Source organism: Modestobacter sp. VKM Ac-2979 (genome assembly GCF_026967995.1).
Classification (GTDB): domain Bacteria; phylum Actinomycetota; class Actinomycetes; order Mycobacteriales; family Geodermatophilaceae; genus Modestobacter.
In genome coordinates this window covers 608,738-666,408 of the sequence record NZ_JAPVBO010000003.1, presented here as the reverse complement: position 1 = coordinate 666,408, position 57,671 = coordinate 608,738, and the positions used below count along the sequence as shown (strand labels likewise).

The 57,671-nt window shown below is 71.5% G+C and carries 50 protein-coding genes, 1 tRNA gene and 2 pseudogenes (2 of these 53 running past the window's edge); 37 read left to right on the top strand and 16 right to left on the bottom strand.

Going from position 1 to position 57,671, the window contains the following annotated elements; translation table 11 throughout:
• Positions 1-188: the final stretch of a dihydrofolate reductase family protein gene (locus O2W15_RS11925; RefSeq protein WP_269179577.1), read on the top strand. Its footprint begins 352 nt before the window's first position; 188 of the gene's 540 nt are visible here — the last part of the coding sequence; the start codon falls outside the window, past its left edge; its stop codon occupies positions 186-188.
• A 13-nt stretch (positions 189-201) separates the two neighbouring features.
• Here O2W15_RS11925 and O2W15_RS11920 read toward each other — a convergent pair whose 3' ends face one another.
• A complete protein-coding gene (locus O2W15_RS11920; RefSeq protein ID WP_269179606.1) occupies positions 202-654 on the bottom strand; it encodes an aldo/keto reductase in 453 nt (150 codons plus the stop codon).
• Between the two features lie 118 nt (positions 655-772).
• On the opposite strand from O2W15_RS11920, the gene ald reads away from it, so the two are divergent.
• The 7 genes from ald to O2W15_RS11885 all read left to right on the top strand — a co-directional run bounded on the left by ald (position 773) and on the right by O2W15_RS11885 (position 7,367).
• Complete coding sequence (ald, locus tag O2W15_RS11915) at positions 773-1,888, top strand: alanine dehydrogenase (protein ID WP_269179576.1); 1,116 nt, start codon at positions 773-775, stop codon at positions 1,886-1,888.
• Positions 1,867-2,838: a site-specific tyrosine recombinase XerD gene (gene xerD / locus O2W15_RS11910; RefSeq protein ID WP_269164242.1), complete on the top strand. Its 972-nt coding sequence runs from the start codon at positions 1,867-1,869 to the stop codon at positions 2,836-2,838. Before ald ends, xerD begins: the two co-directional genes overlap by 22 nt.
• A 281-nt stretch (positions 2,839-3,119) precedes the next feature.
• Entirely contained in the window at positions 3,120-4,043 is a 924-nt protein-coding gene (locus tag O2W15_RS11905) for a ParA family protein (RefSeq protein WP_269179575.1), read from the top strand.
• On the top strand, positions 4,040-4,558 hold the full coding sequence (locus tag O2W15_RS11900) for a hypothetical protein (protein WP_269164244.1): 519 nt from the start codon (positions 4,040-4,042) through the stop codon (positions 4,556-4,558). The genes O2W15_RS11905 and O2W15_RS11900 overlap by 4 nt, the downstream gene beginning before the upstream one ends.
• A gap of 101 nt (positions 4,559-4,659) precedes the next feature.
• Entirely contained in the window at positions 4,660-5,484 is an 825-nt protein-coding gene (locus O2W15_RS11895; RefSeq protein WP_269179574.1) for a segregation and condensation protein A, read from the top strand.
• Positions 5,481-6,446, top strand: coding sequence for an SMC-Scp complex subunit ScpB (gene scpB, locus O2W15_RS11890; protein ID WP_269179573.1), 966 nt, complete (start codon positions 5,481-5,483; stop codon positions 6,444-6,446). Before O2W15_RS11895 ends, scpB begins: the two co-directional genes overlap by 4 nt.
• Before the next feature lie 78 nt (positions 6,447-6,524).
• Positions 6,525-7,367 carry a pseudouridine synthase gene (locus O2W15_RS11885; RefSeq protein ID WP_269164247.1) on the top strand — a complete coding sequence of 281 codons (843 nt, stop codon included), beginning with the start codon at positions 6,525-6,527 and terminating at the stop codon, positions 7,365-7,367.
• A gap of 118 nt (positions 7,368-7,485) precedes the next feature.
• Here the strand turns inward: O2W15_RS11885 and O2W15_RS11880 are convergent, their stop codons facing one another.
• Both O2W15_RS11880 and O2W15_RS11875 read right to left on the bottom strand, forming a co-directional pair.
• Positions 7,486-9,867 (bottom strand): glycoside hydrolase family 3 N-terminal domain-containing protein, encoded by a 2,382-nt coding sequence (locus tag O2W15_RS11880; protein WP_269179572.1) that lies wholly within the window; start codon positions 9,865-9,867, stop codon positions 7,486-7,488.
• Positions 9,868-9,965: 98 nt separating this feature from the next.
• The gene (locus tag O2W15_RS11875) at positions 9,966-10,964 is read right to left on the bottom strand and encodes a LacI family DNA-binding transcriptional regulator (RefSeq protein WP_269164249.1); all 999 of its coding nucleotides are present in this window, start codon (positions 10,962-10,964) and stop codon (positions 9,966-9,968) included.
• A gap of 326 nt (positions 10,965-11,290) precedes the next feature.
• On the opposite strand from O2W15_RS11875, the gene O2W15_RS11870 reads away from it, so the two are divergent.
• From O2W15_RS11870 to O2W15_RS11860, 3 genes are read left to right on the top strand one after another with little or no spacing between them, the layout of a single operon-like run.
• The gene (locus tag O2W15_RS11870) at positions 11,291-12,577 is read left to right on the top strand and encodes an ABC transporter substrate-binding protein (RefSeq protein WP_269179571.1); all 1,287 of its coding nucleotides are present in this window, start codon (positions 11,291-11,293) and stop codon (positions 12,575-12,577) included.
• A gap of 42 nt (positions 12,578-12,619) precedes the next feature.
• On the top strand, positions 12,620-13,516 hold the full coding sequence (locus O2W15_RS11865) for a carbohydrate ABC transporter permease (RefSeq protein ID WP_269164251.1): 897 nt from the start codon (positions 12,620-12,622) through the stop codon (positions 13,514-13,516).
• Positions 13,513-14,427 (top strand): carbohydrate ABC transporter permease, encoded by a 915-nt coding sequence (locus O2W15_RS11860; RefSeq protein ID WP_269164252.1) that lies wholly within the window; start codon positions 13,513-13,515, stop codon positions 14,425-14,427. The genes O2W15_RS11865 and O2W15_RS11860 overlap by 4 nt, the downstream gene beginning before the upstream one ends.
• Before the next feature lie 85 nt (positions 14,428-14,512).
• On the opposite strand, the gene O2W15_RS11855 is transcribed toward O2W15_RS11860, so the two are convergent.
• The gene (locus O2W15_RS11855; RefSeq protein ID WP_269179570.1) at positions 14,513-15,718 is read right to left on the bottom strand and encodes an ROK family protein; all 1,206 of its coding nucleotides are present in this window, start codon (positions 15,716-15,718) and stop codon (positions 14,513-14,515) included.
• A gap of 140 nt (positions 15,719-15,858) precedes the next feature.
• Here O2W15_RS11855 and xylA point away from each other — a divergent pair, with 140 nt between their 5' ends.
• The 8 genes from xylA to O2W15_RS11815 all read left to right on the top strand — a co-directional run bounded on the left by xylA (position 15,859) and on the right by O2W15_RS11815 (position 23,257).
• Complete coding sequence (gene xylA, locus O2W15_RS11850; protein ID WP_269164254.1) at positions 15,859-17,049, top strand: xylose isomerase; 1,191 nt, start codon at positions 15,859-15,861, stop codon at positions 17,047-17,049.
• A gap of 1 nt (position 17,050) precedes the next feature.
• The gene (xylB, locus tag O2W15_RS11845) at positions 17,051-18,469 is read left to right on the top strand and encodes a xylulokinase (protein WP_269179569.1); all 1,419 of its coding nucleotides are present in this window, start codon (positions 17,051-17,053) and stop codon (positions 18,467-18,469) included.
• A gap of 106 nt (positions 18,470-18,575) precedes the next feature.
• Positions 18,576-19,649, top strand: a complete 1,074-nt coding sequence (locus O2W15_RS11840) for an ABC transporter ATP-binding protein (RefSeq protein WP_269179568.1) — start codon at positions 18,576-18,578, stop codon at positions 19,647-19,649.
• Entirely contained in the window at positions 19,646-20,563 is a 918-nt protein-coding gene (locus O2W15_RS11835; RefSeq protein ID WP_269179567.1) for an aldose 1-epimerase family protein, read from the top strand. The genes O2W15_RS11840 and O2W15_RS11835 overlap by 4 nt, the downstream gene beginning before the upstream one ends.
• 108 nt (positions 20,564-20,671) lie before the next feature.
• Positions 20,672-21,034 carry a chorismate mutase gene (gene aroH, locus O2W15_RS11830; RefSeq protein ID WP_269179566.1) on the top strand — a complete coding sequence of 121 codons (363 nt, stop codon included), beginning with the start codon at positions 20,672-20,674 and terminating at the stop codon, positions 21,032-21,034.
• On the top strand, positions 21,031-21,738 hold the full coding sequence (cmk, locus tag O2W15_RS11825) for a (d)CMP kinase (protein WP_269164259.1): 708 nt from the start codon (positions 21,031-21,033) through the stop codon (positions 21,736-21,738). Before aroH ends, cmk begins: the two co-directional genes overlap by 4 nt.
• Entirely contained in the window at positions 21,735-23,108 is a 1,374-nt protein-coding gene (der, locus tag O2W15_RS11820) for a ribosome biogenesis GTPase Der (RefSeq protein ID WP_269179565.1), read from the top strand. Before cmk ends, der begins: the two co-directional genes overlap by 4 nt.
• A 75-nt stretch (positions 23,109-23,183) precedes the next feature.
• Positions 23,184-23,257, top strand: a tRNA-Pro gene (locus O2W15_RS11815).
• Between the two features lie 100 nt (positions 23,258-23,357).
• Here O2W15_RS11815 and O2W15_RS11810 read toward each other — a convergent pair.
• Both O2W15_RS11810 and O2W15_RS11805 read right to left on the bottom strand, forming a co-directional pair.
• Complete coding sequence (locus O2W15_RS11810) at positions 23,358-24,398, bottom strand: tyrosine-type recombinase/integrase (RefSeq protein WP_269179564.1); 1,041 nt, start codon at positions 24,396-24,398, stop codon at positions 23,358-23,360.
• Positions 24,399-24,591: 193 nt separating this feature from the next.
• Entirely contained in the window at positions 24,592-24,819 is a 228-nt protein-coding gene (locus O2W15_RS11805) for a helix-turn-helix domain-containing protein (protein WP_269164262.1), read from the bottom strand.
• Positions 24,820-25,372: 553 nt separating this feature from the next.
• On the opposite strand from O2W15_RS11805, the pseudogene O2W15_RS11800 reads away from it, so the two are divergent.
• A pseudogene (locus O2W15_RS11800) lies at positions 25,373-26,537 on the top strand (IS3 family transposase).
• A 55-nt stretch (positions 26,538-26,592) separates the two neighbouring features.
• Here O2W15_RS11800 and O2W15_RS11795 read toward each other — a convergent pair.
• Both O2W15_RS11795 and O2W15_RS11790 read right to left on the bottom strand, forming a co-directional pair.
• A pseudogene (locus O2W15_RS11795) lies at positions 26,593-26,880 on the bottom strand (IS3 family transposase); the annotation flags it as partial.
• Positions 26,881-27,057: 177 nt separating this feature from the next.
• Positions 27,058-28,959 (bottom strand): hypothetical protein, encoded by a 1,902-nt coding sequence (locus O2W15_RS11790; protein WP_269179563.1) that lies wholly within the window; start codon positions 28,957-28,959, stop codon positions 27,058-27,060.
• 136 nt (positions 28,960-29,095) lie between these two features.
• Between O2W15_RS11790 and O2W15_RS11785 the strand changes: the two genes are divergently transcribed.
• A complete protein-coding gene (locus O2W15_RS11785; RefSeq protein ID WP_269164265.1) occupies positions 29,096-29,857 on the top strand; it encodes a tyrosine-type recombinase/integrase in 762 nt (253 codons plus the stop codon).
• A 255-nt stretch (positions 29,858-30,112) separates the two neighbouring features.
• Here O2W15_RS11785 and O2W15_RS11780 read toward each other — a convergent pair whose 3' ends face one another.
• On the bottom strand, positions 30,113-32,410 hold the full coding sequence (locus O2W15_RS11780) for an SGNH/GDSL hydrolase family protein (RefSeq protein ID WP_269179562.1): 2,298 nt from the start codon (positions 32,408-32,410) through the stop codon (positions 30,113-30,115).
• Positions 32,411-32,929: 519 nt separating this feature from the next.
• Between O2W15_RS11780 and O2W15_RS11775 the strand changes: the two genes are divergently transcribed.
• Positions 32,930-33,841: an IS5 family transposase gene (locus O2W15_RS11775; protein ID WP_269164500.1), complete on the top strand. Its 912-nt coding sequence runs from the start codon at positions 32,930-32,932 to the stop codon at positions 33,839-33,841.
• A gap of 56 nt (positions 33,842-33,897) precedes the next feature.
• On the opposite strand, the gene O2W15_RS11770 is transcribed toward O2W15_RS11775, so the two are convergent.
• From O2W15_RS11770 to O2W15_RS11760, 3 genes are all read right to left on the bottom strand, one after another.
• Complete coding sequence (locus tag O2W15_RS11770; protein ID WP_269164267.1) at positions 33,898-34,080, bottom strand: hypothetical protein; 183 nt, start codon at positions 34,078-34,080, stop codon at positions 33,898-33,900.
• A gap of 108 nt (positions 34,081-34,188) precedes the next feature.
• Positions 34,189-34,683: a hypothetical protein gene (locus O2W15_RS11765; RefSeq protein WP_269164268.1), complete on the bottom strand. Its 495-nt coding sequence runs from the start codon at positions 34,681-34,683 to the stop codon at positions 34,189-34,191.
• 224 nt (positions 34,684-34,907) lie between these two features.
• Positions 34,908-35,537: a peptidase gene (locus O2W15_RS11760; RefSeq protein ID WP_269164269.1), complete on the bottom strand. Its 630-nt coding sequence runs from the start codon at positions 35,535-35,537 to the stop codon at positions 34,908-34,910.
• 254 nt (positions 35,538-35,791) lie between these two features.
• On the opposite strand from O2W15_RS11760, the gene O2W15_RS11755 reads away from it, so the two are divergent.
• The 12 genes from O2W15_RS11755 (at position 35,792) to O2W15_RS11700 (ending at position 46,987) form a co-directional block, all read left to right on the top strand.
• Complete coding sequence (locus tag O2W15_RS11755; RefSeq protein ID WP_269179561.1) at positions 35,792-36,403, top strand: hypothetical protein; 612 nt, start codon at positions 35,792-35,794, stop codon at positions 36,401-36,403.
• Between the two features lie 2 nt (positions 36,404-36,405).
• Positions 36,406-37,350, top strand: coding sequence for a hypothetical protein (locus O2W15_RS11750; RefSeq protein WP_269164271.1), 945 nt, complete (start codon positions 36,406-36,408; stop codon positions 37,348-37,350).
• Positions 37,248-38,060 carry an SAF domain-containing protein gene (locus O2W15_RS11745; RefSeq protein ID WP_269179560.1) on the top strand — a complete coding sequence of 271 codons (813 nt, stop codon included), beginning with the start codon at positions 37,248-37,250 and terminating at the stop codon, positions 38,058-38,060. Before O2W15_RS11750 ends, O2W15_RS11745 begins: the two co-directional genes overlap by 103 nt.
• A 43-nt stretch (positions 38,061-38,103) precedes the next feature.
• Positions 38,104-38,847, top strand: coding sequence for a hypothetical protein (locus O2W15_RS11740; RefSeq protein WP_269179559.1), 744 nt, complete (start codon positions 38,104-38,106; stop codon positions 38,845-38,847).
• Complete coding sequence (locus tag O2W15_RS11735; protein WP_269179558.1) at positions 38,844-40,277, top strand: CpaF family protein; 1,434 nt, start codon at positions 38,844-38,846, stop codon at positions 40,275-40,277. Before O2W15_RS11740 ends, O2W15_RS11735 begins: the two co-directional genes overlap by 4 nt.
• Entirely contained in the window at positions 40,274-41,140 is an 867-nt protein-coding gene (locus O2W15_RS11730) for a type II secretion system F family protein (protein ID WP_269179557.1), read from the top strand. Before O2W15_RS11735 ends, O2W15_RS11730 begins: the two co-directional genes overlap by 4 nt.
• Positions 41,137-42,039, top strand: a complete 903-nt coding sequence (locus O2W15_RS11725) for a type II secretion system F family protein (RefSeq protein WP_269179556.1) — start codon at positions 41,137-41,139, stop codon at positions 42,037-42,039. Before O2W15_RS11730 ends, O2W15_RS11725 begins: the two co-directional genes overlap by 4 nt.
• Before the next feature lie 26 nt (positions 42,040-42,065).
• On the top strand, positions 42,066-42,290 hold the full coding sequence (locus O2W15_RS11720; protein WP_269179555.1) for a hypothetical protein: 225 nt from the start codon (positions 42,066-42,068) through the stop codon (positions 42,288-42,290).
• Between the two features lie 65 nt (positions 42,291-42,355).
• Positions 42,356-42,772 (top strand): TadE family protein, encoded by a 417-nt coding sequence (locus O2W15_RS11715; protein ID WP_269179554.1) that lies wholly within the window; start codon positions 42,356-42,358, stop codon positions 42,770-42,772.
• A 68-nt stretch (positions 42,773-42,840) separates the two neighbouring features.
• A complete protein-coding gene (locus tag O2W15_RS11710) occupies positions 42,841-43,233 on the top strand; it encodes a pilus assembly protein TadE (protein WP_269179553.1) in 393 nt (130 codons plus the stop codon).
• Entirely contained in the window at positions 43,230-43,658 is a 429-nt protein-coding gene (locus tag O2W15_RS11705) for a hypothetical protein (protein ID WP_269179552.1), read from the top strand. Before O2W15_RS11710 ends, O2W15_RS11705 begins: the two co-directional genes overlap by 4 nt.
• Positions 43,655-46,987: a LysM peptidoglycan-binding domain-containing protein gene (locus tag O2W15_RS11700; protein WP_269179551.1), complete on the top strand. Its 3,333-nt coding sequence runs from the start codon at positions 43,655-43,657 to the stop codon at positions 46,985-46,987. Before O2W15_RS11705 ends, O2W15_RS11700 begins: the two co-directional genes overlap by 4 nt.
• A gap of 354 nt (positions 46,988-47,341) precedes the next feature.
• Here O2W15_RS11700 and O2W15_RS11695 read toward each other — a convergent pair whose 3' ends face one another.
• Both O2W15_RS11695 and O2W15_RS11690 read right to left on the bottom strand, forming a co-directional pair.
• The gene (locus O2W15_RS11695) at positions 47,342-49,006 is read right to left on the bottom strand and encodes an ABC transporter permease (RefSeq protein WP_269179550.1); all 1,665 of its coding nucleotides are present in this window, start codon (positions 49,004-49,006) and stop codon (positions 47,342-47,344) included.
• A complete protein-coding gene (locus O2W15_RS11690; protein ID WP_269164284.1) occupies positions 49,003-49,962 on the bottom strand; it encodes an ABC transporter ATP-binding protein in 960 nt (319 codons plus the stop codon). Before O2W15_RS11690 ends, O2W15_RS11695 begins: the two co-directional genes overlap by 4 nt.
• Before the next feature lie 374 nt (positions 49,963-50,336).
• Here O2W15_RS11690 and O2W15_RS11685 point away from each other — a divergent pair, with 374 nt between their 5' ends.
• The 3 genes from O2W15_RS11685 to O2W15_RS11675 all read left to right on the top strand — a co-directional run bounded on the left by O2W15_RS11685 (position 50,337) and on the right by O2W15_RS11675 (position 54,044).
• Positions 50,337-51,938, top strand: a complete 1,602-nt coding sequence (locus O2W15_RS11685; protein WP_269179549.1) for a DUF4389 domain-containing protein — start codon at positions 50,337-50,339, stop codon at positions 51,936-51,938.
• Complete coding sequence (locus O2W15_RS11680; RefSeq protein ID WP_269164286.1) at positions 51,935-52,756, top strand: CPBP family intramembrane glutamic endopeptidase; 822 nt, start codon at positions 51,935-51,937, stop codon at positions 52,754-52,756. Before O2W15_RS11685 ends, O2W15_RS11680 begins: the two co-directional genes overlap by 4 nt.
• 118 nt (positions 52,757-52,874) lie before the next feature.
• Positions 52,875-54,044, top strand: a complete 1,170-nt coding sequence (locus tag O2W15_RS11675; protein WP_269164287.1) for an MFS transporter — start codon at positions 52,875-52,877, stop codon at positions 54,042-54,044.
• Between the two features lie 80 nt (positions 54,045-54,124).
• Here the strand turns inward: O2W15_RS11675 and O2W15_RS11670 are convergent, their stop codons facing one another.
• Both O2W15_RS11670 and O2W15_RS11665 read right to left on the bottom strand, forming a co-directional pair.
• On the bottom strand, positions 54,125-56,830 hold the full coding sequence (locus O2W15_RS11670; protein WP_269179548.1) for a cation-translocating P-type ATPase: 2,706 nt from the start codon (positions 56,828-56,830) through the stop codon (positions 54,125-54,127).
• Between the two features lie 105 nt (positions 56,831-56,935).
• Positions 56,936-57,671, bottom strand: partial view of a glycoside hydrolase family 65 protein gene (locus tag O2W15_RS11665; RefSeq protein WP_269179547.1) — the final stretch only. Its footprint extends 1,673 nt past the window's final position; the window shows 736 of its 2,409 coding nt (coding positions 1,674-2,409); the start codon falls outside the window, past its right edge; the stop codon is at positions 56,936-56,938.

Here is a 57,671-nt window from a genome sequence, read left to right as displayed (position 1 = left end):
ACCTGGCCGGCCAGTTCGCCGACCGCGGTCTGCTGGACGAGGTGGTGGTCGCCATCGCCCCGGTGACCCTGGGCAGCGGAGCGCCGTTGCTGCCGCGCCGGGTCGAGCTGGAGGTGCGGGAGTGCGTACGCAACGGCGAGTTCGTCTGCGTCCGGTACGGGGTGCGGCGGAGTCCGGCCGACGCCTGACCGGCTCCTCCGGTCAGCGGCCGATCGCGTCCAGCTCGGTCAGGTCCTCGGCGGAGAGCTGGAGCCCCGCGCCGGCGACGTTCTCCCGCAGGTGCGCCGTCGACGAGGTGCCGGGGATCAGCAGGACGTTCGGCGACCGCTGCAGCAGCCAGGCCAGCGCCACCGACATCGGCGTCGCGTCCAGCCGGGTCGCGACGGCCGAGAGCGCCGAGGACTGGAGCGCGGTGAAGCCGCCGAGCGGGAAGAACGGCACGTAGGCGATGCCGTCGGCGGCCAGGGCGTCGATCAGCTCGTCGTCGGTGCGGGCGGCGAGGTTGTACATGTTCTGCACGCACACGATCGGCGCGATGGACCGGGCCTCGGCCACCTGCTCCGCCGTTGCGCTGGACGAGGTGCTCGCCCAGCGGGCGGCGTAAGACGACCGGGTCGGGTGACCCGGCGACCGGCCGGACGTGGCCGCTGACACACCGCGGGCGCCGTCGGTGCCTACACTCCGGCCGAGGTGGGCCCCGACCGGGCCGCCCAGACGCGGTGGCACCACCGACACCCCGGTGGCCGGCTGCCGAGACCGGGAGTCAGTGCAGATGCGGGTCGGAGTCGTCCGAGAGGTCAAGAACCACGAGTACCGGGTCGCGCTCACCCCGTCCGGGGTGACCGAGCTGGTCGCCGCCGGGCACGAGGTGCTCGTCGAGGCCGACGCCGGGGTCGGCTCGTCCATCCCCGACGCCGACTTCACCGCCGCCGGCGCGAAGATCCTGTCCACCGCCGACGACGTCTGGGCCGCCGCCGACCTGCTGCTGAAGGTCAAGGAGCCGATCGCCGAGGAGTTCGGCCGGATGCGCGCCGACCAGACCCTCTTCACCTACCTGCACCTGGCCGCCTCCCGGGAGTGCACCGACGCGCTGCTGGCCGCGGGCACCATGGCGATCGCCTACGAGACGGTGCAGACCGAGGGCGGTGCGCTGCCGCTGCTGGCCCCGATGTCCGAGGTCGCCGGCCGGATGGCACCGCAGGTGGGGGCACACACGCTGGAGCGGGCCTCCGGTGGCCGTGGCGTGCTGCTCGGCGGCGTCTCCGGCGTGCACGCGGCGAAGGTCGTCGTCCTGGGCGCCGGGGTGTCCGGGATGAACGCGGCCACGATCGCGCTCGGCATGCAGGCCCAGGTCACCGTGCTCGACCGGGACCTGGAGAAGCTGCGTGCCGCCGACCGGCTGTACCGCGGGCACCTGCAGACCGTCGCCTCGAACGCCCTGGAGGTCGAGCGGGCGGTGCTGGAGGCCGACCTGGTGATCGGCGCCGTCCTGGTGCCCGGCGCCAAGGCGCCCACCCTGGTCAGCAACGAGCTGGTCTCCCGGATGAAGCCCGGCTCGGTGCTGGTCGACATCGCCGTCGACCAGGGCGGCTGCTTCGCCGACTCCCGGCCGACCACGCACGACGACCCGACCTTCGCCGTCCACAACTCGGTCTTCTACTGCGTGGCCAACATGCCCGGCGCGGTGCCGAACACCTCCACCTACGCGCTGACCAACGTCACGCTGCCGTACGTGCTGGCCCTGGCGAACTCCGGGACGGCGGCCGCGCTGGCCGCCGACCCGGTGCTGGCCCGGGGGGCGAACGTCGCCGGCGGGCAGCTGGTGCACGCCGGGGTGGCCGAGGCGCACGGCCTGCCCAGCGTCCCGTGGCAGGAGGTGCTGTCCTGACGGTCGCCACGAGTGCGGGCCCCGCCGTCGAGCGCACGGTCACCGGCTACCTCGACCACCTGACCGTCGAGCGCGGGCTGGCCCCCAACACCATCGCGTCCTACCGCCGCGACCTGCGCCGGTACGCGGAGTTCCTCGCAGCCGGCGGGGTGCGCGGGCTGGGCGAGGTGGGGGAGTCCGACGTCACCGCGTTCCTGGTCGCCCTCCGCACCGGCGACGACGACCACCCGCCGCTGTCGGCGACCTCGGCGGCGCGGGCGGTGGTCGCCGTCCGTGGGCTGCACCGGTTCGCCCTGCTCGACGGGCTGGTCAGCGACGACGTCGCCGCGGAGGTGCGCCCACCCGCCCCGGCCCGGCGGCTGCCCAAGGCGATCCCGGTGACCGACGTCGAGGCGCTGCTGAGCGCGGCGGCGTCGGTCGAGGGGCCCCGGGGGCTGCGCGACCGGGCGCTGCTGGAGCTGCTCTACGGCACCGGCGCCCGGATCTCCGAGGCGGTCGGGCTGGCCGTCGACGACCTCGACCTGTCGTCCGCGGCGGTGCGACTGGCCGGCAAGGGCGGCAAGGAGCGCGTCGTCCCGGTCGGCAGCTACGCGGTCACGGCGGTGCAGGACTACCTGGTGCGGGCCCGCCCGGCGCTGGCGGAGAAGGGCCGGTCCGGCGTCCGCGGGGGAGCGCTGTTCCTCAACGCCCGCGGCGGGCCGCTGTCCCGGCAGAGCGCCTGGTCGATCCTGCGGGACGCCGCCGAGCGGGCCGGGATCTCCGCGGAACTCTCCCCGCACACGCTGCGGCACTCCTTCGCCACCCACCTGCTCGACGGCGGCGCCGACGTCCGGGTCGTGCAGGAGCTCCTCGGGCACGCATCGGTGACGACGACGCAGGTCTACACGCTGGTCACCGTCGAGCGGCTGCGCGAGGTCTACGCCACCAGCCACCCCCGCGCGCTGCGCTGACCCCACCCCCGTCGCTGCGGCGGCGAGATCGGGCCGAGGGCTGTCTCGTGCCCGCGGAGGCAGCCCTCAGCCCGATCTCGCCGGCAGGCCGCGGCCCGGTGAGGGCGGCTCGGCGACCACTTGTCGACAAGTTGCCCTGGGTGGTCACGGTCGGCGACGGGCCTGCCGAGAAGAGGGGTGGGAGAACGGACCGGCGACTTCCCCCTGCCGGCAGTGCGCGTTCCCCGCCGTGCCCCGACCGGGAGCCGCGGTCCGAACAGTCCAGGGAAGAGGCAGAAGCGATGTCGTCGAGACGAGCCGAGGCGGCGGCCTCCGCCGTCGCGCTCCCGCGCGGAGGGGCCCCGGCGGGCGACGCCGAGATGGGCATCCCGACGAGCCGCGTCGACCCTGCCAAGGCCCGGCAGCGGAAGCTGCCCGACCCCAAGCCGATCACCTCCCACGGGCCGGCGCAGATCATCGCGATGTGCAACCAGAAGGGCGGCGTGGGCAAGACGACGTCGACCATCAACCTCGGTGCCGCGCTGGTCGAGCAGGGCCGGCGGGTGCTGCTGGTCGACCTGGACCCGCAGGGCGCCCTGTCCGTGGGGCTCGGCGTCCCGGCCCAGGGGCTGGACCGCACCATCTACAACGCGCTGATGGAGCCGGCGACCACGCTGGCCGACGTCCGCGTCGCCACCGGCATCCCCGGGCTGGACCTGGTGCCCAGCAACATCGACCTGTCCGCCGCCGAGGTGCAGCTGGTCAGCGAGGTCGCCCGCGAGCAGACCCTGATGCGGGTGCTCGCCGGGGTGCGGCAGGACTACGACTACGTGCTCATCGACTGCCAGCCCTCCCTCGGGCTGCTGACGGTCAACGCGCTCACCGCCGCGCAGGGGGTGATCATCCCGCTGGAGTGCGAGTTCTTCTCCCTCCGCGGTGTGGCCCTGCTCGTCGACACGATCGACAAGGTCAAGGAGCGGCTCAACCCGTCCCTGGAGATCTCCGGGATCCTCGCCACCATGTACGACACCCGGACCGTGCACTGCCGGGAGGTCTTCAGCCGGGTCGTCGAGGCCTTCGGCGACACCGTCTTCAAGACCGTCATCTCCCGCACGGTCCGCTTCCCGGAGACCACCGTCGCCGGTCAGCCGATCACCCAGTGGGCCCCCACGTCGTCCGGCGCTGCGGCGTACCGCGACCTCGCCAAGGAGGTGCTGGCCCTGTGACGCGCAGGCCCGTGCTCCCCGGTGCCTCCGAGCTGTTCCGGATGACCGACACGTCGGCGGCGGCGCAGCCGGCGCCGGTCACCGAGCTGACGACCCTCGCCGCCACCCAGTCCTCGCCCGCACTGCGCTCCAACGGCTCGCGGGGCGACGACGGCCACCCCGCCGAGCCCGCACCGCTGGCGCTGGTGCCCGACGTGGCCGGCGGCGCGCCCCGCATCGTGGTCGACGAGCTGGCCTCGCACCGCGCCACGATGCCGGCGGCCGCGCCGCTCCGGCCGCAGCAGACCCGGGCGCGCGTCGAGAAGGGGCGCACCCGGCACGAGGAGAAGATCACCGTCTACTGCTCGGCCGACGAGCTGCTCGCGCTGGAGACCGCTCGACTGACCCTGCGCGGCCAGCACGGCGTGGCCACCGACCGTGGCCGCATCGTCCGGGAGGCGATCGCCGTCCTGCTGGACGACCTCGAGGTGCACGGCGAGAACTCCGTCCTCGTCCGCCGCCTCCGCAAGCACTGACGGACGGTGCCGTCGATCATCGGCGAGTGGCTGCCCCGCCCGGCGTGTCGGGCAGCCGATCGCCGATGATCAACGCCCGGACGCGGCCGTAGGCTGGCCGGGTGACGACGGGGGAGGTCGGCGACGGGCGGTTCACCGTCCGGCTGACCAACTTCGAGGGCCCGTTCGACCTGCTGCTCCAGCTGATCGGCAAGCACAAGCTCGACGTCACCGAGATCGCGCTGTCCACCGTCAGCGACGAGTTCATCGCCCACCTGCGGGCCCTCGGCGACGAACTCGACCTCGACCAGGCCAGTGAGTTCCTCGTCGTCGCCGCCACCCTGCTCGACCTCAAGGCCGCCCGGCTGCTGCCGGCCGCCGACGTGGAGGACGAGGACGACCTCGCCGTCCTGGAGGCCCGGGACCTGCTGTTCGCCCGGCTGCTGCAGTACCGGGCCTACAAGCGGGCGGCGGAGTTCCTCCGCGGCCGGGAGGCCGAGGCGGCCCGCCGCTTCCCCCGCAACGCCGACCTGGAGCAGCGCTTCGCCGACCTGCTGCCCGAAGTGCTGCTGGGGGTGACGCCCGAGCAGTTCGCCGCCATCGCGCACGAGGCGCTGGTGCCCAAGCCGCCACCGACCGTGAGCGTCTCGCACCTGCACGCCCCCGCGGTCAGCGTCACCGAGCAGCTGCTGCTGGTCCGCAGCCGGATCGCCACCGCGGGGACGGCGACGTTCCGGGCGCTGAGCAGCGACTGCGCGCACACCCTGGAGGTCGTCGCCCGGTTCCTGGCGCTGCTGGAGCTGTACCGCCAGCAGCTGGTGACCTTCGACCAGGTCGCGCCGCTGGGGGAGCTGCACGTGCGCTGGACCGGGCCGGAGCTGGTGGGCGGCCGGCTGCCGGACGAGATCGACGCGGACACCGCCGAACACCTGGAGGAGTACGGATGAGCGACCAGCCGGAGGAGGTCCAGCCGGAGGAGGTCCCGCCGGACGAGGTCCCGCCGGACGAGGCCCAGCCGGACGAGGCAGCGGCCACGGAGCAGGCGCCGCCGGCGCCGTTCTCCTGGGACGCCGTCGCCGCCGAGCTCGCCGCGACCCTCGAGGAGCACGACGAGGAGGCACTGGCCGCCGGGTGGGGGCAGGTGGCCGCCCAGCTGGCCGCCGACCTCGGCACCCCGACCGGTCCGCCGGACACCGACGTCGCCGGCCCCGTCGCCGACCCTGACGCCGATCCCGACCCGGCTCCACTGGGCCGGGCACCGGCAGCGCCCCCGGTCGAGCTGGAGGTGGTCCCGGAGCCGGAGGCCCCGGTCGAGGAGGCCGTGGCCCCCGCCGTCGACGCGACGGTGGACGGGGAGCTGGACGCGGCTGCGCTGCGCGGCGGGCTGGAGGCGCTGCTGTTCGTCGTCGACTCCCCGATCGACGAGGGGTCCCTGGCCGCGGCGGTGCGCTGCCCGGTTGCCCGGGTGCGGGCGGAGCTGACCGCGCTCGCCGCCGACTACGACGGCCGGCGGGCCGGTGTCACGCTGCGCCGGGTGGGGGAGGGCTGGCGGCTCTACACCCGGGACGAGCACGCCCCGGTCGTGGAGCGGCACCTGCTGGAGGGCCAGCGCAGCCGGCTCACCCAGGCGGCGCTGGAGACCCTCGCCGTCATCGCCTACCGGCAGCCGGTGACCCGGGCCCGGGTGTCGGCGATCCGCGGGGTGGGGGTGGACGCCGTCGTCCGCACGCTGGTCTCCCGCGGGCTCATCCGGGAAGCCGGTTCCGACCCGGACTCCGGCGGCGGCCTGTACGTGACGACGCCGCTGTTCCTCGAGCGCCTGGGGCTGACCGGGCTGGACGAGCTGCCGGAGCTCGCCCCGCTGCTGCCGGACACCGGCGCGATGGTGGACGAGCACCCCGACGCCTGAGCACCCCGACGCCCTGCCAGGAACCGGTGCCGGGACTTGTGGTCATGCGGGCACTGGCCAGGTGGGAGACTGGTGGAGATGGACACGACTGCAGACGACACGCCCACCACCTCCGGCGGCGAGGGCTGGTCCGAGGACATGGAGCTCGCCCCGGCGCACCCCCGGGACGCGGGGCCGACCGAGCCCGACGACGACGCCCAGGGCGAGCGGCTGCAGAAGGTCCTGGCCCGGGCCGGGGTCGGCTCGCGCCGGGTGTGCGAGGACATGATCGACCAGGGTCGGATCTCGGTGGACGGCCAGGTCGTCCGGGTCCAGGGCAAGCGGGTCGACCCGGACTCCGTCGTCATCGCCGTCGACGGCCGGCGGATCGACATCCGCAACGACAAGGTCACCTACGCGATGAACAAGCCCTTCGGCGTCATCACCTCGATGAGCGACGACCGCGGGCGGCCCACCGTCGGCGACATGATGGGCGACCTGGCCACCGGGCTGGTGCACGTCGGGCGGCTGGACCAGGACACCGAGGGCCTGCTGCTGCTCACCACCGACGGCGAGCTGGCCCACCGGCTGGCGCACCCCTCCTACGAGGTGAAGAAGACCTACCTCGCGCAGGTCAGCGGCTCGGTGTCCCGGGACGTGACCCGCCGGCTGCGCAAGGGCGTGGAGCTGGAGGACGGCCCCGTCGTCGTCGACTCGTTCCAGGTCGTGGACACCCACGCCGGGCAGTCGGTCGTGGAGGTCGTGCTGCACGAGGGCCGCAAGCACGTCGTGCGCCGGCTGCTCGACGAGGTCGGGCTGCCGGTCAACCGGCTGACCCGTACCGCCATCGGCCCGATCGAGCTGGCCCGGATGCGCAGCGGCACGATCCGCAAGCTCACCCGCACCGAGGTCGGCGCCCTGCACGAGCTCGTCGGTCTCTGACGAAGGGCCCTCCTGCCCCCCACCGCTCGCAGGCTCGCGGCGGGCCCCTGCAGGAGGGCCGACCACGCGACTGCGGCCGCCGACCCACTCGGGTCGGCGGCCGCTGTCGTGCCGGCGGCTACAGCTGGGTGATCTTCACCGGGGTGGTCAGCACCCGGTCGGCGCCGACGACCCGGTCGGGCCCGGTGAGCTGCAGCCGGGCCGCCAGGCGCAGGTCCTCGCTCGAGGCGCCCAGCTGCAGGACGACGTCCCCGTTCTCCACGACCCGGCGCAGGTCGCGGCCGGTGAAGGACGCCCGGTCGGCGTGCACGGTGAAGGTGACCCGCGCAGCGGCACCGGCCGCCAGCTCCACCCGGGCGAAGCCGACCAGCTGGCGCACCGGGCGGGTCACCGAGGCCACCGGGTCGTGCAGGTACAGCTGGACGACGTCCGCGCCGGCCCGCTCGCCGGTGTTGCGCACCGTGCAGGAGACGGTCACCTCGCCGTCGGTCGGCCAGGCGCCGGGCGCCTCGCCGGGCTCGGCGCCGTCCACCTCCAGCTGCGACCAGTCGAAGCTGGTGTAGGACAGCCCGTGCCCGAAGGGGAAGCACGGCGTCGGGTCCGCGGCGCTGATGCCGCTCTTCGCCCCCAGCGCGGCGTGCAGGTAGGTCGCCGGTGACCCGCCCGGGGTGCGCGCCACCTGGACCGGCAGCCGGCCGGAGGGGTTGACCCGCCCGCTGAGCACGCCGGCGACCGCACCGGCGCCCTCCTCCCCGGGGAAGAACGCCTGCACGATCGCGGCGGCCCGGTCGACGACGTCGCCGAGTGCGTACGGGCGCCCGGTCAGCAGCACCACCACGACCGGCTTCCCGGTGTCGAGCAGTGCCTCCAGCAGCTGGGCCTGGGAGCCGGGCAGCCGCAGGTCGTCGGCGTCGCAGCCCTCACCGGAGGTGCCCCGGCCGAACAGGCCGGCCCGGTCCCCGAGCACCGCGAGACAGACGTCGGCGCCCTCGGCCGCCCGGACCGCCTCGGCGATGCCGCTGGTGTCGGGCTCCTGGACCGGGCAGCCCAGCGCGGAGGTCACCTCGGCGGTGGGGAACTCGGCCCGCACCTGGTCCAGCAGGGTCGGCAGGTCGATGCCCAGCGGCATGTCCGGGTGGGCGACCCCGACGTGGTTGGGGAACGCGTAGCAGCCCATCAACGCCAGCACGTCGTCGGCGCACGGGCCGACCACGGCGACCGACGCCGGGCTCTGCAACGGCAGCACCTGGGCCCGGTCGGCCAGCAGCACCACCGAGCGCTCGGCCAGCGTGCGGGCGAGGGCGCGCATGTGCGGCGGGTCGAAGTCGATCTCGCCGCCGTCCCGCAGCGCCGTCGGCTCGGGGTCCCAGCCGGCGTCCAGGAGGCCCAGCTGGCCCTTCTGCAGCAGCACCCGCTCCAGCGCCCGGTCGATGACCTCCATCGACAGCGCGCCGGTGCGCACGAGGTCCAGCAGCGGCTCGCCGTAGCAGCGGACCGTGGGCAGCTCCACGTCGATGCCGGCGGTGAGCGCCAGCGCCGCGGCCTCGGCCGGGGAGCCGGCGACGCCCTGGGTGGTCTCCAGCATGGACACGGCGAAGTAGTCGGCGACGACGACGCCGTCGAAGCCGAGCTGGTCGCGCAGCAGGTCGGTGAGCAGGGCGGGGTCCGCACCGGCGGGCACGCCGTCGACCGCGGCGTAGGAGTTCATCACCGAGCGGGCACCCCCCTCGCGCAGCGCCGTCTCGAACGGCGGGAGGACGACGTCGGCGAACTCCCGCGGGCCCATCGTCACCGGCGCGTGGTTGCGGCCGGCGCCGGAGGCCGAGTAGCCCGCGAAGTGCTTGAGCGTGGCGACGATGCCCGTGCTCTCCAGCCCGCGGGTGTAGGCCGAGCCGAGGACGGCGACCAGGTACGGGTCCTCGCCGATGGTCTCCTCGGTGCGCCCCCAGCGGTGGTCGAAGCTCACGTCCAGGACGGGGGAGAGGCCCTGGTGGACACCGACGGAGCGCATGAGGTCGCCGATCCCGGCCGACATGGCCTCCACCGTGGCGGCGTCGAAGGAGGCGCCCCAGGCCAGCGGGGTCGGGAAGACCGTGGCCCCCCAGGCGGTGAAGCCGGTCAGGCACTCCTCGTGGGCGATCGCCGGGATGCCCAGCCGGGAGCCGTCGACGATGCCGCGCTGGGTCTGGGCGAGCACCTTGGCGCCGGTCGCCGGTTCGACGGGACCGGTGCCGAACACCCGGGTCAGCTGACCGAGCCCGGGCCGGGTGAGCTCCTCCCAGGGCGGGAGCGGCTCGGAGAACTCGTGCTGGTTCGGCGCCACCTCCTCGCCTTCGGAGATCGCCGTCCAGACGCCGTAGAGCTGGGCGACCTTCTCCTCGAGGGTCATCTCCTCCATCAGGGCACGGACCCGGGCCGGCAGCGGGCGGGAGGGGTCCTGCCACGGCGCGAGGCTGGGCGTCTCCAGGTCGGGGACGGGCAGGGACTGGGGCTCGATCACGGTGCGGGCTCCTGGGTCGGTTCGGCACGCCGGCGGCGGCGCGGTGGTCCAGCGGTGGGGGGCCGGGGCGGGGCCCGGCGCGGGGGCAGTGGCCGCGGTCAGCGACGGGGGGCGGCGGTGGACGCGCGGGTGACCAGGTGGGTGGCCAGCTCCACGCGCTGGCTGGACAGCTCCCCGCCGTCGATCAGCTCGTGCAGCATGCGACCGGCCAGCCGCCCCATGTCGGCCAGCGGCTGGCAGACGGTGGTCAGTGGCGGGGACGACCAGCGGGCCATCGGCAGGTCGTCGAAGCCGACCACGCTCAGGTCGCCGGGCACCGAGAGCCCGGCCTGGCGGGCGGCCTCCATCACCCCGAAGGCCTGCTCGTCGCTGCCGGCGAAGACCGCGGTCGGCGGTTCCGGCAGTGCGAGCAGCGCGCGGGTCTGGTCGTAGCCGCCCTGGTGGCGGAAGGTGCCGTGCCGGACCAGCTCCGGGTCGACGGCGATGCCGGCCCGCTCCAGCGCGGCCCGGTAGCCGTCGATCCGCGCCCGGCTGCACAGGTAGTCCTGCGGGCCGCCGATCACGGCGATCCGCCGGTGCCCCAGCCCGACCAGGTGCTCGGTGGCGGCCAGGCCGCCGGCCCAGTTGGTCGCGCCGACGCTGGGGACGTCCTGCCCCGGCATGTCGACCGGGTCGATGACGACCACCGGGAGCCGCGAGCGGCCCAGCCGGCGCTGGTCGGCGGCGGTGAGCCGGGAGGTGACGACGAGGGCGCCCCGCCGGCCGCCGGCGATGAGCGCACCGACCCAGTCGGTGTCCGAGGAGCGCGACTGGGAGGAGACCACGACGTCCAGGCCGCTCTCGGTGACCCCACGCAGGATCTCCACGGCCCAGGGGCTGTCCAGCGCGGTGAAGACGACGTCGACCAGGAGGTCCTCGGGTGCCTTGCGGGCCACCGGCACGTACTTGTGCTCCTCGAGCAACTGCTGGACGTGCGCCCGGGTGGCCGGGGCCACGTCGGTCTTGCCGTTGACCACCTTGGAGACGGTGGGGAGGGAGACGCCGGCCGCCGCGGCGATGCTCGCCAGCGTCGGTCGGCCCAGCTGTTGCGGTGGCACTCGCGGCCCTCCCGGTCCTCGTTGGATGCCGGTGCGACCCCGGAGGCGCCCGTCCACCAGGGGAGCGGTCCGACCGGCGTCGCTGTCGGCGTGCCCGGGACGTTATCGAAAGTTTCGGTCAATGCATAGTCACCGAGCGGGTGGCCCGGTCGCCCCGTGCAGCTGAGGTAACGGTGCGGCAACAGCCTGCCGGGCTGCTGACAGGGTCGTTGACACCCGCCGGTGACGTGGCTTACGTTCCAGCAACTGCCCGAAACTTTCGGTTTTCAACGACGAAACAGGAAAGGTGGCGTGGGATGACTTCCCAGCGTCTGACCCGTGTTGGCGTGTCCGCCAGCACCATCGTCCTGCTTGCCTCGGTCGCTGCATGTGGGTCCTCGGGCCCCAGCGGCAGCGGTGGCGGCGGTGGGGGTGAGGGCGGCACCGGACAGGTGTGGGCCCTCCAGGACACGACCCTCAACCCCATCGAGGAAGCCTCGATCGAGCGCTTCAACGAGCAGTCGGAGGCCGGCGACTTCGAGCTGGCGACCTTCGGCAACGACCCGTACAAGCAGCGGCTGCGCACCGCGATCGGCTCCCCGCAGGCCCCCGACCTCTTCTTCAACTGGGGCGGCGGCAACCTCAAGGAGTACGTCGACGCCGGCACGGTCGAGGACCTGACCCCGCTGCTGGACGAGAACCCCGAGCTGCGGGACGCGTTCCTGCCCAGCGTCCTCGCCGGTGCGGAGCTGGACGGCGCGAACTACGGCCTGCCGATGCGCGGCATGCAGCCGGTCGTCCTCTTCTACAACAAGTCGGTGCTCGACGCCGCCGGCGTCGAGGTCCCCGAGACCTGGGACGACCTGCTCGCCGCGGTCGACCAGCTCAAGGCCGCCAACGTCACCCCGATCGCCCTCGCCGGCAACCAGGCGTGGACCGAGCTGATGTGGGCGGAGTACCTGCTGGACCGCGTCGGTGGCCCGCAGGTCTTCCAGAACATCCGCGACGGCGTCGAGGGGGACTGGAGCCAGCCCGCGGTGCTCGAGGCGATGACCATGCTCAAGGAGCTCATCGACCGCGGCGGCTTCGGCACCGAGTTCGCCTCCGTCGGCTACGACGTCGGTGGCGCCTCGACGATCCTCGCCCAGGGCGACGCCGGGTTCCACCTCATGGGCTCGTGGGAGTTCGTGAACCAGCTGGGCCAGAGCCCGGACTTCGTCGAGGCCGGTGACCTCGGCTGGGCGCCCTTCCCGGCCGTGACCGGCGGCGAGGGCGACCCGTCGAACCTGGTCGGCAACGTGTCGAACTTCTACTCGCTGACCACCGACTCCGACAACAAGGAGGCGGCGGAGGAGTTCCTCTCCACCGCGCTGACCGACGAGACCTACATCGACGACCTCATCGCCGCCGGTGACGTCCCGCCGGTGACCGGCGTCCGGGAGAAGCTGGAGGAGGCCGAGAACTCGGAGTACACCACCTTCATCTACGACCAGACGGTGGACGCGGAGAACTTCCAGCTCTCCTGGGACCAGGACCTGGCCGCCGACGAGGCGACGGAGATGCTCGAGCAGCTCTCGCTGTTCTTCCTCGGCGAGCAGACCCCGCAGGGCTTCGTCGACGCCCTGTCCGACTGAGCCGAGCCGGCTGAGCAGCACCGCAACGAGGACGAGAAGGTCATGAGCTCACGAGGGTCATCAACGCAGACGGGGCAGCAGCGCCCGTCCGCGTGGTACGCGGCACCGGCAGTCCTGTTCTTCGGGCTGTTCGCAGTGGTGCCGATGCTGCTGGTCGTCTACCTCAGCTTCACCGACTGGGACGGCTTCGGGTTCCCGCAGCCCTCCGGGGCGGGGAACTGGAGCCGGCTGGCCGGAGACGGTGAGGCGCGCGACGCCCTGGTGCTCACCCTCGTGTTCATGGTCCTGTCCTGGCTGGTCCAGACCCCGGTCGCACTGCTGATCGGGGTCTGGGCGGCCGGCCGGCAGCGCAACCGGGCGATCCTGAGCTCGCTGTTCTTCCTGCCGCTGCTGCTGTCCACCGCGGCCATCGCGCTGCTGTGGCGGTCGGTGCTCGACCCGAACTTCGGCGTCACCCAGTCGCTGCCCTTCCTGGGCCAGTTCAACTTCCTGGGCGACACCAGCATCGTCATCTACACGGTGATCTTCGTGATCACCTGGCAGTACGTGCCGTTCCACACGCTGCTCTACCAAGCCGCGGCGCGGACCATCCCGGCCAGCCTGTACGAGGCGGCCACGATCGACGGCGCCGGTCGGTACAAGCAGTTCTTCCAGATCACCGTGCCGCTGCTGCGGTACACGATCATCACCTCGACGGTGCTGATGGTGGTCGGGTCGTTCACCACGTTCGACACCGTGCTGATCCTCACCGGCGGTGGGCCCGGGACGGCGACGCGCATCGCGCCCCTGTACATGTACATCACCGGGTTCAGCGCCTTCGAGTTCGGCTACGCCAGCGCCGTCGCGGTGCTGCTGCTCGCGCTCGGTGCCGGCCTGTCGCTCCTGGTCACCAAGGCCACCGGCTTCCGCGACATGAACAGCCAGCAGGAAGGGGCGTGACCGTGGCGCAGACCGCGACTCTCCCGGAGGCACCCGCCGGTGCCACCGCCGCACCGCCCGTCCGCCGTCGTCGGGGTGGCAGCTCCGGTGGACGGCGGGAGCGGCCGAACTGGCTGGCCGGCGTCCTGGCCACCTGCTGGCTGGTCATCGTCGCCGTCCCGCTGTACTACCTGGTCGCGGCGAGCTTCCGGACCCGGCAGGACTACCTGTCGACCAGCCCGCTGAAGCCCCCGACGGACCCGACGATCGACAACTACGTGACCGTCTTCGAGGGCGGCTTCCTCACGTACCTGATCAACAACGTGATCGTCACCGTCGCCACCGTGGCCATCGTGGTCGCGGTGACCGTGCCGGCCGCCTACGCGGTGGCCCGCAACGCCGGCGCGCTGGTGCAGCGGTTCTTCTCGATCATGCTGATCGGGCTGGCCATCCCGGCGCAGGCGACGATCATCCCGGTGTACCTGCTGATCACCCAGATGCGGCTGTACGACACCCTGCTGGCGATCATCCTGCCCACGGCCGCCTTCGCGCTGCCGGTGGCGCTGCTGGTGATGACCAACAGCCTGCGGGACATCCCGAAGGAGCTGTACGAGGCGCAGACCCTCGACGGCGCAGGCCCGCTCGGCGTGCTGCGCAACCTCGTGCTGCCGCTGGCGAAGCCGGCGATCACGACGATCTCGGTGTTCACCGCGCTGAACGCGTGGAACGGGTTCCTCTTCCCGCTGGTGCTCACCCAGTCCGAGAGCACTCGGGTGCTCACCCTCGGGCTGTGGGACTTCCAGGGCCAGTTCGGGACGAACGTCCCGGGTCTGCTCGCGGCGGTCACGCTGTCGGTCGTCCCGATCTTCGTGCTCTACCTGGTCGGCCGCCGTTACCTGCTGAGCGGGCTCACCGCCGGCTTCGGGAAGTAGCGGACCGGTCGTGCGTCAGCTCCCCGGGCGGTCCGCCCGACCGGTGCACCGGATCGGCTCGGCCCGACCGGTGCGCCGGGTCGGCTCAGCCCAGCCGGCGCGCCGGGTCGGCGAGGACGCCGTCCAGGGCCCGCAGTGCCGCACCGGTCGCCCCGGCGGCGAGCGGGCCCCGGGCGCTCAGGATCCGGGGCGCGCGCCAGCGGGCGGACAGCACCCGGCGGGCCAGGTGCCCTTCCAGCGCGGGGCGCAGCAGGTCGGCCAGCTCGGCCAGGTGTCCGCCCAGGACGACGGTCGGGATGCCGACCACGTTGACCACGCCGGCCAGGGCCACGCCCAGTGCCCAGGCGCCGGTCTCGACGGCGGCCGCGCCGGCCGGGTCCCCGTCCCGGGCGAGCCGGGCCAGGTCGCCGGAGGACGCGTCCAGCGGCAGCCCGGCGGCGCGCAGCAGTGCGTGCCGGCCGGCGTAGAGCTCCAGGCACCCGGTGGAGCCGCAGCTGCACGCCGGCCCGTCGGGCTGGACGCACACGTGTCCCACCTCGCCGGCCCAGCCGGAGCTCCCGGTGACGACCCGACCGTCGAGCACGACGGCGCCGCCGATGCCGATCTGCCCGGAGAGGTAGAGGAAGTCACGGTGCGGTCCGGCGCGGCCGGGCGCCTCCTGGGCGACCGTGCGGGCCGCGAGGTCGGCCTCGTTGCCGAGTTCCACGGTCAGCCCCGCCGGCAGGACTCCGCGGAGGAGGTCGGCGGTGGGGAGGTCGGACCAGCCGAGGTTGGGTGCGCGCAGCAGGACGCCGGCCTGCTCGTCCACCACGCCGGGCAGCGCGAGTCCGCCGCCGACGAGGCGCAGCCCGGTCGGCGCACCGGCCAGCAGCTCCTCGGTCAGCACGCCCAGCCGGGCGAAGGTGGCAGCCGGCTCGCTGTTGCGGAGGTCGGCCTGCTCGACGCGCTCGGCGACCACCCGGCCGCGCAGGTCCAGCACCCGGGCCGCCAGCAGACCGGCGTCCACCTGCAGCCCGAGGGCGGCGAACGCGGCGCCGGGCAGCAGTGGCGTCGCCGGCCGGCCGCGCCGGGGGAGGGGGTTGCGCTCGCCCTCGTCGAGCAGCCCGCCGGCCAGCAGCTCGTCGACCAGGCGGGCGGCCGTGGCCCGGGTCATGCCGGTGGTCGCGGCGACGTCCGAGCGCGACGTGGAGCCGTCCGACGCGCACACCGTGCGCAGCACCAGGCCCAGGTTCGTGGTGCGCAGCGTCGACTGTCGGGCCCCGCTCGGCACGTCGGTCAGTCGCTGCGTCACGGGTTGAGGTTAGCCACCTCCTGCCTTATGTTTCGAGGCGAAACAAAAGAACGTCACCCGCAGGGACCGGGCACCCCGGTGCCGCCCCGCACCCACCCGCACTGCACCCACCCGCGCCACCCAGCGAGAGGAACTCCCCGATGAGCACCCTGCAGCCGACCCCCGAGGACAAGTTCACCTTCGGCCTGTGGACGGTCGGCTGGCCGGCCGCCGACCCGTTCGGCACCGCCACCCGGGCTCCGGTGGACGTGGTGGAGTCCGTGCACCGGCTCGCCGAGATGGGCGCCTACGGCGTGACCTTCCACGACGACGACGTGATCCCCTTCGGCAGCGACACCGCCGCACGGGACGCCCACATCAAGCGCTTCCGCGCCGCGCTGGACGAGACCGGCCTGGTCGTTCCGATGGTGACCACCAACCTGTTCACCCACCCGGTGTTCAAGGAGGGCGGGCTCACCGCCAACGACCGCGAGGTGCGTCGCTACGCGCTGCGCAAGGTCATGCGGAACATGGACCTGGCCGCCGAGCTGGGCGCCCAGACCTACGTGCTGTGGGGCGGTCGTGAGGGCGCCGAGGTCGACATGGCCAAGGACCTCATCGCCGCGCTGGACCGCTACGCCGAGTCGATCGACACCCTGGCCGCCTACTCCGAGTCGCGCGGCTACGGCCTGAAGTTCGCCCTGGAGCCCAAGCCGAACGAGCCCCGTGGCGACATCTTCCTGCCCACCATCGGGCACGCGCTGGGCTTCATCGCCAAGCTCGAGCACTCGCACCTGGTCGGGCTCAACCCGGAGACCGGGCACGAGCAGATGGCGAACCTGAACTTCACCCACGGCATCGCCGAGGCGCTGTGGGCCGGCAAGCTCTTCCACATCGACCTGAACGGCCAGCACGGTCCGAAGTTCGACCAGGACCTGGTCTTCGGGCACGGCGACCTGCTCCAGGCCTTCTCCACCGTGGACCTGCTGGAGAACGGTGGCGTCGACGGCGCCCCGGCCTACGACGGTCCGCGGCACTTCGACTACAAGCCGCTGCGCACCGAGGACATGGACGGCGTGTGGCGTTCGGCTGCCGCCAACATGCGCACCTACCTGCTGCTCAAGGAGCGGGCCGCGGCCTTCCGGGCCGACCCGGAGGTGCAGGAGGCCCTGGCCGCCGCGCGGGTGCCCGAGCTGCGTCAGCCCACCCTCGGCGAGGGCGAGACCATCGAGGACCTGCTCGCCGACCGGTCGGCGTTCGAGGACTTCGACGCCGACACGGTGGCCAAGCGTGGCGCCGGCGTCGTCCGGGTCGACCAGCTGATGCTCGAGCACCTGCTCGGCGCGCGCTGACATGACACTGGTGGCCGGGGTCGACTCATCGACCCAGTCGTGCAAGGTCGTGGTGCGGGACGCCGAGAGCGGCCGCCTGGTCCGGGAGGGCCGGGCGCCGCACCCCGACGGCACCGAGGTCGACCCGGCCGCCTGGGAGGCGGCGCTGCGGACGGCGATCGACGAGGCCGGTGGCCTCGCCGACGTCGCCGCGGTCGCCGTCGGCGGGCAGCAGCACGGCATGGTCTGCCTGGACTCCGACGGCGAGGTCGTCCGTCCGGCGCTGCTGTGGAACGACACCCGGTCCGCCCAGGCCGCGACCGACCTCACCGCCGAACTCGGTGGTGGGCAGGCCTGGGCCGACGCCGTCGGCCTCGTGCCGGTCGCGTCGTTCACCGTGACCAAGCTGCGTTGGCTGGCCGAGCACGAGCCGGAGAACGCGGCGCGGACGGCGGCGGTCTGCCTCCCGCACGACTGGCTCACCTGGCGGCTGGCCGGTTCACCCGGCCTGGACTCCCTGGTCACCGACCGGGGGGACGCCAGCGGGACCGGCTACTGGTCACCGGCCCAGGAGGCCTACCGGCTCGACCTGCTGGAGCGCGCCTTCGGCAGCACCCCGGTGCTGCCGAAGGTGCTGGGGCCGGCCGAGCGGGCCGGTGCGGTGGCCGACGGCGCCCTGGGCGCGGCCGGCGGTGCGCTGCTCGGCCCGGGCACCGGGGACAACGCCGCGGCCGCGCTGGGCATCAACGCCGAGCCCGGTGACGTCGTCCTCTCCATCGGGACGTCGGGGGTGGTGTCGACCGTGTCGAGCACCCCGAGCGCCGACCCGACCGGCACCGTCGCCGGGTTCGCCGACGCGACCGGCAACTTCCTGCCGCTGGTGGTCACGCTGAACGCGGCGCGGGTGCTGGACGCCACGGCGCGGCTGCTCGGGGTCGACCACGACGAGCTGTCCCGGCTGGCGCTCACCGCGCCCGCCGGCTCCGGTGGACTCGTCGTCGTCCCCTACCTGGAGGGCGAGCGGACGCCGGACCGGCCGCACTCGACCGGGGCCGTGCACGGGCTCACCCTCTCCACCGCCGACCCCGCGCACCTGGCGCGGGCGGCGATCGAGGGCCTGCTCTGCGGGCTGGCCGACGGGCTGGACGCGATCGCCGCCCAGGGCAACCCGGTCCGCCGGGTCTTCCTGGTCGGTGGGGGTGCCCGGTCCGAGGCGGTCCGCCGGCTGGCTCCCGCCGTCCTCGGCGTGCCGGTGCTGGTGCCGCCGGCGGGGGAGTACGTCGCCGACGGCGCTGCGCGGCAGGCCGCCTGGGTGCTGGCCGGTGGCAGCAGCGCACCGGTGTGGCCGGCCACCAGCACGGAGACGCACGAGGCGGACCCGGTGCCGCACGTGCGCGAGCGGTACGCCGAGGTGCGGGACATGACCGCCACACGGGCGTGACCCGCAGTCCCCAGCACGTTCGCGAGACCGCACGATCAGCACAGCAACCCGTGACCCCACCCACTCGGATCGTCCGGCACGTTCCTGCCGGTAGGAGGACCACACCATGGCGACTGTCACCTACGACTCCGCGACCCGGCTGTACGCCGGGGCCGACCGCCCCGCGGTGGACGCGCTCGACCTCGAGATCGAGGACGGTGAGTTCCTCGTCCTGGTCGGCCCCTCCGGCTGCGGCAAGTCGACCTCGCTGCGGATGCTCGCCGGCCTGGAGGACATCGACGGCGGGCGGATCCTCATCGGTGGCAAGGACGTCACCGACGTCGCCGCCAAGGAGCGGGACATCGCGATGGTGTTCCAGAACTACGCCCTGTACCCGCACATGACCGTCGCGGACAACATGGGCTTCGCGCTCAAGATGGCCGGCATCGGCAAGGAGGAGCGCCGCTCGCGGGTCGAGGACGCCGCCAAGCTGCTGGACCTGGAGCCCTACCTGGACCGCAAGCCCAAGGCGCTGTCGGGTGGCCAGCGGCAGCGGGTGGCGATGGGCCGGGCGATCGTCCGCTCCCCGCAGGTGTTCCTGATGGACGAGCCGCTGTCCAACCTGGACGCCAAGCTCCGGGTGCAGACCCGCACGCAGATCGCCTCGCTGCAGCGGCGCCTGGGCGTCACCACCGTCTACGTCACCCACGACCAGGTCGAGGCGATGACCATGGGCGACCGGGTGGCGGTGCTCAAGGACGGGCTGCTCATGCAGGTCGGCAAGCCGCGCGAGCTCTACGACTTCCCGCGCAACGTGTTCGTGGCCGGGTTCATCGGCTCGCCCGCGATGAACCTGTTCGAACTGCCCCAGGTCGACGGCGGCGTCCCGTTCGGCGACACCGTGTACCCGGTGGGCCGGGACGTGCTCGGCCACGCCGCCGGCAGCCAGGTCACCGTCGGCGTGCGCCCGGAGGACCTCGAGGTCTCCGCGAACGGGCTGCCGATCGACGTCGACGTGGTGGAGGAGCTCGGCGCCGACGCCTACGTGTACGGCCGGACCAGGGTCGGCGACGGCGAGAGCGACATCATCGCGCGGGTCGACGGGCGGCGTCCCCCGGCCAAGGGCGAGGTCATCCACGTGACCCCGCGACAGGGCCACGTGCACCTGTTCGACGTCGTCAGCGGCGAGCGCCTCGGATGACGGTGCTGCCCACCGGCGAGCAGTACGTGCTGCGCTGCGCCGACGCGGAGGCGGTCGTCGTCGAGGTCGGCGGCGGTCTGCGCAGCTACCGGTCGGGTGGCCGGGACGTGGTCGACGGCTACGGCGAGGGGGAGATGGCCGGAAACGCGCGTGGCCACGTCCTGGCGCCGTGGCCCAACCGGCTGCGCGACGGCCGCTACACCTGGGACGGCGAGGAGCACCTCACGCCGGTGTCTGAGCACGAGACCGGCAACGCGATCCACGGCCTCGTCCGCTTCCTGCCCTGGCGGGTGGTCGACCGGACCAGTGACTCGGTGCGGCTGGAGCTCCTGCTCCACCCGCAGCCGGGCTACCCGTGGACGCTGCGGTTGCAGGTCGGCTACGAACTGACGCCGGCCGGGCTCAGCGTGCAGACCACCGCCACCAACGAGGGCGACGTCGCGCTGCCCTACGGCGAGGGCCACCACCCCTACCTCGCCGCCGGCGCCGGGCTGCACGTCGACGACTGCACGCTGGTCGCCCCCGGGGCGACCCGGCTGGAGACCGACGAGCGCGCCCTGCCCACCGGCGCGAAGGAGGTCGACGGCACGCCCTACGACCTGCGCGCGGGCCGGCTGATCGGTGACCTGCGCATCGACCACTGCTTCACCGACCTCGAGCGGGACGCCGACGGGCTGGCCTGGGTGCGGTTGACCGGCCCCGACGGGCGCGGTGCCGCGGTCTGGCTGGACCCGGCCTACAGCCACCTGCAGCTGTTCACCGGCGACGTGGTGCCCGAGCCGCGCCGCCGGCAGGGGCTGGCCGTCGAGCCGATGACCTGTCCGCCGAACGCCTTCGCCACCGGGGAGTCGGTGATCCGCCTGGAGCCGGGGGAGTCGACCACCGCGACCTGGGGTCTCACGCCCCTGGGCTGAGCCGACCGACCACCTCTCCCGCCGTCCGGCGGGAGAGGTGGCACGGCCTCCGTAGACTCGATCGAGGTGCACGGCGACCCGTGCACCGCATCGATCGAGGAGAGTGCTGTGGCCGTCCGAGCCATCCGCGGTGCGACCCAGGTGGCCGCCGACGACCGGGACGAGGTCCTGGAGGCCACCCGGGAGCTGGTGAGCATGGTCCTGGCGCGCAACGAGCTGGACCCCGCTGACCTGATCAGCATCCTGTTCACCGCCACTCCCGACCTGGTGTCGGAGTTCCCGGCGCTGGCCGCGCGGGAGCTGGGGCTGGGCGACGTGCCGCTGATGTGCGCCACCGAGATCGCGGTGCCGCACGCCCTGCCGCGGGTGCTGCGGCTGATGGCGCACGTCGAGACCGACCGGGACCGGGCCGCCGTCCAGCACGTCTACCTGCGCGGGGCCGTGGCGCTCCGCCGGGACATCGCGCAGTGAGTGAGCAGGGGAGTGCAGCAGTGGGGGAGTTCCTCGGTCAGGTGACCCTGGACGGGCCGTCGGGGACCGGGAAGTCCAGCGTCGCCCGGGACGTCGCCGCCCGGCTGGGCGCGGCCTACCTGGACACCGGCGCCATGTACCGGGCGGCGACCGTCGCGGTGCTCGACGCCGGGGTCGACCTGACCGACACCGACGCCGTGACCCGCGCCGTCGCCTCCGCCGACATCCAGGTGGGGACGTCGGCCGGCGCTGAGCTGGTGCTGGTCGACGGCGTGGACGTGGCTGCCCGGATCCGGGGGGCGGAGGTGACCCGCACGGTGTCGCCGGTCTCCGCCGTCCCGGCCGTGCGCCGGATGCTGGTCGACCGGCAGCGCGCGCTGGTCGCCGAGGCCGACGCGGTCGTCGTCGAGGGCCGGGACATCGGCACCGTCGTCCTGCCCGACGCCACCCTGAAGGTCTACCTGACCGCCGCACCCGAGGCCCGCGCCCAGCGGCGGGCCGGTCAGCTGGGGGTCACCGACCCCGCCAAGATCGCCGAGATCGCCGCGGACCTGCGGCGTCGCGACGAGTACGACAGCAGCCGGGCCGACAGCCCGCTGCGCCCAGCTGTCGACGCCGTGGTCGTCGACAGCACCGGGCTGGACCGTGATGCCGTGGTCGAGCGTGTGCTCGACCTGGCGCGCACTGCAGTAGGAGCAGCATGAGCATGGACAACGACCTCGACGTCCCCGGTGGTGACGAGCCCACCGGCCCGCTCCCGGTGGTGGCCATCGTGGGACGGCCGAACGTCGGCAAGTCGACCCTGGTCAACCGGTTCCTGGGCCGTCGCGCCGCTGTCGTCCAGGACATCCCGGGCGTCACCCGGGACCGCATCCCGTACCAGGCGCTGTGGAACGGCAAGAACTTCACCGTCGTCGACACCGGCGGCTGGGAGCCGAAGGCGACCGGCATGGCCGCCTCCATCGCCCGGCAGGCCGAGTACGCGATGAAGACCGCCGACGTGATCGTGCTGGTCGTGGACGCCGCGGTCGGGGTGACCGAGACCGACCTGGCCGCCGCCCGGGTGCTGCGGCGCAGCAAGACGCCGGTGATCCTGGTGGCCAACAAGGTGGACGACGAGCGGGGCGAGTCGAACGCCGCCGAGCTGTGGTCGCTGGGCCTGGGGGAGCCGTTCTCGGTCAGTGCGCTGCACGGCCGGGGGAGCGGTGACCTGCTCGACCTGGTGCTGGACGCGATGCCGGAGGCACCCCGCGAGCAGGACGACGTGGGCGGCCCCCGCCGGGTGGCCCTCGTCGGCCGGCCGAACGTCGGCAAGTCCAGCCTGATCAACCGGCTGTCCAAGGAGGAGCGCTCGGTCGTCGACTCGGTGGCCGGCACCACGGTCGACCCGGTCGACTCCCTGGTGACCCTCGGCGAGGAGCAGTGGCGGTTCGTCGACACCGCGGGGCTGCGCCGCAAGGTCAACACCGCCAGCGGCACCGAGTACTACGCCAGCCTGCGCACCGAGGCGGCGATCGAGGCCGCCGAGGTCGCGGTCGTGCTGCTGGCCGCCGACGAGGTGATCAGCGAGCAGGACCAGCGGGTGATCACCCAGGTGATCGAGGCCGGCCGCGCGCTGGTCATCGCCTTCAACAAGTGGGACAACGTCGACGAGGACCGGCACGCCCAGCTGGAGAAGGAGATCGACCGCGACCTGGCCCGGATCCAGTGGGCCAGCCGGGTCAACATCTCGGCGACCACCGGTCGCGGGGTGAACAAGCTGGCCGGTCACCTGAAGACAGCGCTGGCCGGCTGGGAGACCCGGGTGCCCACCGCGGAGCTGAACACGTTCATCCGGGCGCTGGTGCAGGAGACCCCGCCGCCGGCCCGTGGTGGTCGCGCCCCGAAGATCAAGTACGTGACCCAGGCCGACGTCCGTCCGCCCCGGTTCGTGGTCTTCTCCACCGGCTTCCTGGAGGCCGGGTACCGGCGGTTCCTGGAGCGCAAGCTGCGCGAGCAGTTCGGCTTCCACGGCACCCCGATCGACGTCTCGGTCAAGGTGCGCGAGAGCAAGGCGCGCGAGCGCAAGGGCTGACCCGGCCCACGGGGCAGCGGACCGGGTGCGGTAACCTTCTCGGGCAGCGTCCGGGGCCGTGAGGCACCTGGGGCTCGGGCTGTAGCGCAGCTTGGTAGCGCACTTGACTGGGGGTCAAGGGGTCGCAGGTTCAAATCCTGTCAGCCCGACAGAGAAGTTGCAGGTGAGAGGCGGGTCGTCCGAAACGGGCGGCCCGCCTCTTTGGTGAGTACAGCAACCGGTACAGCAACGCGACTTCAGACAGCAGGATCACCACTCCAACGCCTCGTCGAGCCGGTCAGCGGCTTCCCGCCGTTGCGCCGGTGCCACATGGCTGTAGATGTCGGCGGTGATCGCGTAGGACGAGTGGCCGAGGTGCTCCTGCACGACCTTCGTGTGCGTGCCGGCGGCGAGCAGGAAGCTCGCGGCCGAGTGCCGCAACGTGTGCAGGTGGACGTCGCGGAGACCGGCTCGCTCCGCAAGGGTCTCGAATCTCCGGAGCACGTTGCGCGGCTCCAGCGGTGTGCCGACCTCGGTGGTGAAGAGGAGGTCGCTGTCCCGCCAGGCTTCACCGGCCGCGAGCTGCTCCGTGGCCTGCTGCCGACGGTGTGCCCGCAGCGCGGTGACCGTCGAGCGGGGGAGTGGAACCGACCGGCGCGACTTCTCGGTCTTCGGCTCGCCGAGCTGGAGACCCTTCGAGGTTCGGGTCAGCGTCCAGCGGACCCTGAGCGTGCCGCCGTCGAGGTCGACGTCCGACCAGTGCAGCCCGAGTGCCTCTCCGCGGCGGAGTCCGGTGGCCAGCATCAATCGGAACAGCGGCTCCAGCCGTTCGCCTCGCATGGAGTCGAGAAGGCGATGGGCGTCGTCCACCGTGAGGAAGGCAGCGTCCTGGCGCTCGACTGCCGGGCGCCTGACTGCCGCGGCAGGGTTCCGGCCGAGGAGGCCATCGCGCACGGCGATGTCGAGAGCAGCCCGCAGCACGGTGTAGATGGTGCGCACGGTGGAGGGCGCCAGGCCGGCCCTGCGTTTGGACACGATGAGCGCCTCGACGTCCGACGGCCGAATTCGGTCCAGTGGCCGGGTCCCGAGAGCGGGGACCAGGTGCTTGCGAGCGATCGTTGCGTACAGGTCGATGGTCGCCTGCTTGCGGTCGCTGGCGGGCAGTGCCTTGGTGCTCCAGTCCTCCAGCCACGCGCTCAGCGACATGGTGGTGTCCTTCACCGGTGCACCGGCATCCAGCCGCTCGCGCAGGACCTTCATCTTTGACCGGACCTCGGTCTGCGTCCGCCCGTAGACCGTCCTGCGCTTCATGGTCCCGTACTCGTCGCGGTAGCTGACCTCGCCTGACCACCTGCCGTCGCTCCGTCTGAATACCGAGCCCTCGCCGTTCGCTCGCTTCGCCACGTCGTCCTCTGCTGTCTTCCGTCAGGGCTTCTTGCCGATGCCGCGCTCGCTGTCTGCAGCCGGCCGCTTCACCGCGCCATCGGCGGTCGAGCCCGGGGAGTCAGCGCAGCTCGGTTCGGTCCGAAGCCTCCAACCGATTGACGTAGCGCTGGAGCTCGGCTCGGGACAACCGACAACTACGTCCGATGTGCACAGGACGCAGAGCGCCGATGTTGATCAGCGTGTAGAGGGTCGTGCGGCTGATGCTGAGTGCCTTCGCGGCTTGTGCAGCGGTCAGCAGCAGCGGATCTTCCGCCAGCACGTCCCTGAGCAGCTGCGGCTCGGCCATGTCGCGCCCCTCATCAGCGTCCGCGGACCCCCCTTCCTGGCGGGTCCTCCTGGCAGGAGAGGCGTCAGGGCGGCCCAATCCATGACAGCCGCCGAAGCGCGAGATCGGCGACGCCATGCGCTCTCTTCGCAGGAACGTCATGACCAGCAACGATGGATCAACTTCCGTCAGCCACGGTTGGCGATGATCGCCCCCATCGAGGGGCCCGCCCCGTGTCGACGCAGACGTGCCCAGCGCGCGGGTGCGCAACATCGCCACCGTTCAGGGACTCCCGTGGTCCCGGGCGACGGCGGTCAAGTTCGGGGAGAAGTGGCGCATCGGTGCGGTGTCCGCGCCAAGTGGACCGTCAAAGCCGGGGTGGCAGATGTATCCAGCACGCCGCAACGGGGAGCGGCTACCGGGAGGCCGTGACCGGCTGGTTGGCCCTGACCGCGGCGACAGTGTCGGTCCCGAGGGGGGACTGCCCCCGGTTTGGTTGACTCATTGACCTGCCCCACGGATCAGTTACCTCGACAGCTCTGAGGATTCGGGCCTTGCTGCGAAGGTGCATGCCGTGCCGAAGCCGTATCCAGCCGAGTTCCGTGCCCGCGCTGTTGCCCTGGTCCGCGCTGGCCGTCCGATCAGCCGAGTCGCAGTCGAGCTCGGCGTCAGCGAGGGCGGTCTGCACAACTGGGTCCGTCAAGACCGCATCGACCGGGGTGAGATCGCCGGCGTGACGACGAGTGAGAACGCCGAGCTTCAGCGAGCTCGTAGGCGGATCCGCGAGTTGGAGCTGCAGGTTGAGATTCTGACCAAGGCGTCGGCAGGCATTCTTGGCCGAGGAGCGACCGCACCCAAGATGGTTCACCCGGTGATCGACAGGCTCGTCGACGCCGGGCTACCGGCCAAGGTCTGCTGCCGCGTGCTGGGCGTCAGCAGCCCTGGCTACTACAAGTACCGAACACGGCCGATGTCTCCCACCCGAATGCGCAGGCAGTGGCTGACCGGTCTGACCCGTGAGGTGCACCTGGCCTCGCGCGGCACCTACGGCTCCCGTCGGGTGCACGCGGAGCTGACGATCGGAATGGACGTTCAGGTCAGCGAGCGGCTCGTCGCGGTGCTGATGAGCGGCGCCGGGATCTACGGGCTGACGGGGCCCACGCGGATCAAGCGCGTGCGCGGCCTGGTGACCGCCGACGACCTGGTCAACCGCAAGTTCGCACGGCAACGACCGAACGAGCTGTGGGTCACCGACATCACCGAACACCCGACCCGCGAAGGGAAGGTCTACTGCTGCTGCGTCATGGACACCTTCAGCCGCAAGATCGTCGGCTGGTCCATCGACTCGATGCAGACCTCCAGCCTCGTCGTGAACGCCCTCGACATGGCCATCAAGAACCGGCAGCCCGCAGCCCGCAGCCGGCGGCATCGTGCACGCCGACCACGGCGTTCAGTTCACCTCGTGGTCCTTCGGCGAGAAGATCCGCTCCGCCGGGCTGATGCCGTCATTCGGAACAGTCGGGGACGGCCTGGACAACGCCATGATCGAATCGTTCTGGTCCTCGATGCAGATCGAGCTGCTCAACCGACGCAAGTGGCGCACCCGAGTCGAGTTGGCCAACGCCATGTTCGACTACATCGAAATCTTCCATAACCGCCAGCGCCGCCACTCCCAACTCAGCTACCGCACCCCGATCGAGCACGAGCTAGCGTTCCTCACACCATCCGTCCCTGCCTGAACCTCAGAGCTCGAGGGGTAACGAACCGGTAGGGCAGGTCATCTGGTGGGGGTGGTCAAGCCGCGGTAGCGGCGAGGTTGAGTGTCTCGTACTCGACTGGCGTGAGTCGTCCGAGGCGGCGTTGCCGGCGTCGGCGGTGGTAGGACCGCTCGATCCAGGTGATGATCGCCAGCCGTAGTTTCTCTCGAGTCGCCCAGCGGTGTCGGTCGAGCACGCTCTTCTGCAGCAGGGCGAAGAACGACTCCATGGCCGCGTTGTCGCCGCAGGCACCGACCCGGCCCATCGAGCCGACCAGGCCGTTGTTCTTGATGGTGCGGACGAAGGAGTTCGACCGGAACTGACTGGGTTCAATCGGTCGTTGCAACACCCGCTTGTTGGAGCGACCGTAGTTGCTCGTCCAGGACCTCCGCAGGCACCCCGTCCCCGCCACCCCGTCTCCGACCACGGCCGGACCGACGCCAGTTGCTTCGCCATCCGCAGGGGGAGCCGCCCCGGGCACCGGGCCTGAGACCCGCGGCGTTCAGTCGCGGTCTGTCAGGACGCCTTGCTCGTAGACCAAGGTGCCGTCGGTGGTGTACCGGAAGCCCTGACCGCCGGGGATGTGACAGTCGACGCCGTCGGTGAGCACTTCGCAGGTGGCCATGTCCCCGTCGTTGGTGGGGAAGTCGAACGTGGCGCCTGAGACTTGGGTTGTCGACGCCACTCCGGCGAACTGGGCGGGACCGCACGGGTCGAAGAACCCGCCGGTCAAGTCGATGCTCATCACCGCCACCGTGCCCGCCGGGCAAGTGCTTTGGCCCCGGGTTTCGCAAGCGACCGCATACCCGTCAAAGGCTCCGCACACCAGCAGGCCCAGCGGGTCGCTAAAGGCCGCGGGCGCGGGCGGAGGCTCAGGTGCGGGGGGTGCCACGGTGACGTTCTGAAAGACCTTCCCCAGGGCGGTGAACGCCAGGTTCTGCGCGGTGGAGACCAACGCCTTCGCGGTGTCAGGGAGCACCGCCAACGCGTTCATAACGTCGTTCTTGAAAGCAACGCCGGTCACCCTGCTGGCCGTCTTGATCGCGTCCAGAGCGCACTCAGCGGCCGACTTGGCCAGCGAGTCGTAGGTCTCCTGGTTGTCGTCCTCGGTGATGCGGGTGCTCAGGGCCGACACGCAGTCCACTGCCCCACTGATGGCCTGCATCCCGGCGGCCGCGCCGCCAGCGGTGCGTACCTGCCGGGTCACCTCCAGGAGGATCTCCGAGCGGGTGCGCACGGTGACCGCGGCGTACTCGAACACACGGGTGGAGGTCGTGGTGATGACCCCGGCCACCCGGGTGACCTCAAGGCGGGCCGGAGGGTAGAGCACCAAGGCGACCAGGGCCGCGTCGATGAGCAGGCCCTCGTAGTCCGGGCGCAGACCCACGTCGATGTTGCGCCCGTCAGCAGCTAAGGAGGCCATGGTCTCAGCCGTCAGGCTGCTCTCGGTGGCGCCGCGGGCCGGAAGGATGTTGGTGCCGAACGGGGCGTGCAGCAGCCGGGACAGCAAGGTGGCAGTGGAGGAGCCCAAGTCGTACTGGGTGAGCCCAAGACCGAAACGGTCCGGGGTGTCGGCGACGTAAGCCAGCCAAGCCCGGTTGGTCATCCGCAGTACCCCTGAGCCGTCGGGGTTGACTACCACGCAGCCGGAAACCTCAGGCAGCGACGTCGTCACCGTCCAGTCCGGGGAGGCGGAAGAGCAGTCGGCTTCCTGCACCAGCACACCGAAGGCACGCCCCACCGCCCCGCTGGTGGCTCGGGCGGCGCTGGCGGCGGCGTCCCACATGGCCTGCACCCCGATGGGTGCGTTCTCCAGCACGTAGCGGCCGCCATCGAGCACGGCTTGCCCGCCGGTGACGGCCGCGCGACCCACTGATCGTCCGATGTCGCTGACCGGATCGACCACCCAGGTGTTGAACCAGGAAAAGTGCGGAGCCTCTGCGGTGAGCAGGCCAGTGGTTGGGTCGTAGGTGGATTCCAAGGGCAGCCAGGTGCCCAGTTCCTCACTGAAGGTGGCCATGAAAACCAACTCGGGGGCGACTGGCGCACCCTCGACTTGGGGCAATAGAGCCGGGTCCACGGGCAACTGCACCAGAGCGCCCGGTACCTCGTCCAGGTCGCCGAAGTTGATGTCAACCGGTGTTCCGACTTCCAAGGCGTACTCGACGATCAGGTCTCTCGGTGGCGGTGCTTCTGCCGAGTCCTGGAGCACGGTGACTTCGGTGTCCTCGGTCAAGGCGCCGATAGGCACGGTCACCTTGGGTCCGCCATCAGGGCCCACGGTCCCACCGGACGGGCCGACGGTGTAGCCCTCGGAGACCCCCGGGGCATCTCGCCCCGAGTCCCGGTTGAGGGCGAACCAGCCGCCAGCGACGACCACGGCCAAGGCGGCCACGACCGCCACCGGCAGCACCCAGGTTGGTCGTCGAGATGGTGCCGTGCTGGTCATACCAAGCCCCCCGGAACGGCCGACCACCCCCGGGTCAGTTTGCGCCGGAGTGTGCGGTGCCGCGGACGGGCGGTCAATGCCCTTCCGCGTCATGGCCCGCTTCCGCCAGTCGGTCTCCCGACTGTTCACCGAAACCACTGTCGAGGGCTGGGTCGAGGTCAACCCGATGCTGCGCACGAAGGTGAAGCCCCGCCTCAAGGGCATGACCAACGCAGCCTGCAAGGCCCTCCCTCAGGCCTCGGCCGACGCCGCTACCGACCTGCCCGACGATGCTCAGGTCCGCCCGGACGGAACGCAGCAGTGCGTCGACATGCGTCTGGGTACGCGCGACACGTTCTTACTGCGCCTGCTGATGGAGGTCGGGCCCCGTGTCTCCGAGGTGTCCCTGGCCGATCGCGCCGACATCGAGCGCCGCGGCGGCGACACCGTGTGGCTGCGCCTGTTCGGCAAGGGCGCCAGGAAGCGCTGGGGGCGCCTGTCCGACGACACCATGGCCGCCTACAGCGACTACCTGGATGGAGGCCGCCCCGAATCGGCAGCCCGGCTGCGCCTGGACCCCGACACGGGCGAGGAGATCGTGATCGACCCGGTCGACGACGCCGACCGGGCACTCCTGCTCACCTGGCCCGGACTGCGCATGCAGCCCCGGGTCATCCAGTTGTTGGTCGCCCGGGCCAGCCAGCGCCTGCCTGCCGACCTGCGCCGGGCTGTCACCCCGTACGGTCTCCGGCACACCGCGGCCACCCTGCTACTCACCTCCGGCGCCGCGGACCTCAAGACCGTGCATGCACTGCTCGGACACGCCTCCATCGCCACCACCGGCGTCTACCTGGACACCGTCACGCCGCCCTAGTGCAGGCCGTGCGCGACCACCCGGTCACCGGCCGCACCTTCCACCGGCCCTCCGGGCGCCCTGGAGCCCAGACCGCGCATCACGCTGGGTGACCCAGGGGCGGTCACTCCGCGCAGAACGGAGGTCTGGCCCTCGGGCCATCAGATGGAACGATCTTGATGGCAGCAAGAGTCGTCACAGAGCGTGCCGGCATACCGCGGCCGCCCGCCCGCCTCTCACGAGGCTTGGGCCGAACAAGACCAGTCGACGTCGCCGTCAGAAGTAGCCGGGCTCCATGTGGGTGACCTCGCCGCCGGAGACACCGAACCGAAACACGGGCCCGGTGCGGTACAGGTCGTCGTCACTCACCGGGAAGTCCGTATCCAGGGTTCCGAGGTCAGCAGGCCGGACTGTGACTTCGCTAAACTCGTCGGGGGTGTAGGCCACCGGCCCAACGATGGCCATCGCCCGCACCAACTGGTCCTGGTTGCGGAAGTAGACGTCGGTGCACTCCCCGGGACCACTCGGGGTAACGCCGTCCTCGTTGCACGCGGCCTGTGCCTCTGCGCCTTCGTACCGGATCACCTGGTCGATGTAGACCTCACCGCTGAACGCGCCCCGGAGGATGCCGTAGTAGGTGCCGTCGGGCAGGCCCTCATGCCGGATGGGCTGATCGGTCAGCGCGCTCTCCGCCTCCTGCAGCCTGAACTCGGCGCCGTCCCACCGCCAGGTCGCCGCCCCGAAGTGCAGCGGGCAGCAGGGCGGGTCGGTCGGGCCGAACATCCGACCCGCGATGCTGATGTCCCGCCCGCTGGTCGTGAGGTCCGCGGTCAGCGAGAAGTAGGCGTCGTCCTGCTCGTCGCCTTGCAGGTGGCCCAGTACCGCCGGTTGATCACCCTGGAGGTCGAAGACCACGACCTCCATAGGGCTGGACCCGGTTCCGGTCGGACACCGGAGCTCAACGAGCATGTCCGGGTAGCCGTCCTCCGTAACGTCCACGGTGGTCTGGGTGTTCTCGTCCGAACCAGGGCTGGGCGCTACGACGGTATTGGCGCAGCCGCGTGCAGCGACGGCCTCGGCATACCAGTCGGTGTTCGCGGTGATCTCGGCGATGTGCTCGGCTTGTCGGCGGGCCGTCGCGGCCGCCTCTTCGTTGTTTCGCGCCTCAGAGGCGTTGGTGCAGAAGCCGACAGCCTGGAAGCAGCCCACGGCGGCTCCCAAGTAGGCCTGCTGCCCGTAGACGTTGGGGTGGGCTGACTCCTTGATGTCGGGGAAGATGCGCTGCGGATCGCCCGTAGGGACCTCTCCTGCGGCGGGGTAGCCGAGGCGCACTCGATTCATCCAACGCTCTCCGTTGACGGTCGTGGGATCACCGTCGGGTTCTGGGTTCACGCAAAGACCGTGGTTCTGGAACCCGTTGCGCATGTCCACGTGCCGGATTCCCGCTTCGGTGGCCAGTCGGGCAATCCGGTCGTCGAGTCCGTCGACGAATATGTTGATCGCCCGCTGCTCATCTTCGTCCATAATCGCGCCGGTCCCTGACCCGAAGCCGCACGCGCCATCGGGGTCCCTAGGGAAGGCGTAGGGGTAGGACAGCGAAACGACGGGGGCCCCTGCTGGCGCTTCAGCGGCGATGGACGCCATGACCGACGCGATGTCATTGGTCCGGTACCCAGCGGCCCTGCATTCGTCGGCGTTGGGCAGTGCTCCGTCGACGATGATGCCCAAGCCGTAGTCCAGGCAGCGCGTTCGCCGCTCGGCCTCCGGCTGACATTGGAGGGCGTTTAGGCTCCGCAGGAACCGCAGCAAAATAGGCTCGACGGAGATGCCAGCGATCTCGGTTCCGAGCGGCAAGTATCCGTCAAAGAGACAGTTCTTCACCACGTCGGCGAAACCCACGTCGTTGCCACCGAACGAGAAGACGACGGCGGCTGTGTCGTCCGGGAAGGCCGTGGTGTCTCCGGGACGGGGTGACACCTGAGAGGCCTGGCCGTCATCCGACAGTTGCGCACCGAAGTAGTCCGAGGAGGTGGCTCCGCTGCAGGCCCGGAAGTCCAGGGTCATGCCCAACTGCTCAGCCATGCGCGGCCCGTAGGCCATGGGCGATCGGTGACAACGGTTGTCGGGGATGTCCGTCCCCGGGTAGTAGTAGTTGTCCGCCGCGGCCCAGTAGTCGACGTTGTACCGAGTCTTCTCCACCCGCGAGATGCCGAAAGGGGCGCCCTCACCGGCGGTGAAGGAGTCGCCCAGGACGACCAACGTGCCGTTCGGCCCGGTGGGAACAGGTGGCGGTTCATCGCTAATGCCCAGCGGGAACGGGCAGTCGGCGGCATAGTGCATCACCCCGTCGTTACCCATGACCTCAGGCGGACCGCAGGCCGGGCCCGTGGTCATGACCGCGAGACTCTGCATGACCAGCGACGGGTTCATGCTCTGGGCAGCGTTCGCCCCCATGCCGTAAAGCATGGCCACCACGAGCCCTAAAGCCACCACGGTGATCCGCAGGACCTTGAAGCGGCGGCTTCGGCGTCGCGGCGCGTGCTGCTGCTCTGTGTCGTTCCGATGCCCCCGCATGGGCGGCAACGTACGCAGAACCGCCTCTGGTGGGCAGATGCCTCAAGCGGGATGAGCGCAGGTCGCACGCGCCGTCACCCGGTGCAGTCGTCGGCGGTAGCAAGTTGACCGCCGGTCACCATTTCCGGGTGGGGGACGGGTCAGGCCGCGGTGGTCGCCCGGTTCGCGAGGGCTGCCAGGGGTCTGCTCGACGATGTGCCGGGCCATAGCCTGTTGGGTGTGGCCGGTGACGTCGTTCTCCGCGGCACGACGAGCGGTGACCACGCCGTGCGGGCGGATCTCGGCAATGCCGGCGTTGACCACCTCGGCATTGGGCGCGGTGACCGCCGGGTATCAGTTGCTGCTGATCAGGGTGCGCTTGCAGCCGATCTCGTAGTCCGAGGTCAGCGTGGCTCGCACCTGCGGGTCGCGGACCTGGCGCTCCAGGCGGGTCCGGGCCAGCTTCTGCACGGGGCCCAGGTAACGGGGGCTAGGGCGAGTCTCCCAAGTTTGCGGGGTCCGGTGCGGGATCTTGAACGGCTGGGCACTCGTGCTGAGCTGAGTGATGGGCAGTGGGCGGTGATCGAGCCGTTGATGCCGCACGTGACGGGGCGGTCGCGGCCTTACCGGGATCACAGGCAGGTGGTGGAGGGCATCGTGCACCGGTATCGGTGCGGTCTGGCTTGGCGGGATCTGCCGGAGCGGTTCGGGCCGTGGCAGACGGTGTGGAAGCGGCGCGCCCGGTTCTCCCGGGATGGCACGGGGGACAAGGTGCTGGCCGCGGTCATCGCCGCTGCTGATGCCGCCGGTGACGTCGACTGGGCGGTCAGCGTGTACTCCACGGTCAACCGCGCGCACCAGCACATCACCAAACCTGCCGCTAGCCGAGATCCCCACGGGGCAGCGGCGAACGACATCAATCAGATTCTCGGCCGCGGCAACAAGGCGTTGGTCGAGCCGCCTGATCACGGCATCGGCCGCTCCCGGGGCGGCCTGTCGACCGAGGTCCACCACGCCGTCGACGGCCGCGGACGCCCACTCTCGATCCTGATCGGCGCCGGTCAGGCCGGTGACGCACCGGCCTGCCTGCCGCTGCTGGCCGGCATCCCGGTGGCACGTCCTGGACCGGGCCGGCTCCGCACCCGCCCGACCGCGGTGCTGGGCGATCGGGCCTACTCCGCCAAGGCAATCCGAGCCCACCTGCGATCCCGTGGGATCACCGCGGTCATCCCCGAACCCCGCGACCAGCAGGGCCACCGTGCCCGCCGCGGCAGCAGAGGCGGCCGGCCGGTCAGCTACGACCGCGAGCTCTACAAGAAGAGCAACGTCGTCGAAGGCTCCTTCGCCCTGCTCAAGCAATGGCGCGGACTGGCCACGCGCTACGACAGGCACGCACTCATCTACCGAGGCGCGGTGGTCCTGGCCGCCGTCCTCGCCTGGACCCGCACCTGAGAGACATGCCCTAGGGGCGATCGGATACAAGTCGATGCCGGTGACCGGGGGATAGATCAGGTTGCCCGCGACCTGGCGGATGACGCGAACCGTCCGCTCGTCGACCGGTCCGACCGGAACGATGTGGTCAGCGGCCGACGTCCCTTCCACCGCGCCTCGGCCATGCCGTAGACGATCATCCCGCCGCCGCTGTTGGCCGTCGCCGCGATGTTCTTGGCCTGTTCGGCCTGCTGAGCCATTCTTGTGACCCGGTCGTCGGTCGCGGCGGTCAGTGGCAGTTTCTGTTTCCAGTCAGGTCAGCCCGCTCGGTGACCCGGGCGACGCAGGCGCACTCGCCCGGCGTGCGGTCAGCGCAAGTGAGTGTCGCGCCGGTAGCGGGCTCTGCGCATCGTGGTGATGACCCAGAACAGCCCGCTGACCATGAAGATCAGCGGCAGTCCGATCTCATTCCCCTGCTCCTCGGGGAGTTGAGCGACGATGACCAGCCCCACCATCAGGATGACCACGAGCGAGGTCAGCGGATGGTCCTTGCCCCACTCCACGGTGTCCTCGACCATCATGCCGTAGTTGGGGCGCCTGCGGAGCCAGGTCGACTCAGGCCTCGGCGGTTTGGGAAGAGTCGGCTCGGGCATGGCTGCAGGACCGGGTTGTGCGGTCGCCGTCGCCGTGATGCCGGGGCCGGCTGGGGGCGAACTGGCGTCGGCCACGCGCTGAGCGCGCAGGGCTCGTTGAATCCGGGCATCCGTCAAGTTGGAGTCCGGGTTGGCCGCAATCCGGTGCCAGATCTCCTGCCACTTGGCGCAGGCATCGGTTCGAAACGGGCCCATCGGATGGTCGGTCAAGGCGATTCCTCTGGGCTCGTCCCGGCAACGGGCGCAGCCTAAGTCCGATCGGACCCCGAAGGGAAGGTGCCGAGAGTGCGGGCAGGCTACCTGTGCGTCCGGGCTCGCCGGGCAACGGTCACGCAGTTGGGGCCGGAAGTCCGATCGCCGCCGGAGCAGGCAGTCGGATTCCCCGGAGTGCTGCCAGGCCGTCTAGTTGCCGGATCAGCCCCGGCGGACGGCTATCACAGCGTGGCCGCCAGGAGGAAGCCGGCTGCCAGGGCCGGCCCATAGGGGATCGTGGTCTCTCGGTTGCCTCCGCGGGCCAGCGCGATCCCGACCTGCGCACATGTCACTCCAGCGAACACGGCAAGGCCCAGCAGCAGGCCACCGCTGTTCGCGTGTCCCAGACCCAGGCCGCCCAGCACTGCCAGCCGGACGTCGCCGTAGCCCGCACCCGCGAACCGCCAGCACAGCAGCATGGTGAACCCGGCAGCGATCGTGCTGACGCCGCTGAGCAGTAGGCCGCCCCAGTCGCCGCGCACGGCGAGGCCGACGATCAGCAGCAGGCACGTGGCCACGCCGGCCTGCCGGACCAGCGGAGTGGGGATGCGCTGAGTCACCGCATCGCATGAGGCTGCCGCGACCAAGGCGCATCCCCAGATCAGCAGGATCGGCGCCAGTTGCCAGGAATTCGTTCGATGCCATGTCGCGACAGCCGCTGCTCCCGCTACCCCACCGCCAAGGCTGCTGGCCAGCCACAGGGCCCAGGTGGCTCGGTCTTGCCGGGCCAGTTGGCTCAGCCCCCACCTGGTCAGCAGGGGGCTGAGCGAGGCACCGGTGAGCGTCGCTGCGATCGACCACTCACCGCTCATCCGGCCTCCCTTCCTCACGGACCACCTGATGAGGCCAAGTTGACCCGCCTCTGCCATCCGCGGGTCGACGAGCTGCGCCGGCTGTCGAGGTCGCCGCTGAGGCTGCCCCTGCGATACACCCGCTCACGTGGACGAAGCGAGAGATCAGCCGATGCCTGTCACCCAACCGGGTGAAACGGTGCCTGCCCTGTTGCGCTGGGCAACAAGCGAGGCAATCTCGCCACTCGGACGGTGGGCAAGAGAGGGGACACAGCATGGCTTTGACGCGCCTCGTTGCTCTTGGCACTGCCCTCATCGCTGTGCTGTCGGTTTTGAGCTGCTCGTCCTCCCGCACCGTCCCTTCCACGCAGCAGACCTCAACGGCGAGCCAGACGTCGTCGACCGCGTCCGAGGCCACCGCTGACCCAAGTCAGGACGCGGAAGCTCAGGCACTCGCCCTGATCCCGCGCTACCTCCAGACCATCGACGACCTGTATCTCGATCCGTCGCGGTCCCTCGACGAGCTCTACGAGGTCTCGGTGGCACCGGAAGCAACGGCCGAGGCCACGGCCATCGGGCAGTTCCGTGCCCAGGGCTACCGACAAACCGGACGATCACAGCTGGTCACGGCATCCGTCAGCGAGATCGACCTGACGAACGAGCCGGCCGCTGTTCCCTCACCGGTGTTCCCCAGCGTCGCCGTCACCGCGTGCGTGGACGTCAGCCAGGTCCAGGCGACCGACGGGACCGGATCGTCGGTGATCGCACCAGACCGACCGAAGTACCTCGTTCAGCAGCTGACCGTGGTCAACATCGACTACCCGGACGCCTCCTCGTGGCGCATCAGCAGAGCCCCTAACGCGCTGGCGTCGACGTGCGACGGATAGCCGTGCTGCTGGCCGGCGTCGGCGTCTGGTGTGCGCCCCCAGCAGCTGCCGGAACAGACGGGGTCTCCTGCCAGCAGTACAACTCGCACGGCATCTGCGTCGTCGAGGCCAGCTCGGACGGGGCACCTGCGGACCCGTCGACCCTGCCGGTCGCTGCAGCCCCGGCCAGTGATCGTGACGAAGCCGTCGAGCCGAGCTGCACGGTCGCCCTCGCCGCTGCCACCGCCATTCCCTGCCAGACCGCTGACGGATGGTGGGTGCAGACCATGCAGTGCTACGCCCAAGAGGCAGCGGAGCAGCCCCCGAAGGACGCAGCCGTCTGGGGTGGGCGCACCGACGGCGCCGTCTACTTGTGCAGCTACTACACGGATGGTCGCTCGTTCCCCGGCACGAATGGTTTCTCGTTTTGGTCCGCGACCCCACCGGCCGGGCCTGCAGCCGTCGATCCAGCCGTGCTGGCCGAACAGGCGTTGGACACCTTGACGATCCCCGCGCCGACGACCGGGCGGTACCCGGCGGGGCTGCTGCAGAACGGCCAGTCGTTCACGGTGGTCAATGCCTACACGTGGTTCTGGACCGACCCAGCGTCGTTCCAGCCGCTGACCGCCCGCGCGGATGCGGGCGGCATGTGGTCCCAGGTGGTGGTCACTCCGACAGCCCTGTCCTTCACACCCGGCGATGGGGCGGACGGTGTTTCCTGCTCGGGTCCGGGAGTGGTCTGGCAGCCCACGGACGGCGTCTGGTCGCCGTCTCCGGCGGGCTGCCACTACCGGTATCCGCACTCGTCGATCCACCAGCCCGACCGACAGATCACGGCAACGTACGGCATCCAGTGGTCCGTCGCGTGGACGTCGTCGACAGGGCTCAGCGGCACGTTGCCCCAGCTCACGACGTCGTCGAACGCAACGTTCGCCGTGGCGGAGGCGCAAGCGGTGGTGACCGGATGACGGCCAGGGCCGAGACGGCGGCGAAGCATGTCGCGAGCCACCCAGCTCCGGCACCAACCGTGGCGCCGCCATCGCCGGCGCCATCACTGCGGAGCGCCGCGGCGCGACCACGCGTCAGCCGCAAGTCGCTGGTCCTCAGCGTGCTGGTCGTGCTCCTCGGCGGGCTCGTCGCCTTCGCCGCCGGCCAGATGCTGACTGCCCGCACTGAAGTGCTGGCGGTGGCCCGGGACGTGCAGGTGGGATCGACGATCACAGCTGACGACTTGGCGGTCGCGAGCGTCACGTCTGACCCGCGCCTGTCGCCGATCTCAGCGGCGGAGCAGTCCCAGGTGATCGGGATGGTGGCGCAGGTCCCGCTCGTCCGCGGGGGACTGCTGACCCACAGTCAGGTCGGCGTCGACAGTGGGCTGGCGGCCGGTGAGATGTTGGTGGCCCTGCCGATGAAGGAGGGCCAGTTCCCGGCGCGTGGGCTGACCGCGGGCCAGCGGGTCCTGGTCGTCCCGACGCCGGGCAGCGCTGGTGCGGTCGGTGCGGGTGGGGGTGCTGTTCAGAAACTCATCGAGGCCACCGTCGCCGAGGTGGGGCCGGTGAACCCGACCACGCAGGTGACGGTGGTCGACGTTCGGCTCCGCGAGGACGACGGGCCGACGGTGGCCCAGCTCGCCTCCACGGGGAACCTGGCGCTGATCCTGCTGCCGGGTGGTGGCTGATCCGATGCTCACCGTTCTGGCTTCGGGCAAGGCGGCACCGGGCGTGACCACAGCCACCTGGGCACTGGCGCTGTCCTGGCCGGGGCCGCTGCTGGTCGCCGACTGTGATGCGGTCGGTGGGGACATGGTGCCGGGCATGCTCGCCGGCCGGGTCGGCATCGACCACGGCTTGCTGTCCTGGTCAACCGCCGCCCGCCATGACCTACCGGTGGCAGGAGCAGCCGCGCTGCTCGCCGAGCACGGGATCCAGGTGCCGGAGCAACCGCAGACGACGCTGGTTCCTGGCTTCGCGACCGCCATGCAGGGCAGCTCGTTCACCCTCGATGCCTGGGAGCGGCTCGCGCGCGCCTTGCAGCGATCCAGGGCCTCCCTCGGGAGGGACGCCCTGGTGGACGCCGGACGACTGGTCAGCGACCGGGGTTGCTGGCCGGTGCTGCGCGCTGCAGACCAGGTGCTGTTGACGGTGCGGCCCAGCGTGCGATCGGTGCACGCCGCACAGGACGCCGTCCGGCGGCTACGCCGGGAACTCGGCGACCTGACGACCGTGACTGCGTTGGTTGTCGGGGACGGTCCCTACTCCGCGGGTGAGGTGGCCGAGGCACTGGAGCTGCCGCTGGTCGGCGTGCTCCCGGAGGACCGGGCCGCAGCAACGGTCCTCTCCGACAGGGGCCGGATGAGCGTGAAGTCGATGCGGCGGTCCTCGTTGATGCGAGCTGCGACGTCCCTGGCCAGCAAGCTGGCCGCCTCCGCCGAGGCGTCGTCCGATGTCGCGGCGGTGGCTGGATGACCCCCATCCCGGGGGCCGCGCGGTTGACGATCCGAACGGCACAAGGCGCCCAGCTCACCGACGCCGAGTACCGCATCGTGGCCGAGCTCCGCGACCGGGTGTCGACGCGGCTGACGGTGGAGGACAGGAACTACGCGCCTGGTCCGCGGCGGGAGCTGACCAGAAAGCTGATCGGCGACGAGTACGAGCAGTGGCTGCTTCACGAAGCGCACCGTGGTCGGGCGGCTCCGGCCGTGACGACCGAGGACACGATCTTCGCCGCCGTCCTGGCCGAGCTCGACGGGTTGGGACGGCTGGCTCCGCTGCTCGCGCGCCACGACGTGGAGGACATCCACTTCGAGGGCTGCGACCCCACGGTGTTGCGCACGGTGGACGGACAGCTGGTGGCCGGACCCCCGATCGCGTCCACTGACGAAGAGCTCGAGCAGTTGCTGCGGTCGATCGGGTCACGCTCGGACGGCGGGCAGACCAGCCGGGAGTTCTCCTCAGCCAGCCCCATCCTCAACGTGCGGCTGCAGGGCGTCACGGAGCTGGGGGCCCGGCTCCAGGCGGCGATGGATGTGCTGCCCCGGCCGGCCGGGGTGATCCGCGTGCACCGGTTCGGCGATCCGAGCCTGGACGACCTGCACCGGATGAACATGGTCGATTCCCCGGTCCGCGCCTTCCTGCAGGCCGCGGTCGAGGCGGGTGTCTCCCCACTCGTCACCGGAGCGCCGGGCGTCGGGAAGACCACCCTGTTGCGGGCCCTGGGCAACGCCATCCCCTGGAACAACGTCGTCATCACCGTGGAGGACGAGCGTGAGCTCGGCCTGCACCTGCCGCGGTGGGATCCGGTCCAGCAGCAACTGGTCAAGCGGCACGCGGTGTGCCGGCCGTTCGAGTCCCGGCTGCCCAACGCCGAGGGGCGCGGTGGCTTCGACATGGGTGATGCGCTCCACCTCGCACTGCGGGCCTCGCCGACCTGGGTGCTGGTCGGTGAGGTCCGCGGGGCCTACGTCACCTCTCTGCTGGAGGCCGCGACCAGCGGCATCGCCTCGGTGATGTGCACCATCCACTCGCCCTCGGCCGAGGGGGTCTTCGACAAGGTGCTCATCAACGCGCTGAAGGCACACCCCACGCCCTCGACGGAACTGGTGCTGCGCTCGCTCGCTGCCCTCGGACTCGTCGTCCACGTGCAGCGTGACCGCAGCTACGCGCGGTTCGTGTCCGGCATCTACGAGCTCGGGGCGATCGGCGACTCCGGCCGCCCGGACCTCAGGCCCGTTTTCGCTCCCCGAGCTGGCGATGGCCGGGCGCAGGCCACCGGGCCGGGGATGCTGAGCGAGCCCTTGGCCGAGAAGCTGAACGCGGTGGGCTTCGACTCGAACTGGCTGCATCCCGGTGCCTCGGACTGGCCGGCTGATCCATACCCGCTGGAAGCTGCGTCGTGACGGCTGGCTCCCTGCTGCTGACCCTCGCCGGAGTGCTCGTCGCCGGCGGCGTCGTCGCCTTCGTCGCGACGGTGCGAGGCGTCAGCCTCCTTCCCGCTGGAACAGCGTCGGCGCGCGTGCCCCACCGGCGGCAGGTCACCCCGCTGCACGTCGGCGCGTTGGCGGCCGGAGTGCTGGTCCTGCTGATAACCGGTTGGCCGGTGGCTGCCCTCGCTGCGGTCGGTGGCGTGGTGTTCATCCCGAAGGTGCTCGGCGGAGGCAAGGCGTCCAAGCAGCTGATCGTCACGTCAGACGCGCTGGCGGACTGGACGCGGCGGCTGGCCGACCTGATCAGCTCCGGCGCGGCCGGCTCGACCCGGGAGGCGCTGCGCCGCTCGCTGACCTCCGCGCCGGCCGCGATCGCCCCGGCAGTCAGCAACCTGGTGACCCGGATGGGCCCGCAGGGTGTCGAATCGGCGCTCCGGCAGTTCGCGCGCGAGGTCGGCGATCCTGCCGCCGACAAGATCGCCATGGTGCTCATCCTGCGCGAGCGCAACGGCGGTCCCGGACTCGCCGAGGTGCTCACTGCGCTGGCCACAGACCTGGACGAGCGCTCCCGAATGGTGCGTGAGGTGGAGGCTGAACGGGCCAAGCCTCGGGCCAACATGCGCACGATCGTGGTGACCACACTGATCTTGGTGGTCGGGATGACGTTGTTCGCTCGGACGTTCCTGTCGGGCTACTCCACCGTCCTCGGGCAGGTGGCCCTGCTGCTGGACGTCGTCGTCTTCGGGACGGCGTTGCGATGGATGCGGCGCTTGTCCGACCCGCCGACGCGTCCGCGAGTGCTCGTCGATCCCGACCTGGTGACGGTGGACCGGTGACGGGGCTCCAGGCGGCCACGCTCGCCGGCATGCTCGTGGCGCTCGGCCTGGTCCTCGGAGCTCGGGCGTTGCGTCCGGCGCCCCCAGCACTGTCCGCGGCGCTCGACCAGCTCTCGGCCGGCCCGGCCGTGCGAGCCACACCAGCAGCACCGCCGACCCGGGCAGGCGACTGGTGGGATCACCTGCCGCGCTCGGTAATCCGTGCCGTCGAGGAGCACCTCGGCGTTCCCGACACCGACCTGAACATCCTCGGACGGACCCGCACCCAGCTCGCCGTCCGCAAGCTAACGCTTGCCTTCGCAGGGCTGATGACCCCTGCACTGTTCGGGCTGGCGCTGGTGCTCATCGACGCTCCCGTGCCGTTCGTGTTCCCCAGCGCCTTCGGACTTGCTCTCGCCGCTGTCGGTTGGCTGCTGCCGTCCGCCGAGACCCGGGAGGAAGCCAGGCATGCGCGGGCCGAGTTCCGCAGCAACCTCGAGTCCTTCCTCACCCTGGTGGCGGGTGAGCGTCGGGCGAGGGGGTCCGTGGAGCAGGCCCTGGAAGAGGCCGCCGAGGTGTCCGGCAGTGTGCCCTTCCGCCGCATGCACCGCGCGATCAGGCGCGCCGCGCTGTCCGGTCGCAAGCCATGGACCGACCTAAGCGACCTCGGCGACGAACTCGACGTGGCCGAGCTGCGCAGTCTCGCCGACATCGCAGCCGTGGCAGCCGACGGTGCATCGGTCTACAACACCCTGCTGGCCACCGCCCGGACCCTGCGGCACACCGAGCTGTCCGACGCCCGAAGCGAGGCGAACGAGATCAGTGAGCGGATGTCTCGCCCGCTGGCACTGCTGGTCACCGGGCTGACCCTGTTCGTCCTCGTTCCCTTCCTGCTCCGCATGTTCGCCGTCACTCCATGAGCACACCGCACACCCGGAGGCCCTCCATGTCCCAGACCACGATCGGCGACCGCCGATCCCAGATCGTCGGGGCGCTGCACGCCGCGGCCGCCCTCCTCCTCGGCTGGCTGCGCGCCGACCACGTCGCTGACGACCGGGGGTCGGACTCCTCGGAGAAGGCCTTCATGGTGATCCTGGCCATCGCGCTGGGCGGTGCGGTCACCGCGGCAGCGGTGGCATTCGTGGCCAGCAAGACGGCTCTCTTCCAGTAGGGGCCCAGCGCGTCATGTCTGTGCCACGCGTCCACAACCGGGCGGCTGCGCCGTCGTCTGGTCTGGTGACGCGCCCAGACGCAGCCGGGTCCTGCGACGACGGCGAGCGCGGTTCGTCCAGCGTCGAATTCGCGATCTTGTTTCCCATCATCGTCGCGCTGCTGCTCGCCGGCCCGCAGCTGAGCATGTGGTACTTCGCCCGCGAGGCCGCCGAAGCTGCAGCCCAGGCCGGAGCGCGGGCCGCCAGCGTCAGTGAGGCGACCGGGGGAGCGGGGCAGCAGGCGGCGGACACGTACCTGGCCCGGCTCGGCACCGGGACCATCACTCGCTACTCGGTCAGCGAAGAGGCCACAGCCACCTCCGTCTCGGTGCACATCGTCGCGGAGGTCCCCAACGTGATCCCGCTTCCCGGCTTCAGTCCGACCGTCGACGTCACGGTGGTGCGTGGCAAGGAACGCTTCACCACGCCGGATTCGCCATGAGCCGCAGCACTCCGCCGCCCCGCTGCCGGCTCGGTCAGCGGACGCGCGACGACCGCGGTTCCGAATCGGTGGAACTGGCCATCCTGCTGCCGGTCGCGATCCTGGTCCTGGCCATGCTGGTGGTCGGAGCCCGGATCGCGCTGGCCGGGGACCGCATCAGCGGTGTTGCCGGGATGGCCGCCCGGGAGGCGTCGCTGGCCCGCTCCAGCGCTGCCGCCCAGCAACTCGCCACCGCGAGCGCCACGGAGGCACTGTCCAGTCGTGATCTGCACTGCGCCGACGTCCAGGTGACGGTCGACACCGCCGGTTTTAGGAGCGCTCCAGGCGCTGCCGCATCGGTCACCGTGGCCGTGTCGTGCACCGTGGACCTGTCCGACGTCGGCGCTCCCGGGTTCCCGGGCTCGCGGACTCTGCGTGACACTGCCACCAGTCCCCTCGACCCCGCTCGGGATCTGTCGTGAACGGGCGGCGGTGCCGCCGCGCACCGCTCAGCGAGGACGACCGCGGATCGGTCGCCGTGCTGTTCTGCTTCATCGTGCTCATCGCCGGCATCCTGGTGACCGCCCTCGTCGACGCCGGCACCGCCATCCAGGCCGCCAACCGTGCCGACACCTACTCGGCCGAGGCTGCGCGGGCAGCCGGCATCGCGGTCGGCCCCGTTCCCACCGGTGGAGCCACCGACGTCCAGTTGGCGACGAGGGCCGCCAACTCCTACTTGGAGCAAGCAGGAGCCACCGGAATGGTCAGCGTGCTCGGGCCGGGACTCATCGAAGTCAGCGTCACCGTCACCGCGTCCACCCCCTTGCTCGGGATCCCGGTCAGCCAGACCCGGACGCACACCGCTCAACTGCGGGTCGGGGTCACCCAGGGGGAGGGGGTGTCGTGAGCTTCCACGTCGTCCGGCTGCTCAGAGCCGTCGGTGCCCTTGCGGTGCTCGTTGCCGTTGTCCTCGGCGTACCGGTCCTGCTCACAGCGTTGGACCTGGTGCCGCGTGGTCTGCCGTCGGTCGACGAGGTGGGCGCCGTGCTGACGGCGCGGGACGACGGTCAGTTGGTGCAGGTCGTCCTCGCTGCTGGGGCGTGGGTGTGCTGGGCCCTGTTCACCGTTTCGACGGTCGCGGAAGTCGTGGGAATCGCCCTGGCGAGACCCGCGATGGCACTGCCCGGGCTGCGCATATTCCAGCAGCCCGTGGCCGCCCTGCTCGCTGCAGTAGCGGTCGGGCTGACGGTCGCCCCGGCCATCGGGGCGTCCGCCTCCGGGACCGCGGCCACCCGACCTCCGCTACCGGTCGCGGTCGCCGTCAACGCGCTTCCTGCACCAGTGGAGCCGGACGTCGGCGTGCCGGTGATCCAGACGGCGTCCGACACGTCAGCGCACCCCCAGCCGGCGCCTGCTTCGCCGAAGACCTACGAGGTGCGACGACGAGACACGCTCTGGGCGCTGGCCGAGCGCTACCTCGGAGACCCATTGCGCTTTCCCGAGATCGTCCAGCTGAACCCGGCCGGCGTCGGCCCGGACAACGAGATCGCACCGGGCACGGTGCTCGTGCTGCCGTCAGCTGCGATCGGGCTGACACCTGCTGGAAGCGGAGCGGGAGATCCTGCACCGCCTGCGACCGAAGAAGTGACGGTCGAGCGAGGGGACACCCTCTGGGGAATCGCGGAGGAGTTCACCGGCGACGGGCAGAACTGGCGGACGGCCTGGGAGATGAACCGGGGGAGGACGGAACCCGGGGGAGCGGTCTTCAGCGACCCGGACCTGATTCGACCGGGATGGACGCTGACTGTCCCGGTCGTGGAGGGAGAGGCACCAACCGAGACCCCGACGCCTCAATGGACCTCGCCCGAGCCGGCACCGTCGCCCGAGCCGGCACCGTCGCCCGAGCCGTCGCCGTCGCCGTCGCCGTCGCCGTCGCCCGAGCCGTCTCCGTCGCCGGCGGGACCGGCTGGTCCGGCGGCGCCGGGCACGGCGGGTCGGCAGTGGTCTGAGCCGACCGCACCTCGCGTTGATCCGTCACCGACCCGAGTCGAGGCTCCGGCCGAGGCCTCGTCGCAAGCCCCGGCCGTCGCGTTCACCGGCGGCGGGGTGTTGCTGGCCGGGGTGTCGCTCATGGCCCTGCTGCGCTACCGACGACGGCAGTTCCGGCACCGGCGTCCGGGCCGCTTGATCGCGAGCACGCCACCCAATCTGACGCGCGTCGAACGAGCACTGCGGTCAGCGGGCAGCGCGGACGTCACCTGGCTGGATCACGCGTTGCGCAGTCTGGTCCAGGACCTGGCGTCGGTCGGGGAGGGCAGGCTGCCCGACGTCATCGCGGTCTGCATGACCGACGACGTCCTGACTCTCGTCCTCACCGGTCCGGCGCCGAGGGCACCCGAGCCCTGGGCGGTGGATGAAGCGGGCACCCGCTGGTCGATCCGGCGAGGTGACCCGCTGAGCTACGACGAACGCCGTCGATCGCACTTCTTCGCACCGTTCCCCACGTTGGCCTCGGTGGGCTCCACTGCCGGGGGGGAGCACTGGCTGCTCGACCTCGAACGAGTCGCGGCCATGTCCTTGACCGGCGACGCCGACCGCAGCCTGGACCTCCTCCGGTTCCTGGCCGCCGAGCTCGCGCACAACACCTGGTCGGAGATGCTGCAGGTGACTGCGGTCGGTTTCGGCCAGGAATTGGAAAAGATCAACCCCGACCGGTTCACGTGCACGGAGGACGTCGACAAGCCGATCGCGGCACTGACCGGCCAGCTGGAGTCGGTGACCGAAGCGATGCGCGTTGCCGACACCGATGTGCTTACCGGGCGGCTGCGCGACATCTCGGCCGACTCGTGGGCACCCCACGTGCTGCTCATCGGCCCCGGTGCGCCCGAGAGCGGAGCCTCGCTGGCGCACCTGCTGACCGCGCTGGAGCGGCAGCCGTCGCGCAGCGGGGTGGCCGTGGTCATGGCTTCCGGTAGCGACCGGATGGACGACGTCCGGTGGCAGATGACGATCGACGAGACCGGGCTTCTGCGCATTCCCGCGCTGGGGCTCGAGCTGCGCGCCCAACAACTGCCGGCTGAGGAGGCTGCCCCGCTGGCCCAAATGCTGGCAATGGCTGCCGTCACCGACGACCGTCCCGTTCCGCCGGCTCACGGGGACGCGGCGTGGGATCAGAGGGCCGACGCCTGCGGCGGCCTGCGACCCGGCACCGTGGGCAACGAGCCAGCGGCACGCCCGGTGGGTCCACTGGCCACGACCGTCGACTCAGTTCTGCCGCTGCCCGAGCAGGACTACCTGGACGCGGGAGCGACGACCGAGCACGACGTGCGAGCGCTGGCTCCCGCGACGGATGACGCTGTCCGCCATCAGGTCGAGAGCGCCGACCCCGATCTCGATCGGGACCTGGCTGACTGGGCCGACGCGTCCTCACCGCGACCCAAGCTGACGCTGCTCGGTCCGGTTCAGGTGCGCGCTCAGGGTTCTTTGCCTCAGCGCAACCCGCGGCGGCAGTTCTACACGGAGATCGTCGCCTACCTGGCGACCCGGCCTGGGGGCGCGACCAGTGAGCGGTACGCCACCGCCATCTGGCCCGACGAGCCGGACGTCGTCGGTAAGACCAAGGTGAGGCAGTCGATCTCCGTCGTCCGGGCGTGGCTCGGCACTGACCCGGAGACCGGAGCTGACTACCTGCCCTCGGGGCTCACTGCGGCTGCAGCCGGGCGCTACCGCATCGACGGCATCCTGATCGACGCGGAGCTCTTCCGTCGGCTGCGCGTTCGCGGCGTTGCGCGCGGAGCGAACGGCATCGGCGACCTGCGTGCCGCGCTCGATCTGGTCACTGGCCAGCCCTTCGATCTGCCTCCGCTGCGGCAAGGGGCGGCCGGTGGGTACAGCTGGTTGGTCCAGGAGAACGCCCGGCCGGATCACGAGTACGCCGCGATGATCGTCGACGTCGCGCACATCGTCGCCACCCACCACCTCGCTGCTGGTGAGCCAGGGCTCGCTGCGGACGCCGCCCAGGTTGCATTGCGGGCGGGGAGCTTCGAGGACGTACCGCTACTCGACCTTGTCGCTTCCTGCGACGCCCAAGGCGACCGAGCTGAGGCCGACGCCTACGTCGCCCGGATTCTAGGCAACCACGACGCCGAGGTAGAGGAAGATCTACCGCCTCGCACAGCCGAACTCCTGTTTCGACGTGAACGAACAAGCGCGCGGGTTGATCGGAACAAGAACTAGTGAATGAGCTGGCTCCGAAGAGCCAACGGTGATCATCGTTGTCTTGCCGGTCTGGGACAGCATCCGTTCACGATGAGGTTTGGCGGTTCCGGTGAACGGCGCAGCTCATGGCGGGAGATCATGATCGATCACGGTGGCGAGCGAGCTGAGGGACCGCTGGTGAACTCGGCCGCGAGGTCCGAGGACAGCCGCCGTGAGCTGCTGTCCTTGCCTGGGACCGCTGTTCCCTGAAACCAGCTGTCCGCGGCGATCGCTATCCACGAGCGCGCTAGGGGCGACGGAGACGGGCGTCTACCGGGTGGACTACGAGCTGCTGCTCATGCAGTCGCCGACGCATGTGACCCGAGGTAGCGGTCATGGCCGCCCGCCGGAACGGGGCTGCCAGCGGAACGACCGGACCGCGACCGCGGCGGCCACCACGCCCCAGAGCACGAGGACGGCCAGATCGCTCCAGGCGAGCTCGGCGCCGGCCGGGTCCCATGCCTGGGTCAGCGCGTTCTGGAAGTGCAGGAGCGGGAAGAGGGCGCCCACGCTGCGCATCCACTCCGGCCCGTCGAGGAAGAAGACCTCGGAGAAGAACGCCAACGGCAGGAGCACGACCAGGCCGACGGCGCCCACTGCCCGGGCGTCGGGGAGGAGTGCCGCCAGCACGAAGCCGCACGCAGCCAGGGCGAGGGTCCCGATCACCAGGACCGGCAGCCCCATGAGCAGGCCGTCCGTCGGGACGCGCACATCGAAGAAGGCCGTGCCGACGGCGAGCACCAGCGCCGCGACGACGACGGACAGCCAGAGCGCGGCGGTGGTGCGGCCGGCGAGGTACTGCCACGGGGTCAGTGGTGTGCCCCGGAGCCGCTTGAGGACGCCACGGTCCCGGGCCGTGGCCACCGACTCGGGCAGGTTGAGGAAGGCGGTGACCCCGCTGCCCCAGACCGCCATGCTGGCGGCGAACAGCGTGGGGAAGGGCACGCCGTCGATCACGGTGTCGGCGCCGGCCATCGTGACGAACAGGGCGTAGAGCCCGACGGGCATGGCCAGGGCGAAGAACACGGAGCCACCGTCGCGCCAGGTGGACCGGTTGGCTGCCACCGCCTGGCCGAGCACCATGCGGGCTGCACCCGGCCGGCGCCCGGCCGTGGGACCCGCGCTCCGGTGCGGCATCGTCCCGCCCGTGGTGGGAGCGGGGGACCGGCGGGTGGGTGAGCTGCCTCGCGCGCCGGGTCCGCGGCCGAGGAAGCGAGCGGCGATCAGGGCACCGGTCAGCCCCCAGACGAGCAGGACGGCCGAGCCGGCCGCGTCCCACCCGGCGCCGGGGGAGAAGGGATCGAACTGGTCTTGCAGCGCCTCGGCGAAGGGCCGGAGCGGGAAGACGCTGCCAACGGTGGCCATCCAGGGCAGTTCGCCGCCGATGGTGAACACGCCGGAGATGAATGCGAGGACGACGGCGGTGCTGACCGAGGTCGCTTGGGCGGCGACCGCTGTAGGGGAGAGCGCAGCCACTGCCAGCCCGAGAGCGGCGAAGCAGGCGATGCCGAGCAGGACGGTGACGACGGTGGCCGGTGCCGTGCGGCCGATGATCTGGACGCCGAAGCCGAGGACTCCGACCATGACGGCGAGAAGGGTCGCTGCAGATGCGAACACCACCGCACCGCCGATCCGGCCGGCCACGTACAGCCACGGTGGCAGCGGAGTGCCGCGGAACCGCTTCACGATGCCGCGTTCGCGCGCTTCGGCCAGCCCGATGGCCACCGGTGGGTAGGACGCGAAGAGCACACCCATGGCGACCGCGCTCGGCGTCGCGAACTGCATGACGCGGAGGCCGGTCGCCTCGTCCAGGACCTCGTTGCCCGCGGCAGCGCCGATGACGAGCAGCCACACCAGCGGCAGGGCGAAGCTGAAGACGAGCACCACCCGGGAGCGCCACAGGTCGGTCAACGTGTAGCGGAGCTGAGCGAGCAGGAGCGTGCCGGTCCCCGGCCGCTCCGCCGGGCGGCTGCCGGTGACTGCGGTTTGACGGCTCATCGCCCGTTGCGAATCGTGTCGCCCGCCGACGCAGGGGTGGTGGCCGACTCGTCGTCCGCCGTCGGTCTCCCCACCAGTCGCAGGTAGACGTCCTCCAGGGAGGGGCGGCGCACCGACAGCGCCGGCATCTCCACTCCCCGCTCGAGCGCCCAGCCGGTCAACGTGTGCAGTACCGCGGTAGGTCGCGCCGTGGTCAGCTCCCATGCAAGACCGTCGGCGATCGGGATCCCGTCCAGCGGTGGCAGGTCGGAGACGGCAACCTGCGCCGGCAGGCGGAAGCTGACGACCGCGGCCTGCTGCCCGGCAGCGAGCTCGGCGGGGGTGCCGAGGGCGACCAGCCGGCCGGCTACGACGATCGCCACCCGGTCGGCGAGGTGCTCGGCCTCGTCCATGTAGTGGGTGGTGAGCACCACGGTCGTGCCCAGGGTTCGCAGCCCTTCCACCAGGTCCCAGGCGCGACGACGAGCGGACGGGTCGAAACCCGTGGTGGGCTCATCAAGGAACAGCAGCTCGGGTGCCCCCACCAGGCCGAGCGCAAGATCCAGCCGCCGGCGCTGCCCCCCTGACAGTGTCTTGATGCGAGCGTCCCGCTTGTCGGAGAGGCCGACCTGCTCGATCACCTCGTCGACTCCGAGGCGGCGGGGATAGAGACCGCGGTGCAGCTGGACCAGCTCCTGGACGGAGAAGTCCTCGTCGAACCCGGCTTCCTGGAGCACGATCCCGATCCGCTCGCGGAACTCCCGGCCCCCTGTCTGCGGGTCCTGCCCCAGGACGCTGACCCGCCCGGCGGTCCGCCGGCGGTGGCCCTCCAGGATCTCGACGGTCGTGGTCTTCCCTGCGCCGTTGGGGCCCAGCAGTGCGAAGACCTCGCCCTCCTCGATGGTGAACGACAGGTCGTCCACCGCCACCACCTGTCCGTACTCCTTGCGCAGCAGCTCCACCTCGACGGCGGTCATCGGCATCTCCCGGGGCCTACGCCTCCGGTCGGGAGGCATGGGTGCGTTCGGTGGCCACCGGGGCGCCAGATCGGCCGCGTCCATCCCCGGCGGTCGGTCACGACGACTGCTCCATCCGGCACGGCCCCCACACTCGGCTTGCCGCCGTGGAGAAGACAGGGACGGGGGACCTCGCCGATCAGGGACCTATGGCCGCCGGTGGGCTGCTCCGCCGGTTGGCTGGTCCACCGTCCGGACCCGGCAGTCCGTCGGCACTCTCGTCTCCGGGGACCGAGGCACCGACGGAGGTCCCTCCCGGCACGAACCCTTCGCCCGTGTCCATCCACCCGGGTCCTCGGGATCGTCGGATCCACATCCGACACCGAGGAGTTCCCGTGACCGACCGACCGCCGCCCTACCCCGTCCGCGTCGACGCGGCGCTGGAGCCGGGGCTCTCCCGCTGGCTGTGGCTGGTGAAGTGGCTGCTGCTGATCCCGCACTTCATCGTGCTGGCGTTCCTGTGGACCGCGTTCGTGGTGCTGAGCGTGGTCGCCTTCTTCGCCATCCTGTTCACCGGCCGCTATCCGGCCGGGGTCTTCGACTTCAACGTCGGGGTGCTGCGCTGGACCTGGCGGGTGCACTACTACGGCTACGGGGCGCTGGGCACCGACCGGTACCCACCGTTCACGCTCGCCGACGTGCCCGACTACCCGGCCCGGCTAGATGTCGCTCGTCCCGAGCGGCTGTCCCGGGGACTGGTGCTGGTCAAGTGGTGGCTGCTGGCCGTCCCGCACTACCTGGTGCTGGCCGTGTTCGTCGGCGGCGGGGTCTGGCTGGGTACCCGGACCGGCCCCGAGGACGGCTGGGACTCCGGGTGGGGGGCCGGCGGGTTGGTCGGCCTGCTGGTGTTCATCGCGGCGGTCGTGCTGTTGTTCACCGGCCGCTATCCGCGCCCGCTCTACGACTTCGTCATGGGCATGGACCGCTGGGCGCTGCGCGTGGCGGCGTACGCCGGCCTGATGACCGACCGGTACCCGCCGTTCCGGCTGGACATGGGCGGTGCCGACCCCGGGTCCGTCCCCGGAGGTCCGCCACCGGTCGCGCCCCCCGGAGCGGGCGCCGCGCCGGTCGCAGGCCCGGCGACGGCCGGGTCCACCGCCTCACCCGCTGTCGGCGGGTTGCCTATGGCTCAGCCTCGTAGCAACTGGACGGCCGGTCGCGTCGTCTCGGTGGTGATCGGTTCGGTCCTGCTCTTCGCCGCGACCGGTTTGATCGGTGGCGGCGGTGCGCTGCTGTGGGCCGACCAGGCCGGGCGGGACGACGGATACCTCTGGACGCCGACCGTCGAGCTCGGTGCCGAGTCCTACGCCGTGGTGTCCGACGGCCTCCGGCTGGAGACGGCGGGGGAGCAGTGGGTGATCGACGACTTCCTCGGTACGGCACGGCTCGAGGTGGCCGCCGTGGACCCCGACACCGAGCTCTTCGTCGGGATCGCCCCGACGGCCGCCGTCGACCGCTATCTGGACGGCGTTGCGCACCGCGTGGTCGAGGACGTGGGCACCACCTGGCCCGGTGACCAGCCGGAGGTGGACCGCTGGACCGACGTGGCCGGCGGCGCACCCGAGCAGCTGCCGGGCGAGCTGGACATCTGGGCCGCGCAGGCCAGCGGCTCGGGCTCTCAGACGCTCACCTGGCGACCGGCGGACGGTTCGTGGACGGCCGTGATCATGCGGGCCGACGGGGAGCCGGGCCTGACCGCCGACGCGCAGGCAGCGGCCACGGTGCCCGCGCTGGGGTGGATCTCCGTCGCCCTGCTGGCCACCGGAGCCGTGCTGATCGCAGCCGGGGTGCTGCTGGTGGCGCTCGCCGTGCACCGGGCCCACCGCTACCCGCCGTCGGACGCCACCCCGTCCCATGCCGGATCGCCGATGCCACCGCCGCCGTCCTCGCCGACGAACCCGGCTGTCGGCAGCTCTGCCTCGGGTGCCCCCCGGTGACGACGGCCTCGGGTGCGCCCGTGCTGTGCGAACGCGTCGTCGCCCGGCCGCTGCTCAGCTACGTGCTGCTCGCCTATGGCATCTCCTGGCTCCTCTGGGCGCCGGCGGTGTTCGGGGTGGGCGGAGCTGCTGGTGCGGTGCTGCTGACCGCCGGTGCGTTCGGACCGGCTGTCGCAGCGGGCCTGGTGGTCCACTGGTCGGGAGGGTCGGTGCGCGGCTGGTTGCGGCCGTTGCTGCGCTGGCGGGTGCCGGTGCAGTACTGGGTCTACGCCCTCGGACTGCCGGCGGCCCTGTTCCTCTCGGTCAACGGCGTGCTCGCGGTCCTCGGCGAGCAGGTGCACCTGGACCGGCTGGGTGGGGCTGCCGCCTCCTGGATCGGCACCTTCGTGTTCGTGGCATTGGTCGGCGGCGGACAGGAGGAGCCCGGCTGGCGTGGCTTCGCCCTGGACCGACTGCAGTCCCGCCACTCGCCGCTCGCGGCGACTGCGCTGCTCGGCCTGATCTGGGGTCTGTGGCACCTGCCGCTGTACGGCATCGGCTTCGTGGGACCGATGCTATTCGTCGTCTTCTACACCTGGCTCTGGAACCGCACCGGCAGCCTGTTGCTGTGCGTCGTCCTGCACGGTGCGTTCACGCCGTCGCTGGAGCACCTCGTGCTCGTCGACGACAGCCTCACCGTCGACGCGGCAATCCTGGGCGTGCTGGTCGCAGCGGCCGTCGTCCTCGTGGCCCTCACCCGCGGTCGACTCGGCTTCGACCACCGGGCGGTGCCCGTGGCCGCCCGGGCCGGCGACCTCGACCGCGTCGCCGGCCACTGACGGGAGGAGGAACACTGGCCGTCCACTGACCGGAGCGGTCGTCGCGTGGATCGGCACGCGACGCCAGCCTCGCTGAGGCGGGGATCGGCTCAGCGCATGCCGCAAGTGAGGAGAGCTCATGACGTCGTCCCCGGCCGCCCGGGTCGGCCTGGCCGGAGCGGCGGTGGTCGGGGTGGCCTTCGGCATGGCCCGGTATGCCTACGGTCTGACACTGCCCGACATCCGGCGGGACCTGGAGCTCTCCGAGCTGGTGCTCGGCCTGGTGGCCAGCGCCACGTTCGCCGGCTACCTGGCGGGCCTGCTGCTGACGGGGCCGCTCGCCAGTCGCCGTGGCTCGCGCGCCCCGACGACCGTGGGCGGGGCCTGCGGCGCCCTCGGGGCGGTGATCGTGACGGTCGCGCAGTCCCCCTGGCTGCTGGCCGGCGGTGCCGTCCTGGCCGGCAGCGCGGGCGGCTGGGTCTGGGCGCCCTACTCCGACATCGTGACGCGGACGGTCGACCAATGGCAGCAGTCGAGGGCGTTGGCGATGATCACGACCGGCACCAGCGGTGGACTGGTCGCGCTGGGGGGTCTGGCCGCCCTTGCCGCGTTGGGATCGTGGCGACTGGTCTGGGGCGGCATCGCCGTCGCCGCCGTGGCTGCGGCCGTGCTGAACCTCCGGCTGGTGCCGAGCACCAAGCCGGCGCCACGCCCGGACGGGCAGCGCCGCGCCTCGTCACTGGTGAGAGAGCTTCGGGTCCCGGCCGCCTACTCCCTCGTCTACTTCGCGGCCATCGTCATCTACTTCACCTACGCCGCGGACGTCCTCCAGCGGGACGACCTACCCTCGGCAGCTGTCCCGGCCCTCTACGCGGCCATCGGCCTGACCGGCGTGGTCGCCGTGGCGACCGGAGCCATCGCACGGAGACTGGGCAGCAGCCGGGTGGCGGCGCTGTGCCTGGTGACGGTGGCTGCGGCGCTGGCCCTGCTCGGGCTGGCCAGCGACTCTCTGCTCGCGACGGCGGCCTCGGCATGCATCTTCGGCGTGGGGTACATGACCGGGTCGGCGGTGCTCGCGGTCTGGACCGCCGAGCTGGTGCCCGACCGGGCAGGGACGGCGTTCACCGGGTGTCTGGTCGTGGGTGCCGTCATCTCGGTCGCAGCGCCCGCCCTCGCCGGTGCGGTCATCCCCGGCTTGGGGCTGGGGACGCTGCTCGTCCTCACCGCCGCGGTGTCACTGCTCAGCGGGGTGGCACTCATGCTGTCCGGGTCCTCGGGAGGGATGGCGGTCAGGAAGACCGGACGGTGAGGTGGGCAGCGGGTGCGGCGGCGATCCGTGGACCCAACGATGCCAGCGCGCCGTCGTGAACCGAGGACCGGCCGCTCCCGCTACCTGTTGCGCGGGCCGGTCCGGACGCGCCGGCGGACCCACTTCTCGGTCTCGACCACCAGGAAGACGGCGACACCGACGCCGGTGGTCCACAGCCACCAGACCGGGTCGACCGGAGCGCTGTGGAAGAGCGTGTTCATCCACGGGGCATAGGTGAACAGCAGTTGGAGCCCCAGCATCGCGGTCATGCCGGCCAATACCCAGCGGTTGCGCAACGGGCCGATGGAGAGCACGGATCGGTCGAGCGACCGGCAGGTGAGCAGGTAGGCGACCTGGACGACGACGAAGACGTTCACCGCGACGGTCCGCGCGGTGGGTACCTCCGCGCCCTGGGCGAGGGCCCACTCGAAGAGGCTGAACGCACCGACGAGCATGAGCGTGGAGACGAGCACGATCCGGCCGGCCAACTCCCCGGTGAGCAACGGCCGGGACGGCGGCACCGGCGGACGCCGCATGATCTCCTCCTCCAGCGGCTCGAAGGCAAGGGCGAGGCCGAGCGCCACCGCGGTCGTCATGTTCACCCACAGGATCTGCACCGGCAGGATCGGCAGCGTGGTGCCCAGCGCGATCGCCGCCAGGATCACCAGGCCCTGGCCGAAGCTGGTCGGCAGGATGAAGGTGATGAACTTCCGCAGGTTGTCGAAGACACCGCGGCCTTCTTCGACGGCTGCCTCGATCGTGGCGAAGTCGTCGTCGGTGAGGACCATGTCGGCTGCCTCCTTCGCCACCTCGGTGCCGCCGAGCCCCATGGCCACACCGATGTCTGCCCGGCGGAGCGCGGGGGCGTCGTTGACCCCGTCCCCGGTCATCGCCACGACGTGCCCCTGCGCCTGCAGGACCTCCACGAGCCGCAGTTTCTGCTCGGGGTCGACGCGGGCGAACACCGCCGTCCGCATGGCCAGGGCAGGCAGGTCCTCGGGCGGGTGGGCCGCGAGCTCGCGACCGGTGACGACGGCGGGATGCCCGTCCTCTCCCAGGCCGAAGCGCTCCGCGATGGCGCGGGCCGTGCCGGCGTGGTCGCCGGTGATCATCTTCATCTGGATGCCGGCCGACCGGCAGGCTGCGACGGCCTCGATCGCCTCCGGCCGCGGCGGGTCCACCATGCCCTGGAGCCCGAGGAGGACGACGTCCTGCAGCAGCTCCGAGGTCAGCGAGGAGGTGCCGGGCGGCAGGTCGACGCGGCCGAACGCCAGCACCCGCAGCGCACGGGCGGTCATCTCCTCGGTTCGCGCGTGCACGGCCGCGGGATCCAGGGGGCCGGTCGAGCCATCGGCCCGCAACTGGACCGAGCTCATGGAGAGGAGACGTTCGACGGCCCCCTTGACGTACGCGACCTCCCGGCCGTCGGGGTGCCGGTGCAGGGTGGCCATGTAGCGGCGGTCGGAGTCGAACGGGACGGTGTCCAACCGCGGTAGTTGCTCGCGCAGGTCGCCGGCGTCCAGGCCGGCCTTCTCCGCCACGACGAGGAGCGCCGCCTCGGTCGGGTCCCCGACGACCGTCCGTGCGCCCTCCGGTCCGGTCAGCCGGGTGTCGTTGCACAGCACCCCGGCCACCAGGCACTCGCGCAGCGCGGGAGCGTCCGGCGCCGGGTCCAGCCGGCCCTGAGGGGAGTAGCCGGTGCCGCTCACCGACCACTCCTGGCCCCCGGCGACGACCGTCGTCACCGTCATCGCGTTCGCGGTGAGGGTGCCGGTCTTGTCCGTGCAGATCACCGTGGTGCTGCCCAGCGTCTCCACCGCAGGCAGCCGCCGGATGACCGCTCGCCGACGCGCCATCCTGGCCACGCCGATGGCCAGGGTGATGGTCACCACGGCCGGCAGGCCCTCCGGGATCGCCCCGACGGCCAGGGCGACCGCGGCGGTGAGCATGTCCGCGACCGACTCGCCGCGGACGGTCCCCAGCAGGAAGGTCAGTCCGGCCAGCGCGAGGATGGCCACCGTCAGGACCCGGCTGAACCGGTCGATCTTCCGAGTGAGCGGGGTCTGCAGGACGCGCGCCTCGCCGACGAGGCGGTGGATGCGCCCGATCTCCGTCTCGCCACCGGTCGCGACGACGATCCCGCGTCCCTGGCCCCTGGTCACCAGACCGGTCGAGTACCCCATGTTGGCGCGGTCCCCGAGGTCAGTGTCCGGCGGCAGCTCAACCGGTGCCTTGTCAGCCGGCAACGACTCGCCGGTCAGCGCCGACTCGTCGACCCGCAGCTCCCACGCCGCCACGAACCGCAGGTCGGCGGGCACCCGGTCGCCGGCCTCCAGCAGCACCGTGTCCCCGGGGACCAGGTCCGCCGACGGGACACGGTGCCGGCGCCCCTCCCGCACCACCGTCGACTCCGTCCGCACCATCGACGTCAGCGCCTCCAGCGCCACTTCCGCGCGGCTCTCCTGCACGAATCCGATCGCCCCGTTGACCAGCACGACGGCGACGATCACCGCGCCGTCCACGTACTCGCCGAGCAGCAAGGTCGCCACCGCAGCGACGAGTAGGACGTAGATCAGCGGGTGGCGGAACTGGTCGAGCAGCCGCCGCCAGGGCCCGCGTCGGTCAGTGCGGGACAGGACGTTCGGACCGACGGTGTCCAGCCGTCGGGCGGCCTCCGCGTCGGTGAGACCAGTGTCCGGATGGGTGCCCAGTAGGACGACGACCTCGTGGACGGGCAGCTCGTGGTGCGCCCGAGCGGAGGAGGTGGCCTGATCGGAGAGGGGCACCATGCCAGCTTTCGGCACCGGCCTGCGGACGGGACAGTGGCCTTCGTCCCGGTCACCCGAGCCGGGTGTCGGTCGTCGGGGGGCGGTGCTCGAGACCCTGTCGCGCTAGTCCGTGCGGCGCCGGCGGAGCGGGATCTCCAGGCTGCCCCGGGGGTCGAGCCGGAACTCCTTGTCGCGGACACGGACCGGCAGCACGGTGGCCCTGCTGGCCGTTCCGCCGACCGTCAGCGTCCGGTGGTCGATCACGACCTCGATCTCGGTGTGCCGCCGGTAGCGCAGCCGGAACCGCATGCGGTGCAGCGCATCGGGCAGGTAGGGGTCGAACCCGAGGAGGTCCTCGCGCGTCTCCAGGCCGGTGAACCCGCGCTCCAGCAGGTCGACGGTGCCGGCCATCGCACCCAGGTGGATGCCCTCGCCGGTGGTCCCTCCCTGCACGTCCGCGATGTCGCTCTCGAGTGCCTCGAGGAAGTAGTCCCACGCCTTCCGCCGGTCCGACCGGGCCAGCACCCAGGAGTGCACCACCTTCGACAGCGTCGAGCCGTGGCTGGTGCGTTCGAGGTGGTAGGCGATCGTGCGGGGGATCGTCTGCCGGTCGTGCGGATAGCCCAGCCGGTCGAGGAGGCCGTACAGCTCCTCGGCCGTCAGCAACTGGAAGAGCATGAGGACGTCGGCCTGCTTGGAGAGCTTGTAGCGGTTGGTCGAGTCGCCTTCGGCCTCCAGGATCCGGTCGAGTCGGCTGATGTCCCCGTAGCGTTCCCGGTAGCCGGCCCAGTCGAACTCCTCCAGCGACTCGTAGCCGCGGAACTGCAGCAGGACGCCGTCCTCGGTCCAGCAGAGCCGG

What these genes read in the sequence shown, in the direction of transcription:
- xylB (WP_269179569.1), top strand. Translation starts at nt 17,051, where the DNA reads ATGACACTGGTGGCCGGGGTCGACTCATCGACCCAGTCGTGCAAGGTC.
- O2W15_RS11805 (WP_269164262.1), bottom strand. Translation starts at nt 24,819, where the DNA reads ATGGCCGAGCCGCAGCTGCTCAGGGACGTGCTGGCGGAAGATCCGCTG.
- O2W15_RS11885 (WP_269164247.1), top strand. Translation starts at nt 6,525, where the DNA reads ATGGACACGACTGCAGACGACACGCCCACCACCTCCGGCGGCGAGGGC.
- O2W15_RS11835 (WP_269179567.1), top strand. Translation starts at nt 19,646, where the DNA reads ATGACGGTGCTGCCCACCGGCGAGCAGTACGTGCTGCGCTGCGCCGAC.
- O2W15_RS11785 (WP_269164265.1), top strand. Translation starts at nt 29,096, where the DNA reads ATGGCCCGCTTCCGCCAGTCGGTCTCCCGACTGTTCACCGAAACCACT.
- O2W15_RS11755 (WP_269179561.1), top strand. Translation starts at nt 35,792, where the DNA reads ATGGCTTTGACGCGCCTCGTTGCTCTTGGCACTGCCCTCATCGCTGTG.
- O2W15_RS11780 (WP_269179562.1), bottom strand. Translation starts at nt 32,410, where the DNA reads ATGCGGGGGCATCGGAACGACACAGAGCAGCAGCACGCGCCGCGACGC.
- O2W15_RS11690 (WP_269164284.1), bottom strand. Translation starts at nt 49,962, where the DNA reads ATGACCGCCGTCGAGGTGGAGCTGCTGCGCAAGGAGTACGGACAGGTG.
- O2W15_RS11770 (WP_269164267.1), bottom strand. Translation starts at nt 34,080, where the DNA reads ATGGCTCAGCAGGCCGAACAGGCCAAGAACATCGCGGCGACGGCCAAC.
- O2W15_RS11865 (WP_269164251.1), top strand. Translation starts at nt 12,620, where the DNA reads ATGAGCTCACGAGGGTCATCAACGCAGACGGGGCAGCAGCGCCCGTCC.
- O2W15_RS11735 (WP_269179558.1), top strand. Translation starts at nt 38,844, where the DNA reads ATGACCCCCATCCCGGGGGCCGCGCGGTTGACGATCCGAACGGCACAA.
- scpB (WP_269179573.1), top strand. Translation starts at nt 5,481, where the DNA reads ATGAGCGACCAGCCGGAGGAGGTCCAGCCGGAGGAGGTCCCGCCGGAC.
- O2W15_RS11760 (WP_269164269.1), bottom strand. Translation starts at nt 35,537, where the DNA reads ATGAGCGGTGAGTGGTCGATCGCAGCGACGCTCACCGGTGCCTCGCTC.
- O2W15_RS11695 (WP_269179550.1), bottom strand. Translation starts at nt 49,006, where the DNA reads ATGAGCCGTCAAACCGCAGTCACCGGCAGCCGCCCGGCGGAGCGGCCG.
- der (WP_269179565.1), top strand. Translation starts at nt 21,735, where the DNA reads ATGAGCATGGACAACGACCTCGACGTCCCCGGTGGTGACGAGCCCACC.
- O2W15_RS11840 (WP_269179568.1), top strand. Translation starts at nt 18,576, where the DNA reads ATGGCGACTGTCACCTACGACTCCGCGACCCGGCTGTACGCCGGGGCC.
- ald (WP_269179576.1), top strand. Translation starts at nt 773, where the DNA reads ATGCGGGTCGGAGTCGTCCGAGAGGTCAAGAACCACGAGTACCGGGTC.
- O2W15_RS11675 (WP_269164287.1), top strand. Translation starts at nt 52,875, where the DNA reads ATGACGTCGTCCCCGGCCGCCCGGGTCGGCCTGGCCGGAGCGGCGGTG.
- xylA (WP_269164254.1), top strand. Translation starts at nt 15,859, where the DNA reads ATGAGCACCCTGCAGCCGACCCCCGAGGACAAGTTCACCTTCGGCCTG.
- O2W15_RS11905 (WP_269179575.1), top strand. Translation starts at nt 3,120, where the DNA reads ATGTCGTCGAGACGAGCCGAGGCGGCGGCCTCCGCCGTCGCGCTCCCG.
- O2W15_RS11810 (WP_269179564.1), bottom strand. Translation starts at nt 24,398, where the DNA reads ATGAAGCGCAGGACGGTCTACGGGCGGACGCAGACCGAGGTCCGGTCA.
- O2W15_RS11720 (WP_269179555.1), top strand. Translation starts at nt 42,066, where the DNA reads ATGTCCCAGACCACGATCGGCGACCGCCGATCCCAGATCGTCGGGGCG.